Below are 57671 nucleotides of genomic sequence, written 5' to 3' on the forward strand. Positions count from 1 at the left end.
TCCAGGTCCTTGGCCCATTGCGACCAGTACGGGGTGGGCAGGTTGACGACGCTGATCCGCTCCGCGTCGAGGAACGGCTCCAGTTCGGCGGGCGAGAGGACGTTGTCCTTGACGAAGACGGCCGTGCCGCCCGTGCACCAGGTGGGCAGGGCCTCCTCCAGGCTGACGTCGAAGGCGGGGGCGGCGAACTGCAGGACCGCGTCCCCCGCGGTCAACCCGTAGCGTCCGGCGAGGGTGGCGACCTGTGCGGCGAGTCCGGCGTGGCCGACCGCCACGGGCTTGGGCTGCCCGGTGGAGCCGGAGGTGAAGAGCACGTAGGCGAGGGAGCCGGGCGCGATGCCGGCGGGCCGGGCCTCGGAGGCGGGCGCCGCGGTCGAGGTGGAGGCCCAGAACAGCTCGCTCCCGGTGCGGCGTTGCAGCATCGCCGCCGCGTGGGTGTCCTGCGCGACCGCGTGCCGGGTCCCGGCGGCCCGCAGCAGGGTGCGCAGCCGCTCGTCGGGGGCGTCGAGGTCCACCAGGAGGGGGGCCGCTCCCGCGTACCAGATCCCCAGCAGCCCCACCGCCCAGTGGGCGCCCCGGCGCACCCCCAGGAGCACGGTGTCCTCCGGCCCGGCGCCGGCGGCGCGCAGTTCCTCGGCCACCGCGCGCGCCCGCCGGTCGAACTGGCGGTACGTCAGCTCCCCTTCGGGCGCGCGGACCGCGATGGCCTCGGGTGTGAGCCCGGCCCGGTGCGCGATGCGCAGGGGCACGGGGGTGGTCTCGGTGGGGCTCATGGTGGTGGTGTCTCCTGGGAGGTGCGGGCGGGCTCTTCGTGGGGCGCGGTGCGTGACCGCGCGTTCAGGAGCCTTCGGGCCGTCTGAACGCGCGGTCACGTCCGGTCAGGCCCGGTCGCGGGGGCGGGGGCGCAGGGCGGGGCGGGCGGGTGCGGTAGCGGCCCCGGCCAGGCGGGCGGCGATGCCGGCGGGGGTGGGCGTCTCGAAGAGGTCGCGGATGCCCAGTCGTACGCCCAGCTCCGTGCCGATGCGCCCGGCCAGCCGGGTGGCGAGCAGCGAGTGGCCGCCGTGGGCGAAGAAGTCGTCGTCCATGCCCGCCTCCTGGAGGCCGAGGACGGAGGCGAAGATCTCGCAGACCGTCTTTTCTGCGGGCGTGGCGGGCAGCCGGCCGGCCGGCCGGTGCACGGTGGCCGGGTCGGGGAGCGCCTTGCGGTCCAACTTGCCGTTGACGGTCAGCGGGAACTGCGGCAGGTGCAGGAACAGCGACGGGACCATGTAGTTGGGCAGGCTCCGACCCAGTTCGGTGCGGACCTCCTCGGCGGTGGGCGTGCCGGTGAAGTAGCAGATGAGCCGCTGCTGGCCCGCGTGGTCTCGGTCGACGGCGACGACGGCCTCGCCGACGCCCGGTACGGCGCGCAGCGCGGTCTCCACCTCGCCCAGTTCGATGCGGTTGCCGCGGACCTTGACCTGGTGGTCCTGGCGGCCGAGGAAGTCGAGCTGGCCGTCGGCCCGCATCCGGGCGAGGTCGCCGGTGCGGTACATGCGGCTGCCCGGTTCGGCGCTGAATGGGTCGGGGACGTAGCGCTCGCTGGAGCGGCGCGGGTCGCGCAGGTAGCCGGGGCCCACGCCGGTACCGCCGATGAAGAGTTCGCCGGGCACGCCGGGCGGTACGGGGGCGAGCGCGGCGTCCAACAGGTAGAGGGTGTTGTTGCGCAGCGGGCGGCCGACGGGCAGCCGGCCGTGCTCCAACTGGGCGTGCACGTCGGGGCCGATGAAGGCGTGGGTGTTGTCGTCGGAGCATTCGGTGAGGCCGTAGGCGTTGACGATCGCGGCCTTCGGGTGGCGCGCGTACCAGCGGGTGCACAGTTCGGGCGGCAGCACCTCGCCGTTGACGATGAACCAGCGCAGTTCGGGCAGGGCCGGCGGCAGCGCACCGGTGTCCCACAGGTCGACGGCGGCGCGCACGAAGGAGGGCACGGTCTCCAGGACCGTGATCCCGCGGCGGGCGGCGTCGTCGAAGAGGGCGGCCGGGTCGCGGGCGGTGTCCCGGGTGACCAGGTGGACCTGTCCGCCGGTGATCAGCGGGGCGAGCATCTGCCACACGGAGATGTCGAAGGTGAGCGGGGCGTTCATCACCACGCGGTCGCCGTCGCCGAGGCCGAGGTCCTCGACCTTGGCCAGGAGGTGGTTGTTCATGCCCCGGCGGTGGACCATGGCGCCCTTGGGCTTGCCGGTGGAGCCCGAGGTGAAGCAGACGTAGGCGAGGGCGTCCGGTCCGCCGGCCGGCTCCGGCCGCTCGCCCGGGGCGGCGGCGGCCTCGTCGTCGATGACCAGGACGGGCAGGCCGCCGGGGACGGCGGCGGCGATCTCCTCGGCGCGGGCGCGCTGTTCGGGGGCGGCCAGCAGGCGGGCGATCCCGCCGCTCGCGAGCAGGTCGGCGGTACGGGTGACGGGGCCCTCGGGGTCGAGGGGGACGTAGGCCGCTCCGGAGCCCAGGATGCCGAGCATCGCGACGGGGACCCGGGCGGTGGGCTCGCTCAGCACCGCGACCAGGTCGCCGGGGCGCACGCCGTCGGCGAGGAGGGCCAGGGAGAGGGCGTCGGCGCGGGCGACGAGGGCCGCGTAGCTCAGCTCGCGGCCGGCCTCGTCGGTGGTGGCGACGGCGTCGGGGCGGCGCTCGGCCTGCTGCCGGACGCGCTCGACGGCCTCCGCGTACTGCTCGTCGCGCGCGGTGTCGTTCCATTCGACCAGGACGCGGTGGCGTTCGGCCGGGGAGAGCAGGTCCACGGTGCCCACCGGGCACGACGGGTCCTCTGCGACGGCTTCCAGGAGCCGGGCGAGCCGTTCCAGCAGGGCCTGGGCGGTGTCCCGTTCGAAGACGTCCGGCCGGTAGTCGATCTGCAGGCGCAGCCGGTCGCCGGGGATGGCGGTCAGCGAGAGCGGGTAGTGGGCGGCGTCGTACGGGTCCACTCCGGTGACCCGGAGCCCGCCCGCGCCGAGGGCGGCGAGGCCGGCCTCGTCGACCGGGTAGTTCTGGAAGGCGACGCAGGAGTCGAAGAGCTCCCCCGCCCCGGCGAGCCGCTGGATCTCGACCAGGCCCAGGTGGTGGTGGTCGATCAGCCGCGCCTGCTCGTCCTGGAGCCGTTCGAACAGGGCGACGAGGGACTCCGCGGGGTCGATCCGCACGCGGACCGGCACGGTGTTGATGCACAGGCCCACGATGTCGGCGACGCCGGGCAGTTCGGGGTCGCGGCCGCTGACGATGGCGCCGAAGACCACGTCCTCGGAGCGGATCTGCCGGCCGAGCAGGAGCGCCCACGCGCCCTGGAGCAGGGTTCCGGAGGTGATCCGGTGGGCGCGCGCGAGGGCGCCGAGCCGCTCGGTCAGGGACTCGGGGAGGTACGTCTCCACCCGGTCGGGCAGGACCGAGCCGGGCGGCGGGGACACCGGCGCGGTACGGGTTCCGCCCGCCAGGCCGTCCAGCGCGCGGGTCCAGGCGTCCTGGGCGGCGGTCGTGTCGCGGCTCTGGAGCCGGCCCAGGAAGGCGGAGTACGGGGTGACCGGGCCCAGGGGCGCGTCGTCGGCGTGGTGCAGGGCGAGGAGTTCGCGCACCAGGACCGGCCAGGACCAGCCGTCCATCAGGATGTGGTGGTAGGTCAGCAGCAGCCGGTGGGACAGCGGGCCGGTGCGGATGAGGGTGAAGCGCAGCAGCGGCGGCCGGGCGAGGTCGAACCGGGTGGCCCGGTCCTCGGCGAGGAGGGTGTCGACGGCGGCGGCGCGCTCGGCCGCGGCGAGCCCCGACAGGTCCAGCTCCTGCCAGGGGGCCCGTACGCCGCGCTGGACGACCTGGGCGGGCTCGCCCGTGGCGCGGCGCAGGAAGCCGGCGCGGAGGTTGGCGTGCCGTCCCAGGACGGTGTCGGCGGCGGCGTGCAGCCGGTCCGCGTCGAGGGGGCCGTCGAGGTCGAGGAGCAGCTGGGCGACGTAGACGTCGCGTTCCTCCTCGTCGAAGAGGGCGTGGAAGAGGATGCCGTCCTGGAGCGGGGAGAGCGGCAGGACGTCCTCGACCAGGGAGCGTGCGGCGGGTGCGGCGGCAGGGGCGGGGGTGGACGGGGGGTGGTTCACGGTGGTGGTCCTTCTGTGGTCAGGCGGTCTGGGTGCGGCGGGCCCGGCGGACGATCGGCGGGTCCTCGGCGCCGGCGGCCGTGGCGGCGGGCAGGGCGGCGGCCAGTTCGGCGACGGTGGGGCCGGTGAAGAACTGGCGGATGCCGACGGCGGCTCCGAACCGCGCCGTGACCTCGGCGAGCAGTCGGGTGGCGAGCAGCGAGTGTCCGCCGAGGTCGAAGAAGCTGTCGTGGACGCCGACCCGCGGCAGGCCGAGGACCTGTTCCCAGATCGCGCACAGGGCGCGCTCGTCGTCGGTGCGCGGCTCCTGGTGGGCCCCTGCGGTGCCGGCCGTGGCCGGGTCCGGCGCGGGCAGGGCGGTCAGGTCGGTCTTGCCGTTGGCCGTCACGGGGAAGGCGTCCAGCAGGGTGAGGGTGGCGGGCACCATGTAGTCGGGGAGCCGGGCACGCAGGTGTTCGCGCAGTTCCCGCGGGTCGGGTGCGGGAGTTCCCTCGGCGGGGACCGCGTAGCCCGCGAGCGCGGGTCCGGCGGCCGTGTCCACGACGGTGACGGCGGCCTGGCCCACCGCAGGGTGGCCGGCCAGGGCGTGCTCGATCTCGCCGGGTTCGATGCGCAGTCCGCGGATCTTGACCTGCCGGTCGGCGCGGCCGAGGTACTCGACCTGGCCGTCGGTGTTCCAGCGGGCCAGGTCGCCGGTGCGGTACATGCGGGCGCCCGGGGGGCCGTACGGGCAGGCGACGAATCGTTCGGCGGTCAGCGCCGCCCGGCCGAGGTAGCCCTGGGCGAGTCCGGCGCCCGCGATATAGAGCTCGCCGATGACGCCGGGTGCCACGAGGCCGAGCCGCTCGTCCAGGACGTGCAGCTGCGTGCCGTCGAGCGGACGGCCGATGGGGACCTGCCCGTCGGGGGCCTCCTGGCCCGGGCCGACGGCGAAGGTCGCGGCGAAGGTGGTGGTCTCGGTGGGGCCGTAGGCGTTGGTGACGGTGGTGCGGGGGCAGGCCTCGCGGACCCGGCGGACCATGGACGGCGAGGCCGCCTCGCCACCGGTCATCACCTCGTGCAGCGTGCCGAGTGCGGGCAGGCAGCGGTCGGCGAGGACGTTGAACAGGGTGGCGGTGAGGAAGGTTCCGGTGACCTTCTCCTCGGTCATCAGCCGGGCCAGCGCGTCGACGTCGAGCTCGCCGGGCGGCGCGACGACGACCAGGCCGCCGTTCAGGAGCGGCACCCACATTTCGTAGGTGGAGGCGTCGAAGGCGTGCGGGGAGCGGAACAGGACCCGCTCGTGCGCGCCGCCGCGCCAGCGCCCGTCGGTGGCGAGGGCGACGACCTCGCGGTGGGAGACGGCCACGCCCTTGGGGGTGCCCGTGGAGCCGGAGGTGTACATCAGGTAGGCGAGCGCCTCGGGATGCCCGGGGAGCCCGGCCGGCGCGCCGGCCACGGCCGCGTCGGTGGGGGCCGCGTCCGGGCGCAGCACGTGGCGCGGACCTGCCGGCACGGGCTCGCCGTCCGGGAGGTCGGTGACGAGGACGGCGGCTGCGGCCGCGGTGATCACGGCCTCGGTGCGGGCGCGCGGGGCCCGCGCGTCCAGCGGCAGGTAGGCGGCGCCCGCCTTGAGGATGCCGAGGCAGGCGGCGACGAGGTCGGCCGAGCGGTCCATCAGTACGGCGACGGCCTCGCCCGGGCGGACGCCGAGGGCGTGCAGCCGTCCGGCGATCCGGTCGGCCAGGGCGTCCAGTTCGGCGTACGTGGTCTCCCGACCGGCGCAGAGCACGGCGGCGCGGTCGGGGTGGGCGGCGGCCCATTCCGCGAAGGCCGCGTGGACGGTGCGGTCGTCGGCGGCGACGGGTGCGCCCTGCCAGTGCTCCAGGAGGTCGGCGCGCTCCCCGGGCAGCAGGACGTCGAGGGCGGAGATCGGTGTTCCCGGTTCGCGGACGACGGCGCCGATGAGGTGGACGAGCCGGTCCAGGAGGCGCCGGGCCGTGGCCTCGTCGAACAGGTCGCTCGCGTACTCCAGACCGAGGGCCAGGCCCCGGGGTGCTCCGGTGGCCGGGTCGTGGAGCTCCTCGACCTCCAGGGTGAGGTCGAACTTGGCGGTGTCGGTGCGCACCGCCTCGATCTGCGCGGACAGCCCCGCGAAGGCGGGGACCTGCGGCTCGGTGCGCTGGGCGGAGACGGCGACCTGGAAGAGCGGGTGCCGGGCGGACGAGCGGGCCGGGTTGAGGCGTTCGACGAGCGATTCGAAGGGCAGTTCCTGGTGGGCGTACGTCTCGAGGGCGGCGGACCGCACCCGGCCCAGCACCTCCGTGAAGGCGGGGTCGCCGGAGGTGTCGGCGCGCACGATCAGGGTGTTGACGAAGAGGCCCACGAGGTCGGTGAGGGCTTCGTCGTCGCGGCCGTCGACGGGGCAGCCGAGCGGCAGGTCGGTGCCGGCGCCGAGGCGGGTGAGCAGGACCGCGAAGGCCGCCTGGACGGCCATGAACGGCGTGGCGCGGCCGCCCCGGGCCAGCGCGGCGAGCCCGGCGTGGACGGCGGCGTCGGTCCGTGCCTCCACAGTTGCACCCCGGTGGCCGGCCACGGCCGGGCGCGGCCGGTCGGCGGGCAGGGCCAGTTCCTCGGGCAGGCCGTCCAGGGCGGCCGCCCAGTGGGTGAGCAGCCGGGCGTGCAGGGAGTCGGGGTCCTGGGCCGGGCCGAGGAGTTCGCGCTGCCACAGGGCGTAGTCCGGGTACTGGACGGGCAGTTCGGGCCACTCGGGCGGGCGGCCGGAGCACCGGGCGGTGTAGGCGGCGGCCAGGTCGCGGACGAGGACGTTCACGGAGTGGCCGTCGCCCGCGATGTGGTGCAGGACCAGGAGCAGGTAGTGGTCCTCATCCCCGTCGGTGAACAGGTCGGCGCGCAGGGGCGGTTCGGCGGCGAGGTCGAAGGGCCGGGACGAGGCCCGGGCGGCCCGGCGGGCGCGTTCGGCGGGCGGGCAGACGGTGACGGTGAGCACCGGGCCCGCGTCCGCGGGGTCCAGGACCCGCTGGTGGGGGCGGCCCGCCGGGTCGGGGAAGACGGTGCGCAGGGCCTCGTGGCGGCCGCTCACGTCCGCGAGCGCGGCGCGCAGCGCCGGGCGGTCGAGGGCGCCGCGCAGCCGCAGCCCGACGGGGATGTGGTAGAGCGCGCCGTCGGCGCCGTCCCGGGCGTGGAACCACAATCGCTGCTGGGCGTGGGACAGAGGGATCACAGCAGGGCTCCGAGCTGGGATTCGAAGGTGTCGAGGTCGGCCTGGCTGACCTGGGCGAGGGATACGTCGGAAGGGGTCAACCCGCCGGCGTCCGGGCGGGCGGCGTGGGTGACGACGGCGCGCAGCATGGTGAACCACTCCTGCGCGAGGTCGTGAACCCAACTCCCCGGGAAGGCGTTGCCCGCCCAGGTCCAGGTGGCGCTGAGGGTGAGGCCGTCCGGGCCCTCGTGGGCGGCCGCGTTGACCTCCACGGCGTGGGCCATCGGCAGGCCTTCGTCGGCGTCGTCGAGGGCGAAGGCGTGCCCGGGCGCGGCGTCCCAGGGGGCGTCGCCGCCCATCGGGAACCGGCCGAGGTAGTTGAAGCCGATCTGGGGAATGCCGCGCGCGGCGAGGTCCGGCCCGGTACGGGAGTTGAGGTGGCGCAGCAGCCCGAAGCCGATGCCCTTGTCCGGTACGGCGCGCAGTTCCTCCTTGACCAGGCGCAGGGCCGCGCCGACCGCGGGTCCGCCGGCGCGGGCCTCGTCGAGGTCGGGTCGGCCGAGGGCGAGGCGTACGGGGAACACGGTGGTGAACCAGCCGACGGTGCGGGACAGGTCGGTGCCGTCGGTGACGTCCTCCCGGCCGTGGCCCTCGACGTCCACGAGGACGGCGCCCTCCGTGTCACCCGTGTCCCGGCCGTCGGCGCTGCGCCGGCCGAGGACGGCGAGGGCCAGGGCGGTCAGCAGGACGTCGTTGACGGTGCCGTTGACGAGTCCGGGCGCGGTGGTGAGCAAGGGGCCCGTCACGTCCGGCCCGAGGGTCAGGGTGAGGGTGTTGTCCGGGCTTTCGGGGTCGAGGCCGCCGGCCGCGCGGACCCCGGCGAGGGCCTGCGGGGCCTCTTGCAGGGCGGCGGCCCAGCGGTCGGCCTCGGCGCTCCGGCGGCCGGAGGTGGCCTCCGCGCGCAGGAGGTCGGCCCAGTGCGCGAAGGGGGTGTGCGCCGGTTCCAGGACGGGCTCGCGACCCTCGGCGAGGGCCGCCGCACAGGTCCGCAGGTCGTCGTGGAGGATCCGCCACGAGACGCCGTCGACCACGAGGTGGTGGACGACGAGCGCGAGGCGTCCTTGCTGTCCGGCTCCCCGGTCGAGGAGTACGGCGCGCAGCATGTGGCCCGCGCGGGGCGCGAGCAGCCGACGGGCCGCTCGCATCCGCTCCCGGGTCAGGGCGGGGAGTTCTGCGTCGCCCGTCCCGCGGGCGTCCACGTGGTCCAGCAGGTCCGCCGCGGCGACGGAGCCGGCGGGCGGTACGAGCGGCTCGGCGCCGTGGGCCCCGATCCCGTCGGGCAGCCGCAGGCGGAGCATCTCGTGGGTGTCGAGGAGGGCCTGGACGGTGCGTTCGGCGTCCGCCTGCCCGAAGCCCGGCGGGGTGCGCAGGACGAGCGACTGGTTGTACGTGTCGACGGGGCCGCCGAGTTCGGCGAGCCAGCCCATGATGGGGGTGGGTGCCAGCGGGCCCAGGCGGCGCGGGGGCACGAGCGGTCCGGCGCCCTCGCCCGGCCGGCCCTGGGCGAGGGCGGTAGCGGCGAGCGCGCTCACGCTCTCGGCACGGAGCACGTCGCGGGTGCTGACGACGAGGCCCGCCGCGCGGGCGCGGCTGACGACCTGGATCGCCTGGATGCTGTCGCCGCCGAGCCCGGTGAAGCTGTGGCCCGCGCCGACGTCGGCGCGGCCGAGGACCTCGGCGAAGAGGGTGCGCAGGATGCGTACGGGGTCGGCGCCCGTGTCGGTGTCTCCGCCGGTGTCGGCCGACTGCCCGGTGGGGCGGACGGGCTCAGCCACGGGGCGCGTTCCCGGCGAGGGCGGCCACCAGGGAGGCGGGGCGCATGTCGGTCCAGACCCGCTCGACGTGGTCCAGGCAGGCCTGCCGGCCGTCGGGGCCGTGCACCACGGTCCAGCCGGCCGGGACGGGGTTGGCCGCGGGCCACAGGGAGTGCTGGAGCTCGTCGTTGCGGACCACGACGTAGGTGGCGTTGTCGTTCTCGAAGGGGTTGCTCATGGCGGTTCGCCTTTCGGGACGGGGGCGGCCGTACGGTCGTACGGCCGCTTCGCGGAACGGGAAGTGACGGTCAATCAGAATCGGTCAGGAACGGGGCGCGGCCTCGATGTCGAGGCGGAGCAGGGCCCGCGCCGCGTCGAGGGCTGCGTGCACGCCCTCCGGCTCCGGGTGGCGGGCGATGACGTGCCCGAGGCGGTCGGAGGCGCTGCGGGGCCTGCGTACGGGCGTGCCGGGGGCGGCGGTGACCAGTACCGACTCCACCCCCTCGACGGCGGCGGCCTCCCGGGTGCCGTGGGTGGCGGTGAGGGTGCCGTCGGCGTCGGCGAGGACGAACTGGATCCCGGCGTGGCCGGACCCCTCGGCCTTGAGGTGCGGGGGCAGGCCGAGGGCGGCGCGGAGCTGCTCCCCGAGGAGGTCCACCCCGGTGGCCAGTCGGATCAGTTCGGGGATCATGCCGCCGGCCGGGCGCGGGTTGATCTCGATGAGGGCGGGCCCGGCCGCGGTCAGTTTGACCTCGGTGTGGGTGGCTCCCAGGCGGATCCCGGCCGCGTCCAGGGCCGCCGTCACCGTCTCGGTGATCTGCTGGGCGGTGGCGGCGGGCAGCGGGGCGGGGAAGAGGTGGCGGTGCTCGACGAAGTGCGGGGTGGCCGTCACGGACTTGGCGGTGATGCCGACGCACACCGCCCGGCCCTCCCCGCTGAACATCTCGACGCTGTACTCCGGCGCGTCCAGGTACTCCTCGACGAGGACGGTGCGGGCGGTGGGCATGCCCCGGACGTTGGTGTCGATCGCGAGGATCTTCTCGATCTGGGCGCGGACCTCCGCCTCGTCGGCGCAGAGCAGGACGTTGGTGGAGCCCGAGTCGTCGGCCGGCTTGACCACGCAGGGCAGTCCGGTGCGGGCGACGGCCTCCGCCGCCCCGGCCGGCTCGTGCACGAGGGCGTACCGGGGCTGGCGGACGTCCGCGGTCCGCAGCCTCTCGCGCAGGGCGGCCTTGTCGCGGCAGAGCGCCACGGCGTCGGGCGGGTTGCCGGGCAGGCCGAGCCACTGGGCGATCCGGGCGGCGGCCGGTACGTAGAAGTCGCTGGTGGTGGTGACGCCCGCGATCTCCTCGCGGCGGAACCGCTCCTGTACGGCGGCGCGCAGGGCGGCGTCGGAGTTGGTGTCGCAGCGCACCACCTCGGCGCCGGTGTCCGCGAGGCCGCGGTAGCGGTCGGGGTCGCCGGTCAGCAGGACGGGTACGGTGCCCAGTTCGCGGGCCCGGTCCAGGGCCAGCATGCCGGTGCCGGTGGTGTTGGACTCCACGAACAGCAGGTGCCGCCGGATCCCGGCGGGCGGGCTGTAGGCGAGGGCGGACCAGGTGTGGGCGGTCCCCTCGGGGTCGAGGACGGCCGGCGCGGTGGCGGTGGGCACCTCGCCCAGCCGGTGGGCGTCCCAGTGCTCGTCGTTGTAGACGGTGTCGGCGTAGCGGTCGCCGCGGTCGGGCAGGATGCCGACGATCCGGCTTCCGGGCTCGGCGCGGTCGGCGAGGCCGGTGAGGACCCGGTAGACGGAGCCCGAGGTGTTGCCGCCGAAGATCTGCTGCTCGCGGGCGAGGTCCCAGGTCGCGGCGAAGGCCTCGTGGTCGTTGAGCCAGTGCACCTCGTCGACGAGGGTGCGGTCCAGGTTCTTGGGCAGCAGGCTGTTGCCCAGCCCGCTCTGCAGCCGCTGCGGCACGTCGGGCTGTCCGAAGAGGGCGCTGCCCACGCAGTCGACGCCGACGACGTGCAGGGCGGGGAGGCTCTCGCGCAGCGCCCGTGCGGTGCCGCACAGGGAGCCGCCGCTGCCGACGGCCCCGACGAGGGTGTCGAACTGACCTAGATCCGCCAGGAGTTCACCGGCGAGGGTGCGGTAGGCGCCGGGGTTGTCGGGGTTGGTGTACTGCTGCGGCCAGAACGCGCCGGGGAGTTCGTCGAGGAGTTCTGCGAGCCGCTCCAGGCGGGCGCTCTGCCAGCCGTGGCTGGTCATCGCCTCGACCACGTGCACCCGGCAGCCCAGGGCGCGGAGTTTGGCGAGGGTGACCGGGTCGATGCGCGGATCGGTGACGATGTGGACCTCGTGACCCAGGGAGCGGCCGACGAGGGCGACGCCGAGGGCCATGGTCCCCGAGGAGCTCTCGATGACGGGGGCGCCCGGCTTCAGGGTGCCCAGTCGCCGGGCCTCCAGCAGGATGTTGCGGGCGACGCGGTCCTTCATCGCGAAGAGGTTCTGCAGTTCCAGCTTGGCGTAGACCTCCACGCCGCGGGCCTCGCCGAGGCGCAGCCGGACCAGCGGGGTCGCGCCGATCGCGTCCGTCACGGTGTCGAACAGCATGGTCAGATCTCCAGCTCGGTGGGGTGGGCGGGCGCGGCCGTCGGGCTCCAGCTGTCGTCGGCGCCGAGGGAGCGGTGTACGGACACCTCTCCACCGAGGGCGGCGCAGCCGGCCCGGATGTGCTCGGTCTTGCTCGCGAGGGCCGGGTCGTTCGCCTCCAGGAGGACACCGAGCATGGTGCCGCTGTGGGCGAGCACCAGGCCCAGGCCGTCGACCTCGCGGCACAGGGCGTGCAGCTGCCCGAACCCGGCGCGCCGACGGCGGTGGGCGTTCATCTCGGCGCTGCGGGTGGCGACGGCGCCGACCTCCTGGAGGTCGCCGCGGGCGACGGCGCCGGTGAGCCGGTCCAGCAGGAGCGCGTACTCCTCCCGGTCGGTGGCGTCGATGGCCCGGGCGCCCCGGTTGTGCGCGACGGTGTCCACCTGGCCGCCCTCGTCGTGGGCGACGACGGTCAGCGGGGGCAGCACGCCGAGGCGGTGGCCGAGGCGCACCTCCCGGTGGTGGAAGGCGACGATCTCGTCGTACATGACCCCGTCGGCCGGTTCGATGCCGCGCAGGAAGTCCTCCGTCTCGGCCGGGGTGAACTCGCGCCCGTGCGCGGCCCCGACGGCCCGTACGGTGGCGACGAGGTCGGCGGAGGAGCTGGCGAGGCCCTTGCCCTCGGGCAGGTCCCCGGCCACCTCCAGGAGGCCGCCGTCCGCCGTACCGAGGGCGGCCAGGACGGCTTCGGCGACACGACGCGACTTGGCCTTGTGGGCCGGCCGCACCTGGACGCCCGGCCGGCCGGGGCTGGGGTGGAAACGGGCGGTGGCCCAGCGGGCGAGGGGGAAGGTGACCAGGAAGTCCCCCTGCGGGTGGGGCAGGGCGCCCTGGAGCAGTTCTCCGAAGGTGCCGAAGGCGCTGCCGGAGCCGGGGCCCAGGACGGAAGCCGGTCCGACGACGGCGGCGGCGGACGTCCCTGCGGCGGCGTCAGTGGGCGTGCTGTACGCGGGCGCGCTTGCCATCGCCGTCCTCCTCGTGGATCTCGTCGCCGGTCGCGCCGTACAGGGCGCGGTCGCCTTCCTCGGTGCCCGCGCGGACCGCCGCGGCGCGCAGTTCCCAGTCGGCGCCGAGCCGTTCGTACGTCTCCTGCTGGGTGCGCAGTACCGCGCGCACGGCGTCGGGGCGGGCCGAGCCGGCGGAGACCATGCGCTCCAGGCCCCGGTCGACGTCGAAGGCCTCGGCGAGGAGCCGGGCGGGGTCGGCGAGGGTGATGCCGTGTCCGGCGGCCGCCTCGACCAGCAGGGCGGGTTCGCCCGGGGCGGGGGCGGCGCCCGCCGCCGCGGCGAGCACGACGTACTTCCCGGCGACGACCTGGGCGGTGCGCCAGGGCACCCCTTCGGTGAGGCAGAGGGCGTTGGCGAGGCTGAAGCCGCCGAGGAACTCGCGCTCGCACACCTGGCGCATGCGGTCGGCGCGGAAGGTCAGCCTGCGCAGCACCTCGGTGAGGAGGCGGACGGTGCCGTGGGCCGAGTCGAAGGCGTTCAGCAGGTGGGTGCCGGCCTCCTTGGACACCTCGACGAGGTTGCAGAAGGGGGTGTTGCGCTGGCCCAGGAGCACGTCGAAGTGGAAGGCGCTCAGGTGGGCGGTGCGCCCGCGGATGCGTTCCAGGACGGGGTAGTTCTTCTTCTGCGGCATGGCGGAGGAGATGCCGGACAGCTCGTCGGGCAGTTCGATGAAGCCGTACTCGCTGCCGCCCCAGGTCAGCAGGTCGGTGGTGAAGCGGCTCAGGGCGGTGCCCAGCAGGCTGAGTTCCGAGGTCAGTTCGGCGCTCCAGCGGCGCGAGGCCACGGCGGTCAGGGCATGGGGCTGCGGCCGGGAGAAGCCGAGCAGCCGGGCCATCCGGTCGCGGTCCCACGGCAGTTCCTGCCCCGCCATGGCGCCGGCGCCCAGCGGGCAGGCGTCGATGCCATCGTACGCGTTCAGCAGCCGGGCGTGGGTGTGCAGCAGGTGCTCGGAGAGCGCGGCGAGGTGGAAGCCGGGGGTGATGATCTGGGCGGCCTGGAAGTGGGTGTACCCCGGCATGGGCAGGTCGCAGGTCTCCTCGGCCAGCCGGTGGACGACGGCGGCGAGTTCGAGGAGGGCTGCGGCGAAGCGGGCGAGCTGGTCGCGGCCGTACATCACCTGGGCGCAGGCCTGCAGGTCGTTGCGGCTGCGGTCGGCGTGCCAGCGCACGACCGGGGCGGGCAGGCCCGCCTCGACGTGCCGTTCGAGGGCGAAGGCGATGTCCGACATGTTGGCGCCCGGCTGGGCGCTGAGGGTGTCGGGCCGGACGGAGTCGAGCAGGGCGGCGATCCGGTGGGCCTCCTCGGCGGTGATCAGGTCCATGCGGACGTACTCGGCGGCCAGGGTCTTCTCGATGGCGACGTAGTGGCGCAGCAGGTGGCGGGACTCGAACCCGAACTGCGGGGCGAGCACTTCGTCGTGCAGGAGTTCGGCGGGGCCGCCGCTGATCCGGCCGCTCAGCTCGGGGGCGGGCCCCGGGGTGTCACTCGTCACGTGGTGTGTTCCGTTCCTGTTCTGGTGCGGGGCGCGTCGGCGCATGCCTCGTCGACGCGCGGCGCGGGAAGGGGGGTACGGGTACCCCGGGCGGGCCGGGGTTCCCGTTCAGCGGTGGTCGGCCGCGGCGAGGGCGGTGCGCAGGAGGGCGGCGGCCCGGGTGCTGTGCGGCGGCCGCATCAGCCCGTAGTGGTCGGTGTCGGCGTCGTGGCGGGTGAAGCCGGCCGCGGCCCGCCCGGCCCACCGGTCGGCGGCCTTCTCCCGGGCCCCGGTCCCGGTCTGGAGGAAGAGGACCGGGCAGGGGGCTGCCGGGGGCTCGTACGCGGCGGCGGCGCGGATCCCGGTCCGGAACACCGCGTAGTGCCGGGCGAGGTCCTGCGGGTCCAGTCCGGGGGCGAAGCCGTCGCGTTCCACCTGCTCGGCGAGGACGGCGAGGCGGGCCGTGGTGTCGGCGACGCTGCTCAGGGCGCTCCGCAGGGCGGACGCGCTCTCGTCGCCGGGGTCGAAGCCGGCGGAGCGGGCGAGGTCCTCGTGGAACCACTCCAGCAGCTCGCTCTCGTCCTCGGGAACGTGGCCGGGCTCCGGGTAGCCGGTGTCCAGCAGGGCGAGCGTCGCCACCTCCTGGCCGGCGGAACGGAGTTGGACCGCCATCTCGTGGGCGAGGAGCCCGCCGAAGGACCAGCCGGCCAGGCGGTAGGGGCCGGCGGGGCGGATCCGGCGCAGGGCCTCCACATGGGCGGCGGCCAGCTCCCGGGCCGTGGCGTCGGGGGCCGCTGCGGGGTCGGTCAGGCCGGGCGCCGTCAGTCCGAACACCGGCCGGTCGGTGCCCAGTTCGGCGGCCAGGGTGCGATAGCAGAAGACGTTCCCGCCGATCGGGTGGACGAGGAAGAGCGGGTCGAGCGCGCCCTCGGGCTGGAGACGGACCACCGGGTCCGGGGCCTCGGCGACGTGCCGGCCCCGCAGCAGCGCGGCCTGCCGGGCGACGGTCGGGTGCTCCAGCACGGCCGAGACGCCGAGGCGTTCGCCGAAGGCCGAGTTGATCCGGCCGATCAGGCGCAGGGCGTCGATGGAGTGCCCGCCGGACTCGAAGAAGTCGTCGTGGACGCCGACCGTGCCGGCGTCCAGCAGGCGCTCCCAGATCCCGGCGAGGCGGGATTCGAGGGCGTCGCGGGGCGGGGTCGGCTCGGCGCCGCCGCGCAGGTCGGCGGGGTCCGGGTCGGGGAGGGCGGCGCGGTCCAGCTTGCCGTTGGCGGTCAGCGGGAGGGCGTCCAGGCACACCCAGGCGGAGGGGACCATGTACTCGGGGAGCCGCTCCCGGGCGTGGGCGGCGAGTGCGCCCGGGTCGGGGGCGGGTGCGGCGTCCGGGCCGGTCGCATCGGGGACGAAGTAGCCGACGAGGCGTTCGCCGCGGGGCAGGACCGCGCAGTCGCGCACGCCGGGGTGTTCGGCGAGGACGGCTTCGATCTCGCCCGGCTCGACGCGGAAGCCGCGGATCTTGAGCTGGTGGTCGGTGCGGCCCGCGTACTCCAGGGCTCCGTCGGGGCGGTGCCGGGCCAGGTCGCCGGTCCGGTAGAGGCGGCGGGTGGTGCCGTCGGGGCTGGTGTGCTCGATGAAGCGCTCGGCCGTCAGTTCGGGTCGTCCGTGGTAGCCGTCGGCGAGGCCGACGCCTTCGAGGAAGAGTTCCCCGGTGACGCCGAGGGGGACCTCGGCGAGGCGGCGGTCCAGCACGTGGGTGCGCATGTTGGCGATGGGCCGGCCGATGGGCACGGTGTCGCCGCCGTCCGGCCGGCACTGCCAGTACGTGACGTCGACGGCCGCTTCGGTGGGTCCGTAGAGGTTGTGCAGTTCGACTCCGGGCAGCCGCTCGAAGAACCTGCGCTGGACCTCGTACGGCAGGGCCTCGCCGCTGCACACCACGCGGGTGAGCCCGGCCGCGCCGGTCACGGCCGCGGGGTCGTCGAGGAAGACGCTGAGCATGGACGGGACGAAGTGCACGGTGGTGGCGCCCTCGTCGTGGATCAGGCCGGCGAGGTAGCCGGGGTCGCGCTGCCCGCCGGGGCGGGCGAGGACCAGGGTGGCGCCGGTCAGCAGGGGCCAGAACAGCTCCCACACGGAGACGTCGAAGGTGTACGGCGTCTTGTGCAGCACCCGCTCCCCCGGAACCAGCCCGTACTCGTCCTGCATCCACAGCAGCCGGTTGGCGATGGCGCGGTGGGAGACCACGACGCCCTTGGGCTTTCCGGTGGAGCCCGAGGTGAAGATCATGTACGCCGGGTCGGACGGCTCGGGGGCTCCGGCGGGGCCCGCGGCGGCGGTCGCGGCGGCAGTCGCAGCCGCGTCCGGCCGGACGACGGTGACCCCGGAGCCCGCCAGCCGCTCCGCCCACGCGCCCTCGGTGACCACCAGGCCGATGCCGGACTCGGTGAGCAGGGACCGCACGCGCGGCACGGGGTGCTCCGGGTCCAGCGGGACGTAGGCGGCGCCCGACTTCAGGACGGCGAGCAGGACGACGGGCAGGGCGAGGGAGCGTTCCAGCAGCAGGCCGACGAAGGTGCCGGGGCCGGCGCCCCGTTCCCGCAGGGCCGCGCACAGCCGCTCGGCCTCGGTGTCGAGGGCGCGGTAGGTCAGCTCGGCGCCCTCGAAGCGCGCGGCCGGGGCGTCCGGGGTCCGGTCGCGCTGCGCGTCGATGAGCCGGGTCAGGACGTGCGGCTGCGGGTAGTCGACGGCGGTCCGGTTCCACTCGGCGTAGCGGCGGTGTTCGGCCTCCGGCAGCAGGTCGGCGGCCGTGCAGTCACGGTCGGGGGCCCCGGCCAGGTCGCACAGGGCGGCGGTGTAGGAGGCGTGCGCGCTCTCCATCTGCGCCTCGGAGAACTGGGCGGCGTCGAAGCGCAGGCCGAGTTCGAGCAGGGAGCCGTCGGGGCTGCGGGAGAACTCGGCGCCGAAGGCGAAGTCGGTGCCGGCCTCTCCGGTCTCCTCCAGCACGGTGAACGCACCGTCGGGGGACCCGTCCCGCTCCACGTGGAAGTGGGTGTAGTTGAAGAAGGTCTCGAAGAGCGGGCCGCCGCCGGACAGCCGCTGGATCTCGGCGAGCGGGAAGCGGCGGTGCGCGTGCAGCTCCGCCTCCAGCTCGGCGACGTGCGCGACGAGGCCGCGCCAGCTGAGACCGGCGACGTCGGCGCTCAGCGGCAGGGTGTTGAGGAAGACGCCGACGACCTTGTCGCCGTCGGTCTCCTCGGCGCGGCCGTTGTGGACCACTCCGGTGGTGACCGCGTCGCCGCCGCCCAGCAGGGCCGTGGCCCGCAGGTGGGCGGCGAGCAGGACGGTGCGCAGCGGTACGGCGCACTCGGCGGCCAGGGCGGTCAGCCGGGCGTGCAGCCCCTCCGGGAGCGGCGCGAGGTACCAGGACATCCTGGCGGGTCCGCCGGTCGCCGCCGGGCGGGGCAGCCGGGTCGCGGGGGCGTCGGTCGCCTTGCCGGTCCAGAAGGCGCGCTGTCCGGCGTCGGCCAGCGCGGCCCGTTCCAGGGCGACGAAGGAGGCGAACCGGGAGCGGGGGCCCGCGTCCGGGGAGGGCCCCTCCTCGGGGGTCCGGGCGGCGAGCGCCTCGGTGTAGCAGGAGGCCAGTTCCGTCAGGAGCGAGCGTTCGCTCCAGCCGTCGAGGACGGCGTGGTGCTCGGCGACGAACAGTTGGAGCCGGGTGTCGGAGAGCCGCTGGACGTGGAAGCGGATCAGCGGGGGCCGGTCCCAGGCGAACGGCCTGTCGCGCTCGGCGGCGTAGCGGGCGGCGACGGCGGTCCGCTGCGCCTCGGGGTCGAGGCCGTACAGGTCCTCGAAGGTGATCTCCGGGCGGGCGCCGCGGTGGACGAGCTGGAGCGGCTCGCCGAACCCGTGCGGGTCGAAGGAGGTGCGCAGCATCTCGTGCCGGGCCGCGAGGACCTCGACGGTGGTCCGCCACGCGGCTTCCGAGAAGGGCGCCTCGACCAGGTAGGAGGCCACGTTGTGGTAGACGCGTCCGCCGGCCGACGGCAGGTCGCTGTGGTAGAGCATGCCGGCCTGGAGCCGGGTCATCGGGTAGGCGTCCTCCAGCCCGTCGGGCAGGGCGGCGCGGTCCTCGGGGGTGAGCAGGGAGAACGGCTCGTACGGGGCCTCGGCGCCGGCCGCCGCCTCCCGCCGGGTCACGACGGGGGCCAGCGCACGGGCCGTCTGACGGCGCATGAGGTCGGCGACGGTGAGGTCGAGGCCGCGTTCCCGGATCCGGGCGAGGACCTGGAGGGAGCGGATGGAGTCGCCGCCGAGGGCGAACCAGTTGTCCAGGGCGCCGACCCGTTCGTGCCCGAGGACCTGGGCGAAGACCTCGGTGAGCGCGGTCTCGACCGGCCCGCTGGGCGCCTCGTAGGTGGCGGTGGGGGTCCGGGGCGCCGAACCGGGGGCGGGCAGGCGGCGCCGGTCGGTCTTGCCGTTGGCGGTCAGCGGGAAGGCGGGCAGGGTGACGAAGGCGCCGGGGATCATGTAGCCGGGCAGTCGCTGCGCGAGGTGGGTGCGCATCTCCTCCACGGTGGGGCCCGTGCCGTCCTCGGCACCGGTCACGGCCAGGTAGCCGACGAGGACGTCGGTCCCCGCGGTGTCCGGTGCGACGAGGGCGACCGCGGCGTCGACGAGGGGGTGGGCGGCCAGGGCCGCCTCGACCTCGCCGAGTTCTATCCGGAAGCCGCGCAGTTTGACCTGGTGGTCGATGCGGCCGAGGTACTCCAGGTCCCCGTCGGGCAGGGCGCGCGCCAGGTCGCCGGTGCGGTACAGCCGCTCGCCCTCGGCGAGCCCGGCGGGCCCGTCGGCGCCGCGGTCCGGGCCACCGCCCGTGCCACCGTCTGCGCCGCGGTCGGCAAGGCCGGTGGGGAAGCGCTCGGCGGTGAGTTCGGGCCGGCGCAGGTAGCCGCGGGCGAGGCCCGCCCCGGCGACGTACAGCTCCCCGACGGCGCCGCGCGGAACGGTCCGGCCGCGCGCGTCGAGCAGGTGCAGGCGCAGGTCGGGGATGGGCACGCCGATGACGCTGCCGCGGCCCTCCTCGGCGTCGCGGGCGGTCAGCGGCCGGTAGGTGACGTGCACGGTCGTCTCGGTGATGCCGTACATGTTGACCAGGCGGGGTGCGGTGTCGCCGTGCCGGGCGAACCACCCGGCGAGGGCGGCGACGTCGAGGGCCTCCCCGCCGAAGACGACGTGGCGCAGGGCGAGCCCGGGGGCGTCCGGACCGGTCGTGCGCTGGTGCTCCTCGTCGGCGCGGGCCAACTGGTAGAAGGCGGAGGGGGTCTGGTTGAGGACGGTGACCCGCTCGGCGCGCAGCAGCCGGTGGAACTCCTCGGGCGAGCGGCTGGTCCCGTACGGCACCACGACGAGGCGGCCGCCGTGGGCGAGGGCGCCCCACAGCTCCCAGACGGAGAAGTCGAAGGCGATGGAGTGGAAGAGGGTCCACACGTCCTCGGGGCCGAAGCCGAACCAGTGGTCGGTGGCGGAGAACAGCCGGGTGACGTTGGAGTGGGGCACGAGGGTGCCCTTGGGCAGGCCGGTGGAGCCGGAGGTGTAGATGACATAGGCGAGGTGGTCCGGGGTCACGCCCGTGTCGGGGGCGGTGTCCGGTTCGGCGGCCAGGAGCGAGGCGTCGGCCTGCAGGTCGACGGCGTGCAGGCCGGGGGCGTCCCACAGGGATCGGGTTCCGGTGGTGCCGACGACGTGCTCCAGGCGGGCGTCCTGGACGATGTGGCGCAGCCGCTCGGGCGGGTTGTCGGGGTCGAGCGGCAGGTAGGCGCCGCCGGCCTTGAGGATGCCGAGCAGGGCGACGACGAGGTCGGCGGAGCGGGGCAGGCACAGACCGACGAGGGTGTCGGGTCCCACGCCGAGGGCGCGCAGCCGGTGCGCGAGCCGGTTGGCGCGGGTGTCGAGCTCGCGGTAGCTGAGGGACGTGCCCTCGTGGACGAGGGCCACCGCCTCGGGGGTGCGGGCGGCGTGCCCGGCGAAGACCTCGTGGATGCAAGCCGGCTCGCCCGGAGCGGGCGGGAGGGCGGCGCGGGGCGGGAGCGGCGAGCCGATGCCGCTCCTCTCGTCGGCCGACAGCATCGGCAGCCGACTGAGCGGCAGTTCGGGGTTCTCGGTTGCGGCGTCGAGGAGCCGGGCGAAGTGCCGGCCGAACTGTCGGACGGTGGCGGCCTCGAACAGGTCGGCCCGGTACTCCAGCCGGCAGCTCAGCGCGCCGCCGGTGCGTACGACGTCGAAGGTCAGGTCGAACTTGGCGGTTCCGGCCGGCCCTTCGAGCATCCTCGCCCGCGGGCCGGGCAGGCCCTCGGTCATGGCGTCCTCGTCGTGGAGGCCGAACATGACCCGGAAGGGGGGCGCGTCCTCGCCGGTGCGTCCGGGGGCGATCCGGTCGACGACGCGTTCGAAGGGCAGGTCCTGGTGGTCCTGGGCGTCGAGCACGGTGTCCCGTACGCGCTCGAGGTGGGCCCGGAAGGCGGGGTCGTCGGACAGGTCCGCGCGGATCACCAGCGTGTTGACGAACAGGCCGACGGTGTCCTGGAACTCCTTGCGGCCCCGGCCCGCGACCGGCGTTCCGACGAGCACGTCGTCGGTGCCCGTGTAGCGGCCCAGCACGATCTGGAAGGCCGCCAGCATCAGCGTGTAGGGGGTGCTGTGGGTGTCACGGCACAGGCGCTCCATCCGGGCGAGCACCGCGGCGGGCACCTCGAAGGAGTGCAGCGCCGCCGCGGCGCGGTCCGCTCCGGCCCCGGGCCGGCCGTCCCGGGGCAGGGGGGCGTCGGGCAGTTCGCCGCCCAACTGCTGCTCCCAGTAGGCGAGCTGGCGCTGGGCGGCGGCTCCCTGGAGCCATTCCTCCTGCCAGTCGGAGAAGTCGGCGTACTGGTACTCGGGGGCCTCCATGGCCTCCAGCACCTCGGACGCGGCCGGCTGCGGCCCGCCGGTACCGTCGGGGGCGTCGCCGTACCGGGCGTACGCACCGAGGAGCTCGCGGGCGAGGATCCCGACGGACCAGCCGTCGGCGACGATGTGGTGCAGGGCGAGCGCGAGGACGGCGCCCTCGGGGGTGTGCAACAGGGCCGCCCGGAAGAGCGGTCCGGACTCCAGGTCGAAGGGCCGGTGGTGTTCGGCGGCCATCCACTCCTCGACGTCCCGGGATCCGTGCGCCGCGGCGGAGGACCAGGCGAGCACGGCCTCGGTGTCGATGTGCTGCCACAGCTCGCCGTCCCGCAGGACGAACCGGGTGCGCAGCGCCTCGTGCCGGTCGAGCAGCCCCTGGGCGCAGGTGCGGAGCGCGGCCTCGTCCACCGGGCCTTCGAGGCCGTAGAAGACGGGCATGTGGTAGGTCGGCCGGCCCTCCTCCACCTGCTGGAGGAAGTACATCCGCTGCTGCGCTCCCGACGCGCGGAACGCGCTGAACGACGGCTCCGCAGGGCGTTCGGTCGGATCGTGACTGGCCAAGACAACTCCCTCGGCGCCGCACCGGTGGCTGGTACGCGGCGCATGCTCCGCTTGCTTGCCCGCTCAGCCTAGGAACGGCATCGATTCGGGTGAAGTCGCCTGTTTCCGGTCCCCGATTCACGTGACCACGGCTGTGGACGACCTGCGCAAGTACCGGTGGAAGGCCGTGTTCCGACGCCGTTCGGGGGCCCCGGGGCGGGACACTGCTGCCGCGGACCGAACCGAGATCGCCACAGGAGGCACCATGCCCTTCATCACCGTCGGCCAGGAGAACAGCACCGACATCGACCTGTACTACGAGGACCACGGCAGCGGGCAGCCCGTCGTCCTCATCCACGGCTACCCGCTGGACGGGCATTCCTGGGAGAAGCAGCTGCCCGCCCTGCTCGACGCCGGTCACCGCGTCATCACCTACGACCGGCGCGGCTTCGGGCAGTCCTCCCAGCCCACCACCGGCTACGACTACGACACCTTCACGGACGACCTGCACACGCTGATGGAGACCCTCGACCTCACCGACACGATCCTCGTCGGCTTCTCCATGGGCACCGGCGAGGTCGGCCGTTACCTCGGCACCCGCGGTTCCGGACGCGTGGCCAAGGCCGCCTTCCTCGCCGGCCTGGAGCCCTACCTCCTCAAGACCGACGACAACCCCACCGGCGTCGACGGCAGCGTCTTCGAGGGCATCCTCGCCGCCGTCACGAAGGACCGCTACGCCTACTTCACCGACTTCTACCAGGCCTTCTACAACCTCGACGAGAACCTCGGCACGCGCATCAGCGAGGAGACCGTACGGGCGAGCTGGGCGACCGCCGCCGGCGCCTCCGCGTACGCCTCCCGCGCCGCCGTCCTCACGTGGACCACCGACTTCCGGGCCGACATCCCCAAGATCGACGTGCCCGCCCTGATCCTCCACGGCACCGCGGACCGCATCCTCCCGATCGGGGCCACCGCGGAACCCTTCCACAAGGCCCTCCCGCACGCCGACTACGTCGTCCTCGAGGGCGCCCCGCACGGTCTCCTGTGGACCCACGCCGAAGAGGTCAACAACGCCCTCCTCGCCTTCATCGGGGACTAGGCCGTGCCGGCCGCGTGACCCGCGCTCCGCGGCCGGCACCGCCGCGGAGCCCGGGGCGGCGGCCACGACCGAGCATGATGCAAGAAATTTGCTTTAAGCTGGCCGCATGAGCCGAAAAGCGATGGTCCGCCCCGGGGGCCGCAGCGCACGGGTCCAGGAGGCGGTCCACACCGCCGTGCGTGAGCTCCAGGCTGAACTGGGGCGTCCGGAGCTGACGATCCCGATGGTCGCGGCGCGGGCCGGCGTCACCCCGTCGACGATCTACCGCCGCTGGGGCGACCTACAGGAACTGCTCTCGGACGTCGCCGTCGAGCACCTGCGCCCCGACGCTCCGCCGGAGGACCACGGAGACCTGCTGGCGGACCTGCGGGGCTGGGCCGAACAGTTCCAGGAGGAGATGGCCTCGCCCGCGGGCCGCGCGTACATCCGCGATGCGCTGCTCGGGGACCCGGACGGCGACAACGCGGGGCGGTGTTCGGCCTACGCGGCGGAGCAGATCGCCGTCGTGCTCGCCCGCGCCGCGGAGCGCGGCGAGGGGGCCCCGGACGTCGAGACGGTGCTCGACCGGGTCGTGGCGCCGATGATGTACCGCATCCTGTTCCGCCCCGCCGGACTCACCGGCGCGTACGCGCACCGGCTCGCGACGGAGGCCGTACGGGGCTTCGACGCACCCCGCTGACCGGCCCGCCGCGCACGCCCCCGCGGGTCAGCGGCGCACCGGAGCGGCAGCCACGGGTTCGAGCCGGTAGCCGTCCCCCTCGACCACCACGCGGCCGGCGGTCGGCGCGGGGAAGTGCGTACCGAGCACCAGGGCGCCGGTGTCGGCGAGGCGGGCGAGCAGCGCCCGGCGGGTGGCCTCGGCCCGTACCGGGTCGATGTCGACGCAGCTGCCGATCTCCGGCCGGGCCAGCTGCACGGGGTGGTGGACGGCGTCCCCGGTGACCAGGGCCGTCGCGCCGCCGCTGCTCACCTGTACGACGATCTGCCCGGGGGTGTGACCCGGCGCGGGCAACAGGCGCAGCCCCTCGGCCACGTCGATCCCCTCGGCCGGCACGTCGACCAGGTCGAGCAGACCCGCCTCCTCGACGGGCACGACGGAGTCGCGGAACATGCCGCGCCGCGCCTCGTCCATGTCGTAGCCGGCCCAGAACTCGCGCTCCGCCCTCGACGTCAGGTAGCGGGCGCCCGGGAAGGTCGGCACCCATGCGCCGTCCGCCTCGCGGGTGTTCCATCCGACGTGGTCGGCGTGCAGATGGGTGAGGATCACCAGGTCGACGTTGTCGGGGGTGAATCCGATGTCCGCGAGGCGTGCGAGGTAGTCGGTGCGGAGCCGGTGCCACGCCGGGTTGGCCCTCGTCTTGCCGTTGCCGATCCCGGTGTCGACGAGGACCCGCAGACCGTCCACGACCAGCGCGAAGCTGTGGCTGTCGAGGTGCAGGACACCGTCCGGACCGGCGAAGTCGGGCCGCAGCCAGTCGTGTTCGGCGACCACGTCCGGGGTGGCGGCCGGCAGCAGCCACGGTCCGGTCGCGGGCGGCAGGGGCACTTCGTCGACGCGGTGGACCGCGATCTCCCCGACGGACCAGTGGGCAGCGGCTCCGGCCGGGGCCGGCTCGGTGAACTGTGCGGTGCACATGGGCGTGTTCCTTCGTCTACAGAGGACCGACCGACAACAAAAGCGATTCATTCGCTTTAAGCGACCGTAGGCCCTACCGTGAACTAACGCAAGCCGTTAGCTTTAAGGCGGCGGTGAGCGTGCCGCCGCACTCCTGAAGGAAGGCAGCACATGTCCGCCCCGGACCTCACTCCTCCCGAAGCCGCCCGCTGGGCCGCACGGTCAGGGCTTCCGCTGGCGAAGGACCGCCATGCGGAAGTGGCGGCCACCGCCGACCACATCCACGCCGTCGTATCGCTCCTGCGGGAACTGGACTTCGGCGAGACACCGCCCTCCGCGACGTACCGCGCGGGAGGGGAGCAGCACGATGGAACCGTATGAGCTGACCGTGGCCGAAGCGGCCGAGGCCGTACGCACCCGGCTGGTCTCACCGGTCGAACTGGTGGAGTCGGCGCTGGCGCGCATCGCACGGGTCGAACCCCGCCTGAACGCCTTCACCGCCGTGACGGCCGACCGTGCGCGCGCCGCGGCCCGCCGGGCGGAGGGCGAGATCGCCCGCGGCACGCACCGGGGGGCCCTCCACGGGATGCCCGTCGGCCTCAAGGACCTCATCGACGTGGCCGGGATGGCGACCACGGCGAGCTCCCGGGCACGGACGGGGCACCGGGCGGAGGCCGACAGCACCGTCGCGGCGCGCCTCGCCTCGGCCGGAGCGGTCCTGGTGGGCAAGACCCACACGCACGAGTTCGCCTACGGCCTGACCACCCCTCAGACGACGAACGCCTGGAACCCGGACCGGGTGGCCGGCGGGTCCAGCGGCGGTTCCGCCGTCGCCGTCGCGGCGGGGGCGGCCGCCTTCGCCCTGGGCACCGACACCGGCGGATCGATCCGGGTGCCCGCCGCCCTGAACGGGGTCGTCGGACTGAAGCCGACGTACGGGCTGGTGCCGCGCCGTGGCGTGACTTCGCTGTCCTGGTCGCTGGACCATGTGGGACCCCTCACCCGCACCGTGGAGGACGCCGGGCTGGTCCTGGCCGCCCTGGTCGGACACGACCCGCACGACCCGGCGTCCGTCGCGGCCCCGGCCACGGACCACCGGCCGGGCCCCGGCACGGATCTGACGGGGCTGCGGGTCGGGGTGCCGAACAACTACTACTTCGACCGGGTGGACCCGGAGGTCGAGGCCGCCGTCCGGCGGGCGATCGAACGGCTCGAGGGGCTCGGCGCCCGGCTCGTGGACGTCGAGATCCCGATGACGCGCTACATCCGCGCGGCCCATTGGGGCCTGATGGTGCCCGAGGCCTCGGCCTACCACGAGCGGACCCTGCGGGTGGTACCCGACCTGTACGGGACCGACGTGCGGGTCCTCCTGGAGGCGGGCGAGCTCATGACCGCGGGCGACTACCTGCGGGCCCAGCGCGCCCGCACCCTCATGGGGCGGGCTTGGCGGGACGTGCTGGAGGCGGTCGACCTGATCGCCGCACCGACCGTGCCGATCACCGCCGTCGAGTCCGGACGGACCGAAGTGACCTGGGGCGACGGCAGCGTGGAGGGCGTCGCCGACGCCTACGTACGGCTGTCGGCCCCGGCCAACCTCACCGGTGTTCCCGCGCTGAGCGTGCCCGTCGGCCTGGACTCGGCGGGCCTGCCGATCGGCATGCAGCTCATGGGGAGGCCCTTCGGCGAAGCCACGCTCCTGCGCGCGGGACACGCCTTCGAACGCACCGGCACGGCACGCGGCCTGGCCCCGGAGCGGGCGGCCTAGGCCCTGTCGTCAAAGTCCCTCCCCCAGCTACCGCTGGGAGGTGCCCCCGGGCCCGCGACGCCCGGCACCGCACCTCGCCGCGTTGTCGGGGCACCCAAGTACGTCCAGTACTCGGGCGCCCCTCCGCCTTGCGATGCACGGCACCGGACGCCGCGGGCCTGACCGGCGCTACTTTGACGACAGGACCTAGCGCGGGGGCGGCCGCCCCCTCATGTGATCATGGATGCGTCACATTCCTTCGCCCGCGAGGTGATCTTTTTGACGAAGGTGGCACTGCGTTCCTACGCACTGTTGCCTCGGCAGTACGACGAGCGGAAGGTACTGGCCTCCACGATTGATCCGTGGGGCCGCGCTCTCTGGCTCATCTGCCCTGATGCCCGCTTCCCCTCCAGGCGGGCCGGCCGGGACGTCCCGGCGCCCACGAAACTCCCCTTCGACGCCCTGGTCGTCATCAGCGACCGGGGGGTGGTCCGGGAGCAGACCCTGCACGGAGTGGCCGTGGACCCGAGCGCCTTCGACGCCCTGCCGGGCGGCGGGTTCGTGCTCTCCGGCGGTGGAGGTCCGAACGCACGATCCGGCCAGATCTTCGGCCGCGACGGCCGCTCCCGGCGCCGGTTCCCCCTGGGAACCCGCCTCACGCACCTGGTCGCGGACCGCCGCTCCGGCTTCTGGACCGGATACGCCGACGAAGGGATATACAGCGACGACCGCGTCAGCGCGGGCGGGCTGGTCCGCTGGGACAGCAGGGGGAACCACGCGGGGGCCCTGCGCCCCCCGGCGCCCTTGGACTACCTGGTGGACGTCAACACCGTCAACGTCTGCGACTCCACGGTCCACGCCGTGTACTGGCCGAGCGCACCGCTCGTCGAAACGGGCCCCGGCGGGATACGCCGCATCCGCCGCCTCCCGGTCTCGGACCCGTTCGGCCTCGCGATCCGCGGTGACCGACTGCTCCTGCTCGGAGGGGTCGAAGGGGGCGCCTCCACCGCCGATCGGGTGAGCGCCGTCCACCACCTGAGGCTGACGGACGAGGGAGCCGTCGTCACCGGACACGAGGAACTCGTCTTCCCGAACGGCGACCCCGTCAGACGCTACGCCCGCCCGGTCTGCCGGGGTCCGCGGATCTTCCTGCACACGATCCGCACGCTGCGGCAGTGGTGGGTACTGACGCTGCCGCAACCCTCGGCCCGTACGGGGCGGTGGCGACCCGGCAACACGATGACACCACGGCCGCCGGGCGGCTGCCGCACGGTGAACCGGCCGTGACAGAGGTGGAGTTGAGCCAGTCACGGCCGGTAGGACCGGTGCGTCTGGTGGGGGTCGGGGCCGCTATGTAATGTCACATCGCATGATGCTCTTACGGCGTGCGGCGTCGGCCGCTGCCCTTCTCGCCACCGTCCTTCCCCTGGCTCTCACCTCGCCCGCGCACGCGGCCGACGGCTCCTCCGCGTGCCGCGCCTCCGCGTCCGTACCGCTGGACGCCGAACAGGCGCGGCTCTCGGACGCCCGCACCACGGCCCTCGTCGAGCGCGGCGGGTTCGCGGACTTCGTGCGGCGGTTCCCCGCCGCGCTGTGCGCGACCCGCAGCCCCGCCGAGGCCGACCGGCTGGTCACCGACTGGGGCGAGGCACTGTGGCAGGCCTCCGTACGGCGGGCCCAGGGGCAGCGGCCCGGCGGCGACCTCGCCCCCGGGGACGACCGGCCGCTGTACTGGGCGCGGCTCGGCATGACCGCCGCACTCGCCCGCTGGCAGCCGGAGTTCACCGCCGACCGGGCCGCGCTCCGCGCCCGCTTCGAGGACGCCTCCCGGGGCCTGACGAACAACGCCTTCCGCACCGCGCCCGGCGTGCGGCGCGTCTTCATCAGCGGGTTCGACCCCTTCGGGCTCGACGCCGAGATCCGCCGCGCCAACCCGTCGGGGTCGGCCGCCCTCCAGCTCAACGGACGGCGTGTGACCCTCGCCGACGGCACCCCCGCCGAGATCCGCGCCGTCGTCCTCCCCGTGCGGTACGCCGACTTCGACGCCGGCATGGTGGAGCGGGCGTTCGCCCCGCGCCTGGCCGGCGGCCCCGCCGCCGCCGACGTCATCACCACCGTCAGCCAGGGTTACCCCGGCATCTTCACCCTGGAGGACTGGGCGGGACGGGCCCGGTCCGCCGACCCGTACCCCGACAACGTGCGCGCCCTGTCCGGCGGCACCCGCGAGCACCCGGTGACCGCCCCCGGCCTCGGCCCGGGCCCGGAGTTCATCCGCACCACGCTCCCCGCGGGCGCCGTCACCGGCGCCGTGCAGAGCCCGTACCCCGTCCTCCTCAACAGCGACGTGACCGAGATCCCGGCCGGCGGCACGACCCCCGTCGACCGGACCGCCGGCCCGACCCCCGGCTCACGGGCCGTGGCGGGCGGCGGGGGCGGCTACCTGTCCAACGAAGTGGCCTACCGCTCCAACCGGCTGCGCGCCGAACTCGCCCCGCACCTGCCCGGGGGCCACCTCCACACCCCGGTGCTCACCGGCTTGCCGGCCGACCCCCAGCAGCTGACCGGCCCCGAGTTCGAACGCAACGAGAGCGCGATAGCGGCCGAGGTCCGCGCGGTCCTCGAACACGCCGCCGCGCGGCGGTAGCGGCAGCCCCGCCTGCGGTGCGTCCTGCTGCCATGGGGCAGGATGGCAGCCCGTTCCGGATGCGCACACGCGCCCGAACGCGGCTTCACGCACGACGAACTGACAGGTGACAAGGTGACGACACACCCACACCCCATACGACGGCCGGCAGCTCCCGTCGCCACTCCCCCGGGCCGGCGCGGCGCACCGGAGGAGGTCCGTTGAACCGGGATCTCGTCCTGCACGACTGGCTGGTCGCCGGGATCGCGCTGGCGGCGGGCGCCGCGGCCGGACTGCTGCTGCGCGCCCTCCTGCGCTGGCTGGGCCGGCACGCCGAGCGGACCCGGTGGCGGGGGGACGACATCATCGTCGACGCGCTGCGCACCATCGCGCCCGGGGCCGCACTGATCGCGGGCGCGGCGGTGGCCGCCACGACCCTGCCGCTCACCGCGCGCGTCTCGGGGTTCGTGAACCAGTCGCTGACCGCGCTGCTCATCCTCATCGCCACGCTCAGCGCGGCGCGGGTCGTCGCGGGCCTCGTCCAGTCCGTGGCGGGATCGCGCACCGGGGTGGCCGCATCGGCGTCCATCTTCGTCAACATCACGCGGATCGTGGTCCTCGTGATGGGCGTGCTCGTCGCCCTGGAGACCCTCGGCGTGTCCATCGCGCCGCTGGTCACCGCCCTCGGAGTCGGCGGTCTGGCGGTGGCCCTGGCTCTCCAGGACACCCTCGCCAACCTCTTCGCCGGCGTGCACATCCTCGCCTCGAAGACCGTGCAGCCCGGTGACTACATCCGGCTCACCAGCGGCGAGGAGGGTTACGTCGTCGACATCAACTGGCGCAACACCGTGGTCCGCAACCTGTCGAACAACTTGGTCATCATCCCCAACGGGCGTCTCGCGCGCACCAACATGACCAACTTCACCCAGCCCGAGGCGCAGTTCTCGATCCTGGTCCAGGTGGGAGTGGGCTACGAGAGCGATCTGGAGCACGTCGAGCGGGTGACCCTCGACGTGGTCGGCAAGGTGATGGCGCACGTGGACGGCGCGGACCCCGCCCACGAGGGGGCCGTCCGCTTCCACACGTTCGCGGACTCCCGGATCAACTTCACGGTGATCCTGGGCGTCGGCGAGTTCAGCGACCAGTACCGGATCAAGCACGAGTTCATCAAGCGCCTGCACGAGCGGTTCCGGACGGAGGGCATCTCGATCCCCGCTCCGACGCGTACGATCGAGCTCCACCGGGACGAACCGCGTGCGCCGTTGTCATCGCACGCACCGGTCCCGCACCAGCGCGATTCGTCGGCGCTGCTCCCGGACGGCGGCCGGTAGGCCCGAAGCGGCCGGAGGCCCGGGGCCGTGGGCAAAATCCGCGTGCGGTACGTCAAGACCTCGCCAGGGCGGGTGGCTCCGCCCCTCGCCCTGGGCAGTCTGCCCGTGAACATCTGGCTCTGGTTGAGATCGTCACTTCCGGACGGGAGGCATCACATGCCCGGGTACCGACTCCACGACCGTGCCGCGCTGTTCGGGGCCCTGGTGGTGCCCCTCCTCGTGGCGCTCGCGCTCGTCCCCTTCCGCACCTGGCTCTCCCCGGCGAACGGGGCCCTGGTCCTGGTCGTCGCCGTGGTCGCGATCGCCGCCTCGGGCACCCGGGCCGCCGCGGCCGTGGCGGCGCTCTCCGCGACCACCTGGTTCGGCCTGCTCCTCCTCGCCCGGCCCTACGAGCGCTTCACCCTCGCCGACCGGGACGAGATCCAGACGGCCGTCCTGTTGCTGGCCGTCGGGCTGATCGTCGCCCAACTGACGGCACGGACACGCAGGTTGGAGGCGGTCGTGGCCACCGGCGCCGCGCACCTGTCCAGCCTCCAGGGCACCGCCCGGCTGACCGAGCAGGGCGGCTCGCCGGACGCGGTGGTCGAGTACGTCCGCCGGGAGCTCATCGGCCTGCTGGGGCTGCGCGGCTGCCGCTTCGAGTACGGAACCCTGATCGGGCACCGACCGCGGCTGGAGCACGACGGCGGCCTGTGGCTGCGCCGCGGTGGCGAGGTCACCGGGTACGCCGACTGGCCGCACGGCGAGATCGAGCTGCGGGTCGTCGGGGGCGGGCACTATTACGGGCGCTTCCTCCTCGCTCCCTTTCCCGGCCACCGCCTGCCGCCGGAGGACGCCCGCTCGGTGGCGCTCGCCCTGGCCGCGCTGGCGGGAGCCGCACTGGACACGGCCGGTGTGTCCCACCGCGGCTGAGCCCCGCTCATGGGGCGTCGCGGTGAACGCGGGCCAGGATCAGGACCGTGTCGTCGGTCGGCGGCTCGGGCAGCAGGCCGGCCAGGACGCGGTCCGCCATGTCCTCCAACGGCTCGCTGCGGCCGCCCAGTTCGGCGCGCAGGGCGTCCAGGCCCACCTCGATGTCCCGCCCCCGGGCCTCGATGAGGCCGTCCGTGTACAGGGCGAGCGTGGCGTTCTCGGGCAGTTCGATCTCGGTGGTCCGGAACGGGGCGCCGCCGACGCCCAGGGGGACCCCGAGGACCTCGCCAATGGTCTGCACCGTGCCGTCCGGCCGGAGCACCAGGGGCGGCGGGTGGCCGGCACTGGCGATGCGGGCGCGTCCACTGCGCGGGTCGTAGACGAGGTAGAGGCAGGTCGCCAGCTCGATGCCGGCCTCCTGGGCGCACGCGTCGAGTTCGGTGAGCAGGTCGGCGGGCTCGCTGTCGTGGCGGGCCAGGGCCTTGGTGGTGATGCGCAGGTAGCCCATGGCCGCGGCCGCGTCCACTCCGTGCCCCATCACGTCGCCCACGACCAGGACGACCCGACCGTCGGGCAGGTTGATCACGTCGTACCAGTCACCGCCGACCTCGGTAATCCGGCTGCCGGGCACGTAGCGGTGGGCGACGTCCACGTACGGGGTGACCGCCAGCGCCGTGGGCAGCAGGGCCCGCTGCAGCGTGAGGGCGATGTCCTGGACCCGGCTGTAGAGGCGGGCGTTGTCCAGGCAGATCGCGGCGCGCGAGGCGAGTTCGCTGGCCAGGCTGACGTCCTCCTCGGCGAACGGCGGACGGGCGGCGGACCGGCCGAACATGGCGATGCCCTGGACGGTGCCCCGGGCGATGAGCGGAGCGACGAGGATGCATGCCACCCCGCTCTCGCCCATGATCTTCGTGCGTGACTCGGTGACGACGGTGCGGGCCAGGAACTCCTCGTCCACCACGGCCGAGATGGCGCGGCCGGTGCTCAGCATGTCGTGGATGACGGAGCCCGGCGGGTACCGCACCTTCTCCACCCCGCTCACGAGTTCGACGGCCGGAGCGGGCAGGGTCGTCCCGGAGGCGATGCGACGGGTGAACAGCGGACGCCCCGGGTCAAAGTCCTCGGTCTCGTCCATCCACTCCACGATCTCGACCACGGAACCGTCGCAGAAGTCCGGCATCGACGCGTCGACGAGCTCCTGGGCGGTGAGGTTGACGTCCAGGGTGGTCCCGATCCGGGTGGAGGCCCCGTCGAGGAGGGCCAGCCGGCGACGGCTGGCGGTGGCTTCCAGGATGGCCCGTTCCCGGTCCGTCACGTCGATCATCAGCCCGCCCACGCCGGATCGGGTCCCGACCGCCCGACTCAGCGGGAAGAAGCTGACGGACCGGACCTGGTCGCGGTCCGGATGCCCGCGCGGGCGCACCCCGACCAGGGTCCCCACCACGGGTGCTCCGCCCTGCGCGACGGCCCGCAGCATGCGCTCGTACTCACCGCCGTCCGACATGATCATGATGTCGTCCATGCGCCGCCCCAGGTGGGCTTCGATCGGCAGGCCGTCCATGTCGGCGAGCGCCTGGTTGAGGTGGATGTACCGCAGGTCCTCGTCGATCATGACCAGCCCGATGGGGCAGGTCTCGAAGAGGGCGTCGAGGAAGGCGAGGTTGGTCTTGACCCGGTCGAGTTCGTCGCTGCGGCTCGACAGGACCATCACCACCGAGGGACCGCCGGATCCGGTGACGGAGAAGGACCGGAAGCCGCAGTCGAAGGCCGTGCCGTCGCGGTGCCGGGCGGTCAGCCTGCCCCGCCAGTAGCCCTGCGTACGCCCCTGCTCCGTCAGTCGGGCGCACGATGCGGACGTGCCGCTGCGGGAGGCGTCGGCGAAGAGGAGGGCGCCGGGCCGGGTGAGGACGGCGCCGGGTTCGTACCCGAAGAGGTCACGGGCGCCGGGTCCCCAGTAGCAGACGTGGTCGTGCTCGTCGATGCCGAGGACGGCCACGGGCACGCGCTCGAGCAGCGACCCCGGCTCGGACCAGATCGGGCCGTGGGTTTCCTCGCCCCCCGGCCGAGCCGATGGCACGAGACGTCCCCTTCCGCACGCCGTTCTCCCCACATCATCGTCCGGACGCGCCGTACGGGCACGCCGGGCGGCGCGCGGCAGCCCGGGACGACCGCTTCGCGGGGGCCCGCGCCGTCGTCCACGCGACCCCACGGAAGGTGAACCCGCATGGGCAAGATGAATCTCCAGCTTCAACTGGCATCTGCCACCAGAAAAAACACATTCACCTCTTGGATGATCCACCGTAACGACACGACGCGCACCGGCCCGATTCCGTGCCCTGGACCAGGTGCCGCCCCGGGGCAGCTCCTGGTTGACTGGCCGTGGCCACCATCCTCCGGACCGCTTGGCGGCTCTCGCGGTCACGGAGTGGCCTGGCCCACGAAGCTCCTGCGCGCCGACAGCGGTGTTCGGCGCGCGGGGCTTCGCCGGCCGCACCCGTACATCGTGGCGCTGAGCCGGCCCGCGTTTCGACACCGCGGCACCTGCCGGGACCGCCGGGCTCCAGCATGATCGGTGCTCTGCGCCGGAGCGGCGGCGCACACGTCCCGCTCCGCTCCGCTCCGTTCCGTTTCGCCTTCCTTCGATCACGGGAGTCCAGCCCCATGTCCGACATCAGCGTGCGTTCCGTGCGGGACGGCGATTTCGCCCAGTGGCGCGCCCTCTACCAGGGCTACGCCGACTTCTACGGGGTTGAGCAGACCGAGGAGGCGGCCGCCACGGTCTGGTCCTGGGTGACCGACCCCGGCCACGAGGTGGGCGCCCTGGTGGCCGAGGACACGGGGGGCCGGCTGCTGGGCCTCGCCCACTACCGTCCCTTCGCGCGCCCGCTCTCCGCGACGGTGGGCTGCTTCCTCGACGACCTGTTCGTGGCACCGCAGCACCGCGGTTCGGGCGCCGCCGACCTCCTGCTCGGCGCGCTGCGCGAGCTCGCGGCCGAGCGCGGTTGGAGCGTGGTCCGCTGGATCACCGCCGATGACAACCACCGGGCGCGTTCCAAGTACGACCAGGTCGCCAAGCGGACCATGTGGGTCACGTACGACATGACCCCGTGAGCCCGAGCTGCGTCCGCACCCTCCGGGTCCATCAGGAGGGCCTTGCCCACGCATTGCCCGAGCCCTGTAGCCGTTGGCGGCGCGCTGTCAGGCGGGGAGGTCCATCAGGAGCAGCGGGGTCGTGGTGGGTCGTGGGGATCCTCCGGCGGGTTCGACGGTGAGGCCGATCGCACCGGCGTCGACGGTGTCGCCGTCGATGAGGACGGTGCCGTCCCGGTGGATGAAACCGGCCGGGCGCATGGTGCCGTCGTGGTCCAGCCACAGCTGGTAGGTCGTGCCGGCGACGGGCGCGGGCAGTCCGCCGGCGGTGAAGACGGCCTTGTTGCGCAGGGCCGAGGTGACGACGGTGGCGGCGGCTCCGTTGCTGGTGCGGCCGTGGGCCGCGCGGGCGTCGGGAGCGGCCAGGACCACGCTGACGTCGTCGAGGCGCTGCTCGATCTGCCGGGCCTGCTGTTCGTAGTGGCGGCTCTCCTGGCTCTGCCAGGCGGCCAGGCCCGCGAACAGGGCCGCGGCGGCCACGCTCGCGGCCACGGCGAACAGGCCGGCCTTGCGGCGCAGCGCGCCGCGCAGCGGGACCGGGGAGACGGGGGTGGAGGTCCGGGGCGGGAGTTGGCGCACGCCCTCGACGGCTGCCAGCGTCCGCTGCTTCATCGAGGCGGGCGGCGGCTGGGCCACGGCGGCGGCCAGCCGGGCGGCGGTGGCCTGGAACCCGGCGACCTCCAGGCGGCACTCCTCGCACCGGGAGAGGTGGTCGGTGAACGGCTCGCGTTCGCCGGCGTCCAGTGCGTTCAGTGCGTAGGCGGCGGTGAGGGCGTGGGTGTCGGACCGGTGCTGGTTCATGTGGTCACCCCCATGCAGTCGCGGAGCCGGATGAGTCCGTCGCGCATGCGCGTCTTGACGGTGGGCAGCGGCGCGTGGAGGACTTCGGCGACCTCGCGGTAGGTCAGGCCCTGGTAGTAGGCCATGGTCACCGCCTGGCGCTGGAGTTCGGTGAGACCGTGCAGGCAGCGGCGGACTTGCTCGCTGTCCAGGCGGATCTCGACCTGTTCGGCCACCTCGTCGAACGCCGTCCGGTGCTCGCGGGCGGCCTGCGCGCGTTCCCGGTCGGCGGACGCCTGGGCGGAGCGGACCCGGTCCACGGCCCGCCGGTGGGCGATCGTCGCCGCCCATGTGGTGACGGCGCCGGATTCGGGGCGGTAGCGGGCGGCCTGCCGCCACAGGTCGATCATGACCTCTTGGGCGACCTCCTCGGACTGCGCCCGGTCGCGCACGACTTTGACCACGACCCCGAAGACCAGCGAGGCGAGGGCGTCGTACAGGACGGAGAACGCCTCTTTGTCGCCGTGGGCGACCTGCCGCATGACCTCGGAGAGGTCGGTGCGGTCAGTGCGGTCGGTGCGGCTGCCGGTGGGGTCGGCACCGGAGGGGCTCGGCTCGTTCACGGGGCGGGCTCCGGCCGTGGGGACCAGACGCAGGGGCGGCCGGGGGCGGCCGGCCGGGGGCGGGGTGTCCATCGCATGGTGGTCCTTGTCCGGAGAGCAGCGGCCGGACCGCAGCGCAGGGCGGTGCGGGCCACAGGTCCAGGGGATGGGTCTGATGGTTCTTCGTAGCGGAGGCGCGGGCGGATGGGAGGGCGTTCGCGCTCCGGGACGGGGCCCGGTTCCCTCGTTCGAGGGAACCGTCGGGTCAGCCGTCCCGCCAGGTGATCACTGCGATGACCTGCTTGCCGCGCGGCGAGCGGCTGACGAAGAGGTCCGCGCCGAGCGCCCGGACGATCTGCAGGCCCCGCCCCCGGGTGTCGTCGGTCCCGTGGCCGTCGCCCCGCTGGGGCAGGGAGAGCGAGCCGTCGCTGACGCAGATGCCGGCCCGGCCGCGGTCCAGGCTGATCGTGAGCGCGTACGGGGGCATGGCGTGCCGGACCGCATTGGTGGCGAGCTCGGACGCGATGAGCAGGATGTCGCAGGCGGTCTCTTGTGGGCAGCGCACGGGGTGCAGGGCCAGGGTGCGCGCGGCGCTGCGGCGGGCCTCCCCGGCGGCCTGCGGCCCTGAGGGCAGGGGGTGGTGCACGGTCCTCGGCCGCGCCGGGGATGCGATTGCGGTGTCCATGACGGTTCCTCGCTGTGCGAGCGGCCCCGGTGGCTCCGGGCCGGTCCGGGGGCCGGGTACGGACGGGGTTCCGGGGCGGTGACCCCGGAACCCCTGTGCGCCGGGTCGGCGCTACGGCGCCGGCGCGTTACCACTTGCTGTGGCAGTTCCAGTGGCCGGGAACCCAGTGCTTCGAGTGACCCTTGCCCCACCAGCCGTCGTGCCAGTTGCCGTGGTGGTCGCGGTAGCCCTCGTGCCAGGTGCCGTGGTGCCACTTGGATTCCCAGTGGCCCTTCACCCAGGTGCACCGGTCATGGCGGTCCCACCGGTTGTGGCGGTCGTGGCGGTCCTGGCGGTCCCACCGGTGGTCGCGATCACGATCACGGTCGCCGGTGAGCGTCGAGCTCACCGTGGCGGACGCTGCCGGGGCGGCGTTCGCGGTGCCGGAGAGGCCCAACAGCGAGCCGCCGGCCAGCAGCCCGGCGGACGCGGTCCCGACGAGCAGGCGCCGTGTGCGCAGCGAACCGGTCATCGCACTCACCTCCTTCCTTTCATCGGACAGTCGGTTCAGCGGCCCCTCACCCTCAGGAGCCTCACCAGGGATTCGCCACGAACAGGGTGAGGGATTGGAAAAACCTCATATGTACATAAAACCCTTCGATACAAGAACGACCGCCACCTGCCAGCAAGCACGACATCTGCTGGGCAGAGCCATCGGAGCCGGCGCAGACGGGCACCGCCGTCCGGGGCCCCGGTCCGGCCAGTGCCGCCCGGCTCCGCACCCGCAGCCGCAGCCGCAGCCGCAGCCGAGCCACCGTCCCGGGTGCCTCGCCGTTCGCGGCCGGAGCGGCACCGCCTATGCTGCGGGCGTGCCGTCGTACTCCATGGGCGTTGCCGCCCAACTGCTGCGCGTGAGCCCCGAAACCGTCCGCCGGTGGGCGGAGACGGGCCGACTGCCGGCCGACCGCGGTCCGGACGGTTCCCGGGCCGTCGACGGCGTGGTCCTCGCCGCCTTTGCCGCGGAACGGGCCGCCGGAATGCACCCGTTGCCGCGCAACACCACCCCGACCTCCGTACGGAACTCCTTCGCCGGCATCGTCACCGCCGTCCGGCTCGACGACGTGGCGGCCCGGGTGGAGATCCAGTCCGGGCCGCACCACGTGGTGTCCGTGGTGACCAGGGAGTCGGTCGAGCGGCTCGGCATCACGGTCGGCTCGACCGTCACGGCCCGGGTGAAGTCCACCGAGGTCCACATCGCACTTCCGTAGGCCCCCGCCCCGGAACGGTCATGCGCAGCGCAGCGCCGCGTACAGGTCCAACTTGTGGTCGAGGCGCGACAGGTCACGGCCCGTCAGGACCTCCACCCGCTCGATCCGGTAGTGCACCGTGTTCACGTGCAGGTGGAGCGCCTCCGCCGTACGGGCCCAGGAGCAGTTGTTGGCCAGGAAGACCTCCAGCGTCTCCCGCAGCATGCCGTCCCCGAGCGCCCCCAGCGTCCGCGTCCCGTACACCGTCCGGACCTCCGGCGGGATCCCCGCCATCAGCTCCCCGAGGGTGTCCAGCTGTTCGACCCCGCGCACCGGGACCGCCCCGTCCGCCGAGGTCAGCGCGAACCGGGCCTGGCTGAGCGAGGCGCGCAGCCCCTCCAGGCCCTCGGCCCGGGTACCGAGGCCCAGCCGGAGCTCCGGCTGCGGTCCGCCGCACTGCTGGAGCATCGGCCACACCGCGCGCAGCGCACCGACCGCGTCGGTCGCGCACGCCGGGTCCTCGTGCAGCACCGCGACCGACCGCCCCACGGCGTACGTGGCGTTCTCCAGGTGGCGCAGGCCCTCCGCCAGGGCGTCGCCCGAGGTCGCCGCCAGGACCCGGTACGCGCCTCCGACGGGCAGCCCGGCGCCGGCGAGCGCCTCCTCCAGGGCTCCGGTGTCGGCCGGGGCGGGGCCGGCGGGCGTCGCTTCCAACACGCCGATCAGCTCCTGCCCGGCCAGCCGCTCCGCGGCGAGCCGGCGGGTCTGCCCGCTCCGACTCTGGGCGAGCACCTCGGCGATCTCGTGGAGCACCCGCGGGGGCGCCGCGTCCGGGTCGGGCACGTGCAGCTGCCAGGCGTCGTACGGGGAGCTCTCGGTCTCGATGCGCAGCCAGACCCCGCCGCGCGCGGAGGCGGCCGACGCCTGCCGGGCGGGCAGCTCGGGGGCGGACGGCGTACGGGCCACCGTGCGGCCGCTGGCGGTGAGCAGGTAGCAGGACACCCGGCCGAGGTGCGCGCACGCCCGGTCCAGGAGTTCGTCCGGGCCGGCCCCCGCCTCCACGAGCCGGCTCAGCTCGCCGCGCACGTTCTCGGGGAGGGCGAAGAGCCGGGTCGGACGGCGGCTCAGGTCGCCCCACTGGCGCAGGTACACGGCTTCGGTCACGGCCCGGAAGCTGGTGCGCGCGGGAACGGCCAGCAGCGGCACCCGGTGGCTCCGGCAGGCGGCGAGGACTTCGTCCGGGACCCTGCCGTGGGTCTCCTCCCCGGCCAGCAGCGCCGTGGCTCCGGCGTCGGCGAGCGCGCCGACGAAGCGGTCCGCCTTGGCCGCGTCACCCTCGGCCCACCACACCAGCCCGCTCAGCACGAGCTCCCCCGGCCCCAGGAAACGGCCGGACTCCTCCAGGTCGGTGGCGGTGACGCCGGCGACCTCCTGGCCGAGAAGGGCTTCCTCGCCCCAGAGCAGGTTGAGTCCGAGGCTGTCGAGCTGGAGCAGGTCGAGGACGTGCATGACGGGGACTCCTTGCGGTGGGCGGACGCCCACATTCGCGAGGTGAATAGAGGCTGAGCCATCGTAAATGCAAGGTGAAGCACCCGATAGGCCTCTTGATTGATCCTCCAGGAGGGAGGGTTTCGGGCTCGTCCGATTCCGTGGCCGGGACCAGTCGTTTCACCCCCGCTCCCGTTGCTTCACTGGCTGAAACCCCCTGTCAGGCCAGAAAGGCTCGTGGCGCGAATTGGATCTCAACACGGTGCTCGACGTGCGCGACGCCCGCCGCCGCGAACCCTGGCGTCCGGGCGACGCCTGGCTCGGCGGCGGCACGTACCTCTTCTCCGAGCCCCAGCCGCACATCCGCCGCCTCGTCGACCTCTCCCGCATGGGCTGGCCGCCGCTGTCCTGGCAGCCCGACGGCTCCCTCGACATCGCCGCGACCTGCACGATCACCGAGCTCTCGCGGTTCGCCCGGACCCTGCCGACCACGGCCGCCCCGCTCTTCGAGCAGTGCTGCCGGGCCTTCCTCGCCAGCTTCAAGATCTGGAACATGGCGACCGTCGGCGGGAACCTCTGCAACGGGCTCCCCGCCGGTCCGATGGTCTCCCTCACGGCCGGCCTGGACGGCACCGTCTTCCTGCTGGGCCAGGACGGCGCCACCCGCCGGATGCCCGTCACCGAGTTCATCCTCGGCGCCGGCGTGAAGGACCTGCGCGAGGGCGAGCTGCTGCGGTCCGTGCGGCTGCCCCCGAACGCGCTGGACTCCCGTACGGCCTTCCGCCAGGCGTCCTCTACGGGCTCGGGCGCTCCGGCGCGCTGGTCATCGGCGCCCACGACCCCGCCGACGGCTCCCTCGCCATGACGGTCTCCGCCGCCACCACCCGCCCCTTCCGCTTCTGGTTCGCGCTGCCGCCCACGGCCGCCGAACTGCGCGGGGCGATCGACGGCGCCGTCCGGCCCGACGAGTGGTTCGACGACATCCACGGGCTGCCGGAATGGCGGCGCCACATGGCCCTGCGCCTGGCCGAAGAGATACGCCGCGAGCTCACCACCGAGGACCACCGATGACGTACGAGATCGAAATCAACGAGCGGCGCTTCGACACCGAGCCGCGGGCCGGCCAGTGCCTGCGCACCTACCTGCGCGAACGCGGCTGGTTCGGCGTGAAGAAGGGCTGTGACCAGGGCGACTGCGGGGCCTGCACGGTCCACGTCGACGGGCAGCCGGTGCACAGCTGTCTCTACCCGGCCGTCCGGGCCGAGGGCCGCAGCGTCACCACCGTGGAGGGCCTGGCCCGCTGTGGCGGCGAGCTCCACCCGGCCCAGCAGCAGTTCCTGGACGCCCAGGGCTTCCAGTGCGGCTTCTGCACCGCCGGTTTCCTGATGACCACCGCCGCCCTCCAGGCGGAGGAGGGCACCGCCCACGACGACGGCAAGCTCCAGGACCTCCCGCGCGCCTTCAAGGGCAACATCTGCCGTTGTACGGGATACCGGGCCATCGAGGACGCGGTGCGCGGGGTCAAGCACACCGAGGCCCCGGAGCCCGGGCAGGCCGTGGGCAGGTCCCTGGGCGCCCCCGCCGGCCCCCTCGTCGTCACCGGCACCGCCCGCTACACCTGCGACGTCGAGGTGCCCGGGCTGCTGCACATGAAGCTGTTGCGCTCCCCGCACCCGCACGCCCGCATCGTCGACATCGACACCAGGGACGCCCTCCAGGTCCCGGGCGTGCACGCGGTCCTCACCCACCACGACTCCCCCGACCGGCTGTACTCGTCCGCCCGCCACGAGCACCCGACCGAGGACCCGATGGACACCCGCGTCCTGGACGACGTGGTCCGCTTCGTGGGCCAGCGCGTGGCGACCGTCGTCGCCGACAGCAAGGAGGGCTGCCGCCGGGTGGTCGTCACGTACGAGGAGCTGCCGCGTCGCCTCCCTGGACCTCGGGTTCCAATGTCGAGGCGGCCACCGCCTTCGAGCCGATCCTCGCCGTCGGACGGCCGGTCCTGGTCTTCGGCGAACCGTTCGACACCGGGCTGGGCGTCCACAACATCCACCAGAACCAGGGCGACGCGTACGGCAGCCAGTGGTGGCCCGAGAACGGCATCTGGCAGGACGGCGCGACCATGACCCGCCGCCCCGACGGCCGCTACGACGTGTTCCTCAACAAGTTCTCCGGCCAGAAGGACCACACGGACGCAGCCGGCCACCCGATCTGAACCCGGTCCGGATCCGCCTCGCCCCGGACCTGCTCCCGTCTCCCGCAGCCTCGCCCGGCCTCGCTCCGGCCGCCGTCCGGGTCGGCGGTTGCGGGCCCCGACGGAATCGATCCCGGACCGGCGGGAACCCGGGGCGCCCTCCGTCCGACTACTGCCACGTGGGAGGCAGATCCTCGCCTTCCCCCGCGGCGGAGGAGGCGTGAGATGGGCGGACTGGATGTGCGCATGCGGGAGGTCGTGTGCCGGCACGGCCGGGTGGAGGCCGTCTCGGACGTCGATCTGGAGATCGCCGCCGGCGAGCGCGTGGCCCTGACCGGCACCAACGGTTCGGGCAAGACGACGCTGCTGCGCGCCGTGCTCGGTCTGCACCGTCAGACGACGGGCTCGATCCTGGTCGGCGGCCGGGAGGGCCGGTCGCCCGCCGAGTGGGCCTGGCGGCGCCGGGCCTGCGCATGGATCCCGCAGAAGCCGGCCGCCGGCCGCTTCCCCCTGCTCGGCGCCGAACTGCTGGCCGCCAGCAACGCTCCGGCGGAAGCGACCGAGGCCGCGGAGCGGCTCGGCGTGGGTCCGCTCGTCGGGCGGCCCCTGCACACCCTCTCCGGCGGCCAGTTGCAGCGGATGTACCTCGCCCGGGCGATCGGCTGCATCGCCGCGGGAGCCGAGCTGCTCCTGGCGGACGAGCCGACCGCCGCCCTCGACTTCGACGGGCAGTCGGAGGCCGCGGACGTCCTCACCTCCCTGCCGGTGACCCTCATCGTGGTGACGCACGACCGGGCGCTGGCGGACCGCTGCGACCGGGTGCTGGAGATGGCCGCGGGCCACCTGCGGGAGGTCCGGTGAACCTCGCCGTGCACCTGGCCACCGCCGACCTCGGCCAACTGCTTCAGCTGCTGCCAGTACAACGGGCCGGCGCGGCCCTGCTGCTGGCCGCGATCGGCCTGCCGGTCATCGGCGTGATCATCGTCGGGCTCGACATCATGCCGGTGCGGTTCGCGATGATGCACGTCGCCCTGCTGGGCATCGCCGTCGGATTGCTCACCGGACTCGACCCCATGTTGTGCGCGCTGGTGGCCTGCGCGCTGGCCGGCGCGGGCGTGGCCCCGCTCGCCCGGACCCCCGACGGCTTGTCGGGGGCGATGGGCCTGCTGATGAGCCTGGCCATCGCGGCGGCGCTGCTCCTGCTGGCCGTGTCGGGGGTCAACGCATCGGGGGCCTTCGCCCTGTTGTGGGGGTCGATCCTCTCGGTGGGCACGGCCGACCTCGTCGTCCTGGGCGTGCTGGCCGTCGTCGTACCGGGCCTGTTCTGGTGGCGGCGGCGCGAGATCGGCCTGTTGCTGTACGACCGCGAGCTCGCCCAGTGTTCCGGCGTACCGGTGCGGGCGCTGACCGCCGCACTGCTGGTCCTGGTCGCCATCGCGGTCGCCGGGGCGATCAAACTGACCGGCGCGCTGCTCGTCGACGCCCTGACCCTGCTGCCCGCACTCGCCGCCCGCCGCCTGGGCAGCTCACTGAAGTCGATCACTTTCTGGGCGGTCGGCATCGGCGTGGCGGTGAATCTGACGGGGTTCCTGCTGGCCCTGTGGCTGGACTGGCCGCCCGGCCCGGTCCTCGTCCTGACCGCGGGGGCACTGGTCCTCGCGGTGCATTTCATACCCGAACGGAGAATCAGCTCATGGCGCGCACCCGCGTCCGTATCCCTTCCCTCCTCGCACTGAGCGCGGCGCTCGCTCTGACCGCCGCCTGCGGCAACAACCCTTCCCCCCAGGACGCGAAGTCCCAGGACGGCGCGCAGCCGCAGGCCAAGAAGCCGGTCGTGGTCGTCACCACCACCTGGGAGGGCGCCTTCGCCAAGGCCGCGGGCGCCGAGGACGTCAAGGTCATCGTGCCGCAGTCCGTCCACCACGCCCCGGACTACGACCCCAAGCCGTCGGACCTCGCCGCCGTGGCCAAGGCCGACTTCGTGCTCTACGCGCCCTTCGAGCCGTACGCCGCGAAGATCAAGGAGGCCGCGGGCTCCAAGGCGAAGCTGGTCGAGGTGGAACTCGACAACGATCCCACCAAGGTGTCCGCCGAAGTCGCCCGGCTCGCCGGCCTGTTCGGCACCCCCGAGGCCGCCACGCAGTGGAAGACCGGCTTCGACACCGAGTACTCGAAGCTGAACAAGGACGTCCAGGCCTCCTGGCCGGGCGGCAAGGCCCCCTCCGTCGTCAGCCAGGTCTTCACCACCTGGGCCGCGAAGCTCGCGGGCGCCACCCCCGTGGGCACCTACGGCCCCGAGGCCGTGACCCCGGCGCAGCTGGCCGAACTCGCTGCGAAGAAGCCGGAACTGGTGCTCGACAACGCGCACATGTCCACCGGCACGGTGCTGCCCGACTCCGGCGCCAAGCAGGTGAAGATCGTCAACTATCCGGGCGAGGATCTGGACCTGCTGGCGGTCTACCGCAACGCCGCGGCCGAGCTGAAGAAGGCCATGGGCGGCTCCTGAGCACGACACCGGCCCCCGCACGGTGCGGGGGCCGGGTACTCAGTGGGCCGACCAGGGGACGCGGCAGGCGTGGGGGGCCGTGTCCTCGGGGCACAAGGTGTTGATCACCGTCCGGCGGATCACCCGGTGCGCCCGTCGGGAACACACCAGGCGGACGCGCAGCTCGACCGCTCGCCGTTCGCCGCTGCTCTGCCCGGGATGTTCCACGGCCCACTGGTGCGCGAGGAAGTCGTACGCGTCCGCGGTCGACCCCTCGCTCCCGGAGAAGGAATCCGCGACGGTCGTGCCGGTTATCCGGGTGTTGCGGGCGTTGCGGGAGCGCACGGCGTCCTCGACGAGGCTCTCGACCCAAGCCAGCCCCTGCTCGTCGGCGTAGAGGCCGAAGGTCAGTTTGCGCGTCCTCATCGTGTCAGGCCCTTCTCGTGGTCGGCGTCGCCCTTGGCGAAGACCGTGGTGAACCATGCGTACACGGGGGCGAGCGTAGGCGACGCGGGCCAGCCGTTGACCACCGCCAGGAGTTGCCAGTAGCGCTCGGCACGGGGGTCGGCGGTGGTCCGTAGGCGGGCGAGGAGCCAGCGGCGCAGGTCGCCGTCGTCGGCGCACTCGAAGGCGTGGGCGTAGAGGCCGCCCAGCGAGTCGGCCAGGAACGTGCCGCCCGCCGAAGGGGGCACGAGGCCGGCGGACACGGCCTCGGCGATCCGTTCGCGCATCGCCCGGTTGAGGGCGTGGTGCAGGGTGCCGGCGTCCTGCCGGTCGGGTTCTTCGGCCTGTTCCTCGGCCGTGCGGCGCAGCACGGCACGGAAGTCCTCGTCCTGACAGAGTTCGGCGAGTTCCACCCAGGCCTCGACCTGTTCGGGCGTCGGATCGTCGGGGAGCTCGGGCGTGACGGATCGCATCAGGGTCTCGAACTCCGGGTTGGAGTGGGGGACTTCGAAGGCGTCGTCGACGAATCCGGAGACGAGGAGGCGTCGTTCTGCCTGGGAGAGCGTGGCGAGTCGGTGCATGAGGTCCATCTCCAGGGGGGTGGGGCCGCGTCTGGCGACCGCGCGGAGCACGGCCCGGCGCAGGCGCAGGGTACGGATCTGCACGTCCAGGGCGTTGGCGTGCGCTGCTGCGACGTCCGGCAGGGATACCTCCCGGTCCAGGACCCGGCGGACGGTCGCGAGGTCGAGCCCGAGATCGCGCAGGGTACGGACGAGGTCCAGGCGGGCGAGCGCGTCGGGGCCGTAGCGGCGGTAGCCCGCCGGGCTGCGGCCGGTCGGGGGGACGATGCCCTGGTCGGAATAGAACCGGATGGTCTTCACGGTGAGGCCGGTCCGGCGGGATAGGTCTCCGATGGATTGGAGCGCGTCGCTGTCCATGCCCCCAGCTTGGTGTCTCCCCCCACGGGAGACTCAACCGGAGCCCGGGGCTCGTTACTTGTGTGCGGAAATGGGGTCCCGGCGGCGGGCGTCCGGCCGCCGGGACCAGGACGTCATCCCGCCTGGGCGAGCGGCGGAGCCATCGAGGCGGTCGCCGCGAGGCGCTCGCGCAGGGCCGCGCGGTCCGGTTTGCCGGCCGCCGTCAGGGGCAGTTCGGCGATCAGGAGCAGCCGCTCGGGGTGCTTGCTCCGCTCCAGCCCGCGCCGCGTGAGGTGTTCACCGAGGGAGGCGAGGGTGAGGGCCTGTCCTGCACGCGGCACCACGCAGGCCGCCAGCCTCTCCCCCATCAGCGGGTCCGGCACCCCGATGCAGGCCACGTCCCGGACCTGGGGGTGCGCGGTGAGTTCGCGTTCCACCTCCGCCGGGCTGATGTTGGCGCCGCCCCGGATGACGATGTCCTTGAGGCGGCCCACGACGTGCAGGACGCTGTCGGAGTCGAGGTACCCGAGGTCACCGGTGCGGACCCAGCCGTCGGGCGTGCGGTAGCGGGCGTCCAGGTCGGGCGCGCCCACGTAGCACAGCGGGGTCATCGGTCCGCGCGAGATGATCTCGCCCACGGCGCCGTCGGGCAGCGGTTCGTGCGTGTCGGGGTCGGCGATGCGGATCTCGGCGACCCGGGGGTCGGGATGGCCCGCGACCACCCCGGATCCGTCGGTGGGCGGCACCGTGTTGCCGAGCCCCGTGTGGCAGTTGACCCCGTCGGCGGAACCGTAGAGGTTGACCACGGGGCAGCCGAAGGCCCGGGCCGCGGCGGCCGCGGTGGTCTCGTCGAGCGGCGCGCCGCCGAGGACCAGTGCGGTGGGCGCGGGCAGCTCCTCGTCCGTCCCGTCGAGGCGTTCGAGCATCATGCGGACCATGGTGGGCACGCCGAGGACGTGCGTCGGCCGGTGCTCGCGCACCGCCGCGATCGCCGCGTCCGGGCTGAAGTGGTCGAGCAGGACGAGGGTGCCGCCGTGCCGGGCGAGGGTGACGGCGGTGCCGTTGGACCCGAAGGCGGACGCCAGTGGCACGAGGAAGAGGCAGCTCGGCGGGGTGCGGTCGGGGATGAGGGAGGCGAGGAAGTTCCCGCGCCCACCGGCCAGCGCGTTGTGCGAGTACGCGATCATCTTCGGCTCGGCCTCGGAGCCGGAGGACACGAGGATGCGTGCGGCGCTGTCGGGATCGGGTCGGGCAGGAACGAATCCGCTGGGGTCGGACCGCAGCAACCCCGATAGCCGAATCGTTCCTTCAGGCATGGTTCCGGGGCCGGCGGCAATCACGTGGCGCAGGGCCGGAAGCGACGGGGCGAGCGTACTCAGATCCGCCGCGTGCCGGAAGTCCCGGTGCTCGGTGGCGGCGATGACGGCGACGGCCTCGGCACGGCGCAGCAGGCACTCCGCTTCCAGGACGCCCCGGCCCACCGGGAAGGGAAGGGCGATCGCGCCGAGCGCGGCGAGCGCGAGATCGGCGATGACGGCGAAGCGGTCGTTGGGGAGTTGCACGCCAACCACGTCGCCCGGGCCGATCCCCAGGTCCCGCAGGCCGGTGGCCAGACATCGGACCTTGCGGTCCAGCGCGGTGTAGCAGAGCTTGCCCTTGGCGTCGATGACGGCCGTGCGGTGCAGGTCGGCGATCTGGCGTGCCCGGAAGAGGCTGTAGAGGTCGAGGTCGGGGCAGGTCCCGTCGACCACCCAGGAACGGCGGAGTTCGGCGGGCAGCAGGTCGTGCAGTACGAGCCTGTCGGCGGTCATACGAAGCTCCAGGGGTCGGGGACTGCGGGGGCGCCGTGCGCGTCACGGCTGATCGAGCCGGAGAAGCGCGGATCGTGGTGCAGGTCGGACAGCTCGGTGGTGACCGCGGTCGCGGTCAGCCCGTGCTCGTGCAGCCGGGCCAGGGCCTCGGCCGTGGACAGGCCGCCCAGGTCGTGGGCGGCCACGGCGCGGGCGTCGGCGTCGGTGGGCGCGAGCCAACCGTCCGCCGTCGGCCGTGGGAGCCGGAATCCGGCCGGCCGCCGGGGGTTCTCGCCGCGGGCCGCCCGGCGCAGGGCGGGCGCGATCAGCGTGTCGGCCGCGCCGAGCAGGGAGGAGTCCACCCGTACGCCGTGGCCGCTGCGCTCGCGCAGCAGCAGTCCGGCGAGGACGGCCTCGGCGCCGAGCAGTCCGCCCAGTACGTCGAGCAGGGTCATCAGCGAGGGTGCCGGGGCCTCGCCCTCGGGGCGGACGGCCTCGCCGACGCCCGTACGGGCCTGGACCATGAAGTCGGTGCCCATGGGGGCGTCCTCGATCCGGTCGGCCCAGCCGCTGGTGTACGCGTAGACGAGCGCGGGATTGACCCGTGCGAGGTCCTCGGAGTCGAGGCCGAGCTCGGCGGCCTTGCCCGGCGCCCAGTTGTGCAGGAAGACGTCGGCCCCGGCCGCCAGCTCCCGCAGCCGTAGGCGGTCGGCTTCCTTCTTGATGTCGATCTCCACGGCCCGCTTGCCCCGGTTGAGGGCGAGCCAGCGCGCCGAGATCCCGGAACAGGCCGGGGGCATGCCGCGCAGCGGGTCGCCGCCCGGGGGTTCGATCCGGATCACGTCGGCGCCGAGGAGCCCGAGCAGGTGCGCCGCGAGCGGTGCCTGGATGCGGCGGCCCGCTTCCAGCACGGTCAGCCCGGCCAGTGGTCCGCCGTCGTGTGCCGCGCCGGGCAGCCGGGCCGAGCGGGCGGTGAGTCGTCCGGTGGCCGACCGGGTCAGGGACCAGGGGGCGGCGCCGTCGTGTTCCGCGGCCCGCTCCGCGAGCGGGTGCAGGGCGCACACTTCGGTGCCGGATGCGGCCGCGGCCCGGCGGATCCGCTCCCAGGTGTGGGACCGGGCCGTAAGATGGAGGGCCGCCGGGAAGGGGGCGCAGGCGGTGGCGTAGCGGAACTGGAAGGGTCGCCAGCCGACCCGCAGGGCCTCCGCGGGCGCCTCGAGGGCCTTCCAGAAGGCCGCCCAGGCACCCGCATCGAGCGTCTCCAGTTCGAAGAGGATGCCGTCGGCGCAGGTGAACGGAGGTCCTCCCGCCGCCAGTTCGGCGGCCTCGCCCTCGTCGGCACCGGCGGCCGCCAGGTACTGGGAGACCGCGAGCAAGCCCGCCCGGTCCGCGCTGGTGGTGACCGCGCGGGCGGCGCCGCCGCGGGCCTGGCCCACGAGAGCCGCGAGCAGGCCCTGTACGGCCAGGACCCCGGTGGCGGTGGCCGCGTAGTCGACGGCGAGACCGCGCGGGGTGCCGTCGCGCCGGCCGTGTACGGCCATGATGCCGGTGGCGGCCTGCACCGTGGCCTCGTCAGCGAGCCCGCTCAGGGGATCCGCCCAGGTGGCGCTCGCGCACACCGGGTCGAAACCGCCGCCCGTGAGCGTGGTGCCCGCGGTACCGGTGGCGGCGCCGCTGGACGCGTCCCCCGGTGCGGGACGGTCCGTCCGTGCGCCGAGCTGCCGCAGGTGGTCGGCGATGACGCTCGCGATCTGCGGGGGCCCCGAGGTGTCAAAACGCAGTGTGTCGAGCGGCCGGACCGTCTGCGTGGTTGCTGGTGACGCCATGCCTCTCCTCTCCTGGCGCGGCGGTGGCCGGCGCCCGGGTCTTACCGAATGTGGGGAACCCGGGAGCGTCCGCGCCCGACCAGTTCCACGGACAGTGAGTCGGTCGGCCGTTCCCGCGAGTTCCCGGGAATGAGGAGGAAAGAAGTGACGGATCCAGGCACGGACCACACCTCGGGTGCGCAACAGGCTGCGGGGACGGATGAGTTGAGGGGGCGGATCGACCGGTTCGTCCGTACCCGGGTGATCCCGCGGGAGGCGGTGTTGGACGCTGGCGGGCCGGCTGCGGCCGACGCGCTGGCCGAACTGCACGGCCGGGCGAAGGAGGAGGGCCTGTGGGCGCTGCCGCTCCCGGTGGAACTGGGCGGTGGCGGGCTGGGGTTCCGGGCGTACGCCGCACTGGCCGAGGCGGAGGGGGCCAGTGACCACGGTCCGGCCGCGCTGGGCTCCGCCCCGCTGCTCGACGTCACCATGCTGGCGCGGCACGGGGGGACCGCGGTCCGCGACGCGTACCTGAAGCCGCTGGTCGCCGGGGAGATGCGGACCTGTTACGCCATGACCGAGCCGGACGTCCCCGGCACCGATCCCTTCGGGACCGGCACCCGGGCCGAGCGCGGTGCGGACGGGAGTTGGCTCGTCACCGGACGCAAGTGGTTCACCTCCGGCGCCGCGGGCGCCGACCTGGTGACGGTCATGGCCCGCACCGGCGGGGGCGCTGGTGACCGCGAGGGGCTGTCGTTGCTGCTCGTGCCCACCGCGTCGGCCGGTTTCCGCGTCGTGCGCGAACTCCCCGTGCTCGGTGCCGGCGGCCAGTACGAGATCGAGCTCGACCGGGTCCGGGTACCGGCCGACCACCTCCTGGGGAAGCCCGGGGACGCGCTCGCCATCGCCGGCGAGCGGCTGCAGCTCGGTCGGACGCTGCGCTGCCTGCGCTGGCTCGGCCAGGCCCGGCGCGCCTTCGACCTCATGTGCGAGCGGGCCGCCACCCGCAGTGGTTCCCGCGGGCCCCTCGCCGACCAGCAGCTGATCCAGGGTCACGTCTTCGACGCCCTGCTCGCCCTGCGCACCACCCGCCCCCTGGTGCACGAGGCGGTGGCGCTGATCGACGCCGGACGGGACGCGCGTACGGAGGTGGGGCTCGCCAAGGTCGCCGCCGCGCGCATGCTCCAGCAGGTCGCGGACTCCGCCATCCAGGTCCACGGCGCCGCCGGGCTCGGTCCGGACACCCCCCTGCCCGGGCTCCTGCGCACGGGCCGGGCCGCCCGCATCCTCGACGGGCCGGACGAGCTGCACATCACCTCCGTGGCCCGCCGGGTCCTGCGCGGTTACGCAGCTGACGGCGGCAGGGAGACGGCCTGAGTCGTCCCTTTCGGATCGTGCGGGCCCGGCACGATCCGAAAGGGACGGCCTAGATGCGGGTGATGTCGACGAGCCCGTACAGGGCTGCGAGGCCGAGCGCCAGGAAGAAGTCGCCCCAGATCAGCTCGTGTCGGACGGCCAGCTCCTTCCCGGCGTCGTAGCAGCCGTCGAGCAGCATCCCGGGCGGGCGCCCGGAGTCCGGGCCGGTGAGGTGGTGCTCCGCGAGGTGGTGGAGGATCGCCTCGGCCCGGTGCGCGTACGCGGCCGCGCGGGGGCCGGGCACCCGGGCGAGCTTCAGCAGGGCGACCGCGGTGATCGCGGCGGCCGAGGTGTCGAGCGGCCCGTCCGGCCGGGCGGCGTCGGCCGCCGGGACCAGCCCTCCGGCCGGGGATCCGCCGTCCGCCGCCAGGAGTTCGGCCGCTTCGGCGAGCCGGGCCGCCGGGCCGGGCACCGTCGGGTCCGGGCGGAGCAGGGCGTCGGCGACGGCCAGGAGCAGCCAGGCCCGACCCCGGCTCCAGCCCGGCGGCGGGTCCGTGCAGGGCTGCCAGCCCGCGTCGGCGTCGAAGCGCAGGGCGGGACGTAGTGAGGGGTCCCCGCCCCGGCCCGCGCCGAGGCAGAGGTCGAGGTGGCGGTGGAGGTGGGCCGCCGCCGCGGCGGCGCCCTGCGGTCCGGCGCCGGCCAGCAGGGGTACGGTCCCCGGCACCCCGTCCACGCGCGCGAGCATGCGGGGTCCGCCGAGCGCGTCCCCCCAGGGCACGAGCCCGAGTTCGCGGTCGTATGCCGACAGCACCGCCCGGGCGCCGCGGTCGCGCAGCTCGGCGGCCCCGGCGTCGTCGCCGGCCGGAGCGGTCCCGTACCAGAGGATCAGGCCGCGGGTGGCGGTGTCGGCCCCGACCCACGGTTCGAGCCGGGCCGTGCACGCGGCGGCGGCGCGCCGGTCGGCCGCGTCCCCGGTGTACCGTGCCCGCAGCCAGAGCAGCCCGGCCCAGAACCCTCCGGTCCACGAGCCGCGGCCGGTGGTCGTCCACCGCCCGTCGGCCGGCTCGGCGTACAGCGGGAAGCGGGGGCCCACCGCCTCGGCGGTCACCGCAACCCGTGCCATGACGGCCTCGAGGGCCGGGCCCGGCCAGGTGCCGTCCGCGCTCATGCCGTGCCCTCCCGCCGGTCCCGTACGGCCCACAGGAACGCGACGGCCGCCGCCGCCGCGAACTCCGCCGCGACCAGCAGCCAGCCCGGCCCGTACCGTCCGCTCTGCGCGAGCAGGCCGAACAGGGGCGGGCCCGCCGCGAATCCGCCGAAGAACCCGGCCGCGACCAGCGCCGAGTCCTGTCCGGCGCGGCCGGGGGCGGCCCGCTGCACGACCAGCACCATCGAGACGGCGTTGCCGGAGACGGCGAAGACTCCGACGGCGATCGCCCCGACCCACACCAGCGGGCCCACCACCAGGGCGGCCACCAGGAGGACCGCCGCGCCCAGGGCCCCGCAGGCCAGCCATCCGGGGAGCCATTCGGCCCGCCCGGGCCGGGCCGCCTTCGACCATCCGATCCGGCCCGCGATCCCCGCCACGCCCAGCACGGCGACCAGGGCGGCGGCCGCCGTCGGGCCCATGTGCAGCCGCTGTGCGCCGAAGAGCGCGAGGTAGGTGTTGACCGAGGCGATTCCGGCGCCGAGGAACAGCGAGAAGACCGCCAGCCAGGCCACCATCCCCCGCGGTACGAGAGCCGTACGGGGCCCTGCGGGCGGCGCGGCGGGGTCGGCGGGCAGGACGCGCAGGGCCCACAGCCCGGCGAGCAGGGCGGCGCCGGCGCCGGTCCAGACCGCGCCCCGCCAGCCGATGCCGCCCGCGAGCAGGGCGAGCGGCAGTCCCGCCGCGAAGGCGCCGAGCTGGACCCCGGACTGCTTGAGCCCGGTCACCGCGCCCCGCCGTTCGGGCACGACGGCGCGCAGTACGGCCTTGTTGGTGGCCGGGTTGGCCAGCGCCTGGGGTACGCCGCCCAGCGCGACGGCGCCGAGGAGCAGACCGGCGCCGGGCGCGGCGCCGATCAGGGCGAGGCCCGTCGCGGAAAGCAGCAGCAGGACCACCAGTGAGCGGCGCGGACCGATCCGGTCCACGATCCGGCCGCCCGCCGGGGACAGGACGGCGGCGGTCCCGAAGCCGATCGTGGTCGTCAGTCCCAACACGGCCGGGGATACGCCGAGTTCGCTCACCAGGCGCGGGCCCAGCGCCCCGAGGAGGAAGAGCTGGAGCATCGAGAACGCCATCGCACAGGTGAGCAGCGCGGTCAACTGCCGCCCCGCCGCACCGTCCTTCTCCGCCGGCGATGCGGTCGCCGTCCCCTCCGCCGTCACGAAGTCTCCCTTTCCCAGACGTTGAACTCTTCGACCGAGCGGGTAGGCAGTCGGATGGAGCGGCGGGCAGGTTCCCCGCCCCTGCTGTGCCCTGCACCACACGAGGCGGGCGGCCCGGCCATGACGGGCCGGGACGCGGAACTTGTCCGGAAGTGCGCACCCTGATGTGCGGCTCGGGAGGCCGGTGCAAGGATGATCCCTCGATGAACCCGGTCCGCTGTTTCCGCGCCCTGAGGGCTGCGATGTTCGCAGCCCTCTGTGTGCTGCTCGCGGCGACCGGACACCTGCTCATGTCGGGTGCGGCAGTGCCTTGGTGGGCCCTGTCCGTCGCCTTCCCGGGCACGGCGGCGACGGCTTGGGCCCTCGCGGGACGTGAACGCGGGCTGCTCGCCGTGACGACGGCGGCCGTCGCCGTCCAGGCGGTGCTCCACACCGGTTTCTCCCTGGCCCAGTCCCTCGTCGGACCGGCCGCGCCGACCGGATCAGGGCAGATGGCGGCGATGTCGCCGATGGTGCGGATGTCGCAGCCGACCGGCGCCGGGATGCCGCACGCCCCGGCCCACCTGCACCACGCCCTGCCCGGGACGGCGGACGCCGTGACCGGTGCGACCGGCGGGTCGCTGCCGGGTGGTGTGCACGAGGCGGCCGCCATGTCTCCGTTCGGCATGCTGGCCGCCCACCTGCTGGCCGCCGTGGTGTGCGGGCTGTGGCTCGCCCATGGCGAGAGGGCCGTCTTCCGCGTGGTGCGCGCCGTCGCGGGACGCTTCTGGACGCCGCTGCGCCTGCTGCTCCGTACGGCCGTGCCCGCGTACCGGCCGCCCGTCCAGATCCGCCGCCGGCGCCACCACCGCGCGCCGCGCCGGCTCTTCCTCGTCCACGCCATCACCTCACGGGGTCCGCCGGCGGGAACCGCTGTCCTCTGACAGCTGGTTCCCCGAGCCGCGCCCGCGACCGCTCTCGCACCCGTACCCCGCGCCTCGGGCCTCGGCCGTGCCTTCTGCCGGCCGGACTCCTCACCGGCCCGCCGTTTGCGGCGCCGGACTCCCCTTGCCCGTAAGGACCTTGTGGCAATGACTGCTGCCCTGACGACCCCCTCCTGTACCACCGGCGACCGGCCGGCCAGGCGCACCCCCGACTCCGACGCGGCGGTGACCCGGCTGGCGCTGGACGCCCGCGACGGGGATCCCGTGAAGACCGACCGGTTCGTGCGCGCGCTCCACCGCGACGTCTGGCGCTACGTGGCCTACCTCAGCGCCGACACCCAGGCGGCCGACGACCTCACCCAGGACGTCTTCCTCCGTGCGCTGGCGAGCCTGCACCGGTTCGAGGGCCGTTCCTCCGCGCGCACGTGGTTGCTGTCCATAGCCCGCCGCACGGTCGTGGACAGCCTGCGCCACGCGGCCGCCCGTCCCAGACTCTCGGACCGCTGCGACTGGCAGGCGGCCGCCGAGCAGACCCAGCCGTACGACGTACCGGGATTCGAGGACGGGATCGCCCTGGCGGAACTGCTCGCCGTGATCCCGGCCGAGCGCCGGGAGGCCCTGGTGCTGACCCAGTTGCTGGGCCTGTCCTACGCCGAGGCGGCGACGGCCGTCGGCTGCCCGATCGGTACGGTCCGCTCCCGCGTCGCCCGTGCCCGTACCTCCCTGATCGCACTCCTGACGGACACCCACGCGGCCGAGCCGGCTCCCGAGCCGCAGGGGCCACCGCCGGCTCCGCGGCCCGACCGGGCCCCGGAGCGGATGCTGGCGACGGCCGCGGCCCTCGCCTGATCCTTCGAACGGGCCGACGGGAGGGCTGCGGGCGTCGTGCGCCCGCAGCCCTCCCGCGTCGACTCCGTGGGGACACTCCCTCGGACGGGAGGACCGTCCCGGTACCGAGCTTCCGCGGGGAGCCGCCGGGCGGGACGGCGCCCGCGCCCGAGCCGCTGAAGCGGACCCCGTTCCCTGCGCCGGTCCGGTCCTCCGGGACGCCGCTGTCGTGCGACCTGCCGGCCGGGGTGGTGGGGAGCGGACCGACGCACGGCCCGCCCTGCCAATGCCGCCGGGCGCGTCGAAGACCGCCGACGGTCCGGTACTGGAGGCCGCGCCACCCCTGCACGACGAACAGGGCACCTCCGTACGGCAGTTGGAGCGGACGGCCCCGTACGGCGGCCGGTGGGTCGCAGCGCGGTCGCGTACGAGGCGATGAGCTCCGTGCCCGAGCAGTGGATCCCCTTCGTCACGCTCCCGCGCCGGCGGCGAGCGGGGCTGGACCCGGCGGCGGAACCGGCGGCGGGCCACCTGCGTGAAGAGGGAAGGGGCCCCCAGCCCGGCGGCTCCCGGCTGACGGGGGCCTACAACCGCGCCCGGGGCCGGGACGGCCCGGTGGTCGTCCGAAGCACCCCGCGCCACGGCCCGGGGTGCGGAGCTCACATGCGGGACTCGGGGTGCGGGGCTCGAGACATCGGGAAGCCGCGAGCGGTCTGGCTTTTGACCACCTCGTGGACACCCCTGACGCCTGATCCGGGTTCCGTACCCGGGCCGGCGCGCACGCGGGCACGGCCGTACGGCACCCGGGCATGACGGGGCACGGCGGCGCCACCCGGGCGAACGTCCGGGCGCGCCGCAAGATATCAGCCTTCCGCAGAGTCGCCAGGATGTTTATCCGATGGTGATGTCCTCCGGCCTCGACGCCGCGCCCGGCACTAGCGTCCCGTGACACCCCGGGAATGCGGGTGCGCTCCGCACTGCATGTGCGGCCCCTCCTGCCCCGCCACCCCCTCCCGGCCCTTGGAGCGAGGAGGCACAGTGCCGTCATTGCGGCGGAGATCCATCAGCAGCTTGTCGTTGGCCACGCGATACACGATCGGAAGCGGCCTGGTCATCACCGCCCTTGCGCTCACCCTGATCGCACTTCTCATACCTGTGGACAGTTTCGGCAGCCGACCCGCGGCCGCCGTGGCGGGCCCGGCGGGTCCGACCGGCGCCGACGACGACGGCGGCGGAACGTTGAGCACGGCCTTCGGGCCATTGACCGCCGCGGACCGTGACTTCATCCGCAAGGTCCGGCTCGCCGGGCTCTGGGAGTTGCCCGCGGGCCGGCAGGCCCAGCAGCGCGGGTCCCGGCCCGCGATCAAGACGGCCGGGCAGCACCTCATCGACGGCCACACCGAACTGGACCGGCAGGTCATCCAGGTCGGCCAGGCCCTCGGCGTCGATCTGCCCAACCAGCCCTCCGCACAGCAGCAGGACTGGCTGGGCCAGATGAACCGGGCGCGCGGCGAGGAATACGAACGACTGTTCGCTCAACTGCTGCGCGCAGCCCACGGAAAGGTGTTCGCCCTGGTGGCCCAGATCCGGGGACAGACCAAGAACTCGATGGTCCGGGCCCTCGCCTCATCCGCCAACACCACGGTTCTGGACCACATCACGGTCCTCGAAGAGACCGGACTCGTCGACTTCGACGCGCTTTCCAACAATGTCCAACCGACGAAGTGAAGTGATCGCATGAGTAAAAAGGGCCACAAACGCTCACGCTTGTCGAACAAGGTCCTTGGCGTGATATCCGCGCTCGTACTCGGCGGTGGCGGCGTCGCCGTCGTCGCCGGGAACGCGTCCGCCGGCCAGGACAAGGCGGGGGGGATGACGTCCACCATCGACTGCCCCGACGTGGGAGAGAAGCTCACCGCGGTCCCCGAACAGGCCAAGCCCGAGGTCGACGCGAACCTCGCCAAGCTGGACGACCAGGTCGCCGACGCCTACAAGCAGCTCGCCGCCGGAAAGGCCAAGGGCGACGCCGCCCTCCTCGGTGACCTGAAGCAGAAGCGGGACAAGACCATCGCGGGCGTGGCCGACGCGATCGGCCGCGGCGGCCAACGTCCGAACGACATCCAGGCCTTGGCCGCGTGCACGATGAAGCAGGCGGCCGCCGCGGACGACGGCGCGGCAGCGGCCGCGAGCAAGGGCGAGCAGGGCGCGGCCGCCCAGGCCGCCGCGCAGAAGGGCGGTCCGGCGAAGAACGACTTCGTCAACATCACCAAGATCAAGCCGAACGTGAAGAACCCCGCGCAGGCCGGAAACGCCTCGAAGGGCTCCTTCACCTCGCAGTGCGGCCGCAACGAGGACAAGCACTTCAACCCCGACAACGTCATCGTCGCCCCCGGCGTCTCCAACGGCGCCCACCACATGCACGACTACGTGGGCAACAAGACCACCGACGCCTTCTCCACGAACAACAGCCTCGCCGCGTCCGGCACCACCTGCAGCAACGGGGACCAGTCCACGTACTACTGGCCCGTGCTGCGCTTGCGCGACGGCAAGGTGGAGAAGGACGCCAAGGCGCCCGGCGGCGGCCAGGACGGCAACGTCGGCACCATCCTCCAGCCGAAGCAGGTGTCGCTCACCTTCAAGGGCAGTCCGGTGGGCAAGGTCACGGCGATGCCCCGCTTCATGCGCGTCATCACCGGTGACGCCAAGGCCTTCACCAACGGCAACGCCAACGCCAACGCCTCCTGGAGCTGCACGGGATTCGAGAACCGCCAGCTGAAGGACAAGTACCCGGTCTGCCCGAAGGGCAGTGACGTGGTGCGCACCTTCAACTTCCAGAGCTGCTTCGACGGCAAGAACGTCGACAGCGCCAACCACCGCACGCACGTGGCCTTCGCGGACAAGAACGGCAAGTGCCCGAACGGCTTCAAGGCCATGCCGCAGCTGGTGATGCGCCTCACCTACGGGGTGGCCCCGGGTGCCCGGTTCGCCGTGGACAGCTTCCCCGAGCAGCTCCACAAGCCGGTGACCGACCACGGCGACTTCATCAACGTGATGTCGAACGGCCTGATGAACAAGGCCGTGAACTGCATCAACAACGGGCAGAACTGCCGCTGACCCCCGCAGCGGCTCCCCTTCCGCTCCCGGGCCGGACGCCCCTCCACTCCCCCAACCCCGGTGTCCGGTCCGGGACAGGTGTTGGTCCGAAGCCGACTTCGGACCAACACCGCTCGTATGTGTACGTCGCCGCCGCCGAGTCCCGGCGGCGGCGTACTGCGTTGTAGGGGCGGCCGGGTGGACCGGCCGGCCCTGTGACGCACACCGCAGGAAGCGGGCGCGGGGCCCGCCCGGGCGGCGTACCGCACGACCACACGGCCCGGGCCCGCGGCCCGGGCCGGCAGCGCACCACGCCGCACCGCACGACGCCGCACGACACAGCACCACGCCGCACTGCAGGCCACGGCCCGCACCGCACCGCAGGCCACGGCCCGGACCGGTGGTGCACCGCAGGACACACGGCACACAGCACCACAGCCCCACAGCCCCACCCGGCGGGCCCGCCCCAGGACGTACGCACGACACAGCCC

41 protein-coding genes and 2 pseudogenes (1 of these 43 only partly in view) are annotated in these 57671 nt (G+C 74.0%); 21 read left to right on the plus strand and 22 right to left on the minus strand.

What is annotated here, in order from left to right:
- The 9 genes from ACIQK6_RS24890 to ACIQK6_RS24930 form a co-directional block, all read right to left on the minus strand.
- On the minus strand, positions 1 to 773 hold the 5' portion of the coding sequence (locus ACIQK6_RS24890; RefSeq protein ID WP_329097077.1) for an amino acid adenylation domain-containing protein. The gene continues 766 nt to the left of window position 1, outside the view; only the first 773 of its 1539 coding nucleotides appear in the window; the start codon lies at positions 771 to 773; its stop codon lies beyond the left edge, outside the window.
- Positions 774 to 878: 105 nt separating this feature from the next.
- Positions 879 to 4115 (minus strand): amino acid adenylation domain-containing protein, encoded by a 3237-nt coding sequence (locus ACIQK6_RS24895; protein WP_402695489.1) that lies wholly within the window; start codon positions 4113 to 4115, stop codon positions 879 to 881.
- A gap of 19 nt (positions 4116 to 4134) precedes the next feature.
- On the minus strand, positions 4135 to 7338 hold the full coding sequence (locus tag ACIQK6_RS24900; protein WP_402695490.1) for an amino acid adenylation domain-containing protein: 3204 nt from the start codon (positions 7336 to 7338) through the stop codon (positions 4135 to 4137).
- The gene (locus ACIQK6_RS24905; protein WP_402695491.1) at positions 7335 to 9152 is read right to left on the minus strand and encodes a condensation domain-containing protein; all 1818 of its coding nucleotides are present in this window, start codon (positions 9150 to 9152) and stop codon (positions 7335 to 7337) included. Before ACIQK6_RS24905 ends, ACIQK6_RS24900 begins: the two co-directional genes overlap by 4 nt.
- On the minus strand, positions 9145 to 9369 hold the full coding sequence (locus ACIQK6_RS24910) for an MbtH family protein (RefSeq protein ID WP_189741799.1): 225 nt from the start codon (positions 9367 to 9369) through the stop codon (positions 9145 to 9147). Before ACIQK6_RS24910 ends, ACIQK6_RS24905 begins: the two co-directional genes overlap by 8 nt.
- A gap of 84 nt (positions 9370 to 9453) precedes the next feature.
- Entirely contained in the window at positions 9454 to 11721 is a 2268-nt protein-coding gene (locus ACIQK6_RS24915; RefSeq protein ID WP_329097085.1) for a pyridoxal-phosphate dependent enzyme, read from the minus strand.
- A 2-nt stretch (positions 11722 to 11723) separates the two neighbouring features.
- Positions 11724 to 12725, minus strand: a complete 1002-nt coding sequence (locus tag ACIQK6_RS24920) for a kinase (protein ID WP_402695492.1) — start codon at positions 12723 to 12725, stop codon at positions 11724 to 11726.
- On the minus strand, positions 12691 to 14259 hold the full coding sequence (locus tag ACIQK6_RS24925) for a lyase family protein (RefSeq protein WP_329097090.1): 1569 nt from the start codon (positions 14257 to 14259) through the stop codon (positions 12691 to 12693). Before ACIQK6_RS24925 ends, ACIQK6_RS24920 begins: the two co-directional genes overlap by 35 nt.
- Before the next feature lie 108 nt (positions 14260 to 14367).
- Entirely contained in the window at positions 14368 to 21738 is a 7371-nt protein-coding gene (locus ACIQK6_RS24930; RefSeq protein WP_402695493.1) for an amino acid adenylation domain-containing protein, read from the minus strand.
- Positions 21739 to 21982: 244 nt separating this feature from the next.
- On the opposite strand from ACIQK6_RS24930, the gene ACIQK6_RS24935 reads away from it, so the two are divergent.
- Both ACIQK6_RS24935 and ACIQK6_RS24940 read left to right on the plus strand, forming a co-directional pair.
- Positions 21983 to 22816, plus strand: coding sequence for an alpha/beta hydrolase (locus tag ACIQK6_RS24935; RefSeq protein ID WP_329097093.1), 834 nt, complete (start codon positions 21983 to 21985; stop codon positions 22814 to 22816).
- Positions 22817 to 22922: 106 nt separating this feature from the next.
- Positions 22923 to 23495: a TetR/AcrR family transcriptional regulator C-terminal ligand-binding domain-containing protein gene (locus ACIQK6_RS24940; RefSeq protein WP_329097095.1), complete on the plus strand. Its 573-nt coding sequence runs from the start codon at positions 22923 to 22925 to the stop codon at positions 23493 to 23495.
- 27 nt (positions 23496 to 23522) lie between these two features.
- On the opposite strand, the gene ACIQK6_RS24945 is transcribed toward ACIQK6_RS24940, so the two are convergent.
- Positions 23523 to 24452 (minus strand): MBL fold metallo-hydrolase, encoded by a 930-nt coding sequence (locus ACIQK6_RS24945; RefSeq protein WP_329097097.1) that lies wholly within the window; start codon positions 24450 to 24452, stop codon positions 23523 to 23525.
- 150 nt (positions 24453 to 24602) lie between these two features.
- Between ACIQK6_RS24945 and ACIQK6_RS24950 the strand changes: the two genes are divergently transcribed.
- From ACIQK6_RS24950 to ACIQK6_RS24975, 6 genes are all read left to right on the plus strand, one after another.
- A complete protein-coding gene (locus tag ACIQK6_RS24950) occupies positions 24603 to 24812 on the plus strand; it encodes a hypothetical protein (RefSeq protein WP_327382007.1) in 210 nt (69 codons plus the stop codon).
- Positions 24799 to 26196, plus strand: a complete 1398-nt coding sequence (locus ACIQK6_RS24955) for an amidase (RefSeq protein ID WP_329097100.1) — start codon at positions 24799 to 24801, stop codon at positions 26194 to 26196. Before ACIQK6_RS24950 ends, ACIQK6_RS24955 begins: the two co-directional genes overlap by 14 nt.
- Before the next feature lie 219 nt (positions 26197 to 26415).
- Positions 26416 to 27462 carry a hypothetical protein gene (locus ACIQK6_RS24960; protein ID WP_329097101.1) on the plus strand — a complete coding sequence of 349 codons (1047 nt, stop codon included), beginning with the start codon at positions 26416 to 26418 and terminating at the stop codon, positions 27460 to 27462.
- An 82-nt stretch (positions 27463 to 27544) separates the two neighbouring features.
- Positions 27545 to 28819, plus strand: a complete 1275-nt coding sequence (locus ACIQK6_RS24965; protein WP_329097103.1) for a pyroglutamyl peptidase — start codon at positions 27545 to 27547, stop codon at positions 28817 to 28819.
- Positions 28820 to 29019: 200 nt separating this feature from the next.
- Positions 29020 to 30129, plus strand: a complete 1110-nt coding sequence (locus ACIQK6_RS24970) for a mechanosensitive ion channel family protein (protein WP_329097105.1) — start codon at positions 29020 to 29022, stop codon at positions 30127 to 30129.
- Between the two features lie 156 nt (positions 30130 to 30285).
- The gene (locus tag ACIQK6_RS24975; protein ID WP_329097107.1) at positions 30286 to 31041 is read left to right on the plus strand and encodes a DUF4118 domain-containing protein; all 756 of its coding nucleotides are present in this window, start codon (positions 30286 to 30288) and stop codon (positions 31039 to 31041) included.
- A 7-nt stretch (positions 31042 to 31048) separates the two neighbouring features.
- Here the strand turns inward: ACIQK6_RS24975 and ACIQK6_RS24980 are convergent, their stop codons facing one another.
- Complete coding sequence (locus ACIQK6_RS24980) at positions 31049 to 33118, minus strand: SpoIIE family protein phosphatase (RefSeq protein WP_329097110.1); 2070 nt, start codon at positions 33116 to 33118, stop codon at positions 31049 to 31051.
- Between the two features lie 584 nt (positions 33119 to 33702).
- Between ACIQK6_RS24980 and ACIQK6_RS24985 the strand changes: the two genes are divergently transcribed.
- Positions 33703 to 34152 carry a GNAT family N-acetyltransferase gene (locus tag ACIQK6_RS24985; RefSeq protein ID WP_329097112.1) on the plus strand — a complete coding sequence of 150 codons (450 nt, stop codon included), beginning with the start codon at positions 33703 to 33705 and terminating at the stop codon, positions 34150 to 34152.
- A gap of 87 nt (positions 34153 to 34239) precedes the next feature.
- Here ACIQK6_RS24985 and ACIQK6_RS24990 read toward each other — a convergent pair whose 3' ends face one another.
- The 4 genes from ACIQK6_RS24990 to ACIQK6_RS25005 all read right to left on the minus strand — a co-directional run bounded on the left by ACIQK6_RS24990 (position 34240) and on the right by ACIQK6_RS25005 (position 36769).
- Positions 34240 to 34992 carry an anti-sigma factor gene (locus ACIQK6_RS24990; protein ID WP_329097113.1) on the minus strand — a complete coding sequence of 251 codons (753 nt, stop codon included), beginning with the start codon at positions 34990 to 34992 and terminating at the stop codon, positions 34240 to 34242.
- Positions 34989 to 35594, minus strand: a complete 606-nt coding sequence (gene sigK, locus ACIQK6_RS24995) for an ECF RNA polymerase sigma factor SigK (RefSeq protein ID WP_402695555.1) — start codon at positions 35592 to 35594, stop codon at positions 34989 to 34991. Before sigK ends, ACIQK6_RS24990 begins: the two co-directional genes overlap by 4 nt.
- 244 nt (positions 35595 to 35838) lie before the next feature.
- The gene (locus ACIQK6_RS25000) at positions 35839 to 36258 is read right to left on the minus strand and encodes an ATP-binding protein (protein ID WP_329097118.1); all 420 of its coding nucleotides are present in this window, start codon (positions 36256 to 36258) and stop codon (positions 35839 to 35841) included.
- A 127-nt stretch (positions 36259 to 36385) separates the two neighbouring features.
- Entirely contained in the window at positions 36386 to 36769 is a 384-nt protein-coding gene (locus ACIQK6_RS25005) for a hypothetical protein (protein ID WP_329097120.1), read from the minus strand.
- Between the two features lie 337 nt (positions 36770 to 37106).
- On the opposite strand from ACIQK6_RS25005, the gene ACIQK6_RS25010 reads away from it, so the two are divergent.
- The gene (locus ACIQK6_RS25010; RefSeq protein ID WP_402695494.1) at positions 37107 to 37505 is read left to right on the plus strand and encodes a molybdopterin-binding protein; all 399 of its coding nucleotides are present in this window, start codon (positions 37107 to 37109) and stop codon (positions 37503 to 37505) included.
- Positions 37506 to 37523: 18 nt separating this feature from the next.
- On the opposite strand, the gene ACIQK6_RS25015 is transcribed toward ACIQK6_RS25010, so the two are convergent.
- Positions 37524 to 38993, minus strand: coding sequence for a PucR family transcriptional regulator (locus ACIQK6_RS25015; RefSeq protein WP_402695495.1), 1470 nt, complete (start codon positions 38991 to 38993; stop codon positions 37524 to 37526).
- A 226-nt stretch (positions 38994 to 39219) separates the two neighbouring features.
- On the opposite strand from ACIQK6_RS25015, the pseudogene ACIQK6_RS25020 reads away from it, so the two are divergent.
- The 6 genes and pseudogenes from ACIQK6_RS25020 to ACIQK6_RS25045 all read left to right on the plus strand — a co-directional run bounded on the left by ACIQK6_RS25020 (position 39220) and on the right by ACIQK6_RS25045 (position 43675).
- Positions 39220 to 40043, plus strand: a pseudogene (locus ACIQK6_RS25020) (FAD binding domain-containing protein).
- Positions 40040 to 40897: pseudogene (locus ACIQK6_RS25025) on the plus strand (2Fe-2S iron-sulfur cluster-binding protein); the annotation flags it as partial. The pseudogenes ACIQK6_RS25020 and ACIQK6_RS25025, both read left to right, overlap by 4 nt.
- A 56-nt stretch (positions 40898 to 40953) precedes the next feature.
- Positions 40954 to 41190: a DUF2278 family protein gene (locus ACIQK6_RS25030; RefSeq protein ID WP_329107477.1), complete on the plus strand. Its 237-nt coding sequence runs from the start codon at positions 40954 to 40956 to the stop codon at positions 41188 to 41190.
- A 204-nt stretch (positions 41191 to 41394) separates the two neighbouring features.
- Complete coding sequence (locus ACIQK6_RS25035) at positions 41395 to 42030, plus strand: ATP-binding cassette domain-containing protein (RefSeq protein WP_329097126.1); 636 nt, start codon at positions 41395 to 41397, stop codon at positions 42028 to 42030.
- A complete protein-coding gene (locus tag ACIQK6_RS25040; RefSeq protein ID WP_329097128.1) occupies positions 42027 to 42905 on the plus strand; it encodes a metal ABC transporter permease in 879 nt (292 codons plus the stop codon). Before ACIQK6_RS25035 ends, ACIQK6_RS25040 begins: the two co-directional genes overlap by 4 nt.
- Positions 42863 to 43675: a metal ABC transporter solute-binding protein, Zn/Mn family gene (locus tag ACIQK6_RS25045; RefSeq protein WP_329097130.1), complete on the plus strand. Its 813-nt coding sequence runs from the start codon at positions 42863 to 42865 to the stop codon at positions 43673 to 43675. The genes ACIQK6_RS25040 and ACIQK6_RS25045 overlap by 43 nt, the downstream gene beginning before the upstream one ends.
- Before the next feature lie 39 nt (positions 43676 to 43714).
- Here ACIQK6_RS25045 and ACIQK6_RS25050 read toward each other — a convergent pair whose 3' ends face one another.
- The 4 genes from ACIQK6_RS25050 to ACIQK6_RS25065 form a co-directional block, all read right to left on the minus strand.
- Entirely contained in the window at positions 43715 to 44080 is a 366-nt protein-coding gene (locus ACIQK6_RS25050) for a hypothetical protein (RefSeq protein WP_402695496.1), read from the minus strand.
- Positions 44077 to 45036 (minus strand): MerR family transcriptional regulator, encoded by a 960-nt coding sequence (locus ACIQK6_RS25055; protein WP_402695497.1) that lies wholly within the window; start codon positions 45034 to 45036, stop codon positions 44077 to 44079. The genes ACIQK6_RS25050 and ACIQK6_RS25055 overlap by 4 nt, the downstream gene beginning before the upstream one ends.
- Before the next feature lie 113 nt (positions 45037 to 45149).
- Positions 45150 to 46826, minus strand: coding sequence for a class I adenylate-forming enzyme family protein (locus ACIQK6_RS25060; protein WP_329097135.1), 1677 nt, complete (start codon positions 46824 to 46826; stop codon positions 45150 to 45152).
- Complete coding sequence (locus ACIQK6_RS25065) at positions 46823 to 48631, minus strand: CoA transferase (RefSeq protein ID WP_402695498.1); 1809 nt, start codon at positions 48629 to 48631, stop codon at positions 46823 to 46825. Before ACIQK6_RS25065 ends, ACIQK6_RS25060 begins: the two co-directional genes overlap by 4 nt.
- Positions 48632 to 48775: 144 nt before the next feature.
- Here ACIQK6_RS25065 and ACIQK6_RS25070 point away from each other — a divergent pair, with 144 nt between their 5' ends.
- Positions 48776 to 49987, plus strand: a complete 1212-nt coding sequence (locus ACIQK6_RS25070; protein WP_402695499.1) for an acyl-CoA dehydrogenase family protein — start codon at positions 48776 to 48778, stop codon at positions 49985 to 49987.
- Between the two features lie 49 nt (positions 49988 to 50036).
- Here the strand turns inward: ACIQK6_RS25070 and ACIQK6_RS25075 are convergent, their stop codons facing one another.
- Together ACIQK6_RS25075 and ACIQK6_RS25080 are read right to left on the minus strand one after the other, a co-directional pair.
- Positions 50037 to 51134 (minus strand): sugar ABC transporter permease, encoded by a 1098-nt coding sequence (locus ACIQK6_RS25075; protein WP_329097139.1) that lies wholly within the window; start codon positions 51132 to 51134, stop codon positions 50037 to 50039.
- Positions 51131 to 52336 (minus strand): MFS transporter, encoded by a 1206-nt coding sequence (locus tag ACIQK6_RS25080; RefSeq protein WP_402695500.1) that lies wholly within the window; start codon positions 52334 to 52336, stop codon positions 51131 to 51133. Before ACIQK6_RS25080 ends, ACIQK6_RS25075 begins: the two co-directional genes overlap by 4 nt.
- 203 nt (positions 52337 to 52539) lie before the next feature.
- Between ACIQK6_RS25080 and ACIQK6_RS25085 the strand changes: the two genes are divergently transcribed.
- The 4 genes from ACIQK6_RS25085 to ACIQK6_RS25100 all read left to right on the plus strand — a co-directional run bounded on the left by ACIQK6_RS25085 (position 52540) and on the right by ACIQK6_RS25100 (position 57201).
- Positions 52540 to 53259: a hypothetical protein gene (locus ACIQK6_RS25085; protein ID WP_329097143.1), complete on the plus strand. Its 720-nt coding sequence runs from the start codon at positions 52540 to 52542 to the stop codon at positions 53257 to 53259.
- Between the two features lie 147 nt (positions 53260 to 53406).
- On the plus strand, positions 53407 to 54108 hold the full coding sequence (locus tag ACIQK6_RS25090; RefSeq protein WP_329097144.1) for a sigma-70 family RNA polymerase sigma factor: 702 nt from the start codon (positions 53407 to 53409) through the stop codon (positions 54106 to 54108).
- A 1056-nt stretch (positions 54109 to 55164) separates the two neighbouring features.
- Positions 55165 to 55815, plus strand: coding sequence for a DUF4142 domain-containing protein (locus ACIQK6_RS25095; protein ID WP_329097146.1), 651 nt, complete (start codon positions 55165 to 55167; stop codon positions 55813 to 55815).
- 9 nt (positions 55816 to 55824) lie between these two features.
- Positions 55825 to 57201 carry a DUF1996 domain-containing protein gene (locus ACIQK6_RS25100; protein WP_329097148.1) on the plus strand — a complete coding sequence of 459 codons (1377 nt, stop codon included), beginning with the start codon at positions 55825 to 55827 and terminating at the stop codon, positions 57199 to 57201.
- Positions 57202 to 57671 lie beyond the last annotated feature (470 nt).

The organism is Streptomyces sp. NPDC091682 (assembly GCF_044756625.1).
Taxonomy (GTDB): Bacteria; Actinomycetota; Actinomycetes; order Streptomycetales; family Streptomycetaceae; genus Streptomyces.

Excerpts from the sequence above, each read along its gene's own strand:
- ACIQK6_RS25075 (WP_329097139.1), bottom strand. The coding sequence starts at position 51,134 with ATGAGCGCGGACGGCACCTGGCCGGGCCCGGCCCTCGAGGCCGTCATG.
- ACIQK6_RS24910 (WP_189741799.1), bottom strand. The coding sequence starts at position 9,369 with ATGAGCAACCCCTTCGAGAACGACAACGCCACCTACGTCGTGGTCCGC.
- ACIQK6_RS25100 (WP_329097148.1), top strand. The coding sequence starts at position 55,825 with ATGAGTAAAAAGGGCCACAAACGCTCACGCTTGTCGAACAAGGTCCTT.
- ACIQK6_RS24990 (WP_329097113.1), bottom strand. The coding sequence starts at position 34,992 with ATGAACCAGCACCGGTCCGACACCCACGCCCTCACCGCCGCCTACGCA.
- ACIQK6_RS24985 (WP_329097112.1), top strand. The coding sequence starts at position 33,703 with ATGTCCGACATCAGCGTGCGTTCCGTGCGGGACGGCGATTTCGCCCAG.
- ACIQK6_RS24960 (WP_329097101.1), top strand. The coding sequence starts at position 26,416 with ATGGATGCGTCACATTCCTTCGCCCGCGAGGTGATCTTTTTGACGAAG.
- ACIQK6_RS24975 (WP_329097107.1), top strand. The coding sequence starts at position 30,286 with ATGCCCGGGTACCGACTCCACGACCGTGCCGCGCTGTTCGGGGCCCTG.
- ACIQK6_RS24940 (WP_329097095.1), top strand. The coding sequence starts at position 22,923 with ATGAGCCGAAAAGCGATGGTCCGCCCCGGGGGCCGCAGCGCACGGGTC.
- ACIQK6_RS25045 (WP_329097130.1), top strand. The coding sequence starts at position 42,863 with ATGGCGCGCACCCGCGTCCGTATCCCTTCCCTCCTCGCACTGAGCGCG.
- ACIQK6_RS24935 (WP_329097093.1), top strand. The coding sequence starts at position 21,983 with ATGCCCTTCATCACCGTCGGCCAGGAGAACAGCACCGACATCGACCTG.
- ACIQK6_RS25085 (WP_329097143.1), top strand. The coding sequence starts at position 52,540 with ATGAACCCGGTCCGCTGTTTCCGCGCCCTGAGGGCTGCGATGTTCGCA.
- ACIQK6_RS24955 (WP_329097100.1), top strand. The coding sequence starts at position 24,799 with ATGGAACCGTATGAGCTGACCGTGGCCGAAGCGGCCGAGGCCGTACGC.
- ACIQK6_RS24950 (WP_327382007.1), top strand. The coding sequence starts at position 24,603 with ATGTCCGCCCCGGACCTCACTCCTCCCGAAGCCGCCCGCTGGGCCGCA.
- ACIQK6_RS24915 (WP_329097085.1), bottom strand. The coding sequence starts at position 11,721 with ATGCTGTTCGACACCGTGACGGACGCGATCGGCGCGACCCCGCTGGTC.
- ACIQK6_RS25005 (WP_329097120.1), bottom strand. The coding sequence starts at position 36,769 with ATGACCGGTTCGCTGCGCACACGGCGCCTGCTCGTCGGGACCGCGTCC.
- ACIQK6_RS25015 (WP_402695495.1), bottom strand. The coding sequence starts at position 38,993 with ATGCACGTCCTCGACCTGCTCCAGCTCGACAGCCTCGGACTCAACCTG.
- ACIQK6_RS25060 (WP_329097135.1), bottom strand. The coding sequence starts at position 46,826 with ATGACCGCCGACAGGCTCGTACTGCACGACCTGCTGCCCGCCGAACTC.
- ACIQK6_RS24945 (WP_329097097.1), bottom strand. The coding sequence starts at position 24,452 with ATGTGCACCGCACAGTTCACCGAGCCGGCCCCGGCCGGAGCCGCTGCC.
- ACIQK6_RS25090 (WP_329097144.1), top strand. The coding sequence starts at position 53,407 with ATGACTGCTGCCCTGACGACCCCCTCCTGTACCACCGGCGACCGGCCG.
- ACIQK6_RS25055 (WP_402695497.1), bottom strand. The coding sequence starts at position 45,036 with ATGGACAGCGACGCGCTCCAATCCATCGGAGACCTATCCCGCCGGACC.
- ACIQK6_RS24965 (WP_329097103.1), top strand. The coding sequence starts at position 27,545 with ATGATGCTCTTACGGCGTGCGGCGTCGGCCGCTGCCCTTCTCGCCACC.
- ACIQK6_RS25000 (WP_329097118.1), bottom strand. The coding sequence starts at position 36,258 with ATGGACACCGCAATCGCATCCCCGGCGCGGCCGAGGACCGTGCACCAC.
- ACIQK6_RS25035 (WP_329097126.1), top strand. The coding sequence starts at position 41,395 with ATGGGCGGACTGGATGTGCGCATGCGGGAGGTCGTGTGCCGGCACGGC.
- ACIQK6_RS25050 (WP_402695496.1), bottom strand. The coding sequence starts at position 44,080 with ATGAGGACGCGCAAACTGACCTTCGGCCTCTACGCCGACGAGCAGGGG.
- ACIQK6_RS24920 (WP_402695492.1), bottom strand. The coding sequence starts at position 12,725 with ATGGCAAGCGCGCCCGCGTACAGCACGCCCACTGACGCCGCCGCAGGG.
- ACIQK6_RS25065 (WP_402695498.1), bottom strand. The coding sequence starts at position 48,631 with ATGGCGTCACCAGCAACCACGCAGACGGTCCGGCCGCTCGACACACTG.